This is a genomic window from Paenibacillus sp. Dod16, assembly GCF_049893405.1.
In the GTDB taxonomy this organism is placed as follows: Bacteria; Bacillota; Bacilli; order Paenibacillales; family Paenibacillaceae; genus Paenibacillus_AQ.
The window spans coordinates 57,310-104,452 of record NZ_JBNDYG010000027.1 but is presented as its reverse complement, the minus strand read 5'-3'; the positions used below and the strand labels follow the sequence as shown (position 1 = coordinate 104,452).

At 49.3% G+C, this 47,143-nt stretch carries 49 protein-coding genes, 16 tRNA genes, 1 rRNA gene, 1 riboswitch and 1 other annotated feature (1 of these 68 cut by a window edge); of the genes, 53 read left to right on the top strand and 13 right to left on the bottom strand.

Going from position 1 to position 47,143, the window contains the following annotated elements; all coding sequences use genetic code 11:
• From ACPV3A_RS19460 to ACPV3A_RS19330, 27 genes are all read left to right on the top strand, one after another.
• A 23S ribosomal RNA gene (locus ACPV3A_RS19460) occupies window positions 1-119 on the top strand; the annotation flags it as partial.
• 154 nt (window positions 120-273) lie between these two features.
• A tRNA-Asn gene (locus ACPV3A_RS19455) sits at window positions 274-349 on the top strand.
• A 5-nt stretch (window positions 350-354) separates the two neighbouring features.
• Window positions 355-446 (top strand) — tRNA-Ser (locus ACPV3A_RS19450).
• A 16-nt stretch (window positions 447-462) separates the two neighbouring features.
• Window positions 463-537: transfer RNA gene (locus ACPV3A_RS19445), tRNA-Glu, on the top strand.
• Window positions 538-600: 63 nt separating this feature from the next.
• Window positions 601-676 (top strand) — tRNA-Val (locus tag ACPV3A_RS19440).
• Window positions 677-763: 87 nt separating this feature from the next.
• Window positions 764-840 (top strand) — tRNA-Met (locus ACPV3A_RS19435).
• Window positions 841-869: 29 nt separating this feature from the next.
• Window positions 870-946 (top strand) — tRNA-Asp (locus ACPV3A_RS19430).
• A gap of 68 nt (window positions 947-1,014) precedes the next feature.
• Window positions 1,015-1,090: transfer RNA gene (locus ACPV3A_RS19425), tRNA-Phe, on the top strand.
• 22 nt (window positions 1,091-1,112) lie between these two features.
• Window positions 1,113-1,188 (top strand) — tRNA-Thr (locus ACPV3A_RS19420).
• 4 nt (window positions 1,189-1,192) lie between these two features.
• Window positions 1,193-1,277, top strand: a tRNA-Tyr gene (locus ACPV3A_RS19415).
• Window positions 1,278-1,283: 6 nt separating this feature from the next.
• A tRNA-Trp gene (locus ACPV3A_RS19410) sits at window positions 1,284-1,357 on the top strand.
• Between the two features lie 24 nt (window positions 1,358-1,381).
• Window positions 1,382-1,457 (top strand) — tRNA-His (locus tag ACPV3A_RS19405).
• Window positions 1,458-1,473: 16 nt separating this feature from the next.
• Window positions 1,474-1,548 (top strand) — tRNA-Gln (locus ACPV3A_RS19400).
• Between the two features lie 15 nt (window positions 1,549-1,563).
• Window positions 1,564-1,638: transfer RNA gene (locus tag ACPV3A_RS19395), tRNA-Gly, on the top strand.
• An 11-nt stretch (window positions 1,639-1,649) separates the two neighbouring features.
• Window positions 1,650-1,723 (top strand) — tRNA-Cys (locus ACPV3A_RS19390).
• 12 nt (window positions 1,724-1,735) lie between these two features.
• Window positions 1,736-1,812 (top strand) — tRNA-Arg (locus tag ACPV3A_RS19385).
• Between the two features lie 8 nt (window positions 1,813-1,820).
• Window positions 1,821-1,900: transfer RNA gene (locus tag ACPV3A_RS19380), tRNA-Leu, on the top strand.
• A 428-nt stretch (window positions 1,901-2,328) separates the two neighbouring features.
• Window positions 2,329-2,628, top strand: a complete 300-nt coding sequence (locus tag ACPV3A_RS19375; protein WP_426200626.1) for a hypothetical protein — start codon at window positions 2,329-2,331, stop codon at window positions 2,626-2,628.
• Window positions 2,629-2,695: 67 nt separating this feature from the next.
• A complete protein-coding gene (locus ACPV3A_RS19370; RefSeq protein ID WP_071222349.1) occupies window positions 2,696-3,373 on the top strand; it encodes a PspA/IM30 family protein in 678 nt (225 codons plus the stop codon).
• A gap of 2 nt (window positions 3,374-3,375) precedes the next feature.
• Entirely contained in the window at window positions 3,376-3,855 is a 480-nt protein-coding gene (locus ACPV3A_RS19365; RefSeq protein WP_071222350.1) for a PspC domain-containing protein, read from the top strand.
• A gap of 1 nt (window position 3,856) precedes the next feature.
• Window positions 3,857-4,543 (top strand): PspA/IM30 family protein, encoded by a 687-nt coding sequence (locus ACPV3A_RS19360; protein WP_071222351.1) that lies wholly within the window; start codon window positions 3,857-3,859, stop codon window positions 4,541-4,543.
• Window positions 4,544-4,712: 169 nt separating this feature from the next.
• Window positions 4,713-5,357 carry a cell wall-active antibiotics response protein LiaF gene (liaF, locus tag ACPV3A_RS19355; RefSeq protein ID WP_216530837.1) on the top strand — a complete coding sequence of 215 codons (645 nt, stop codon included), beginning with the start codon at window positions 4,713-4,715 and terminating at the stop codon, window positions 5,355-5,357.
• Window positions 5,358-5,398: 41 nt separating this feature from the next.
• Window positions 5,399-6,472, top strand: a complete 1,074-nt coding sequence (locus ACPV3A_RS19350; RefSeq protein ID WP_071222353.1) for a sensor histidine kinase — start codon at window positions 5,399-5,401, stop codon at window positions 6,470-6,472.
• A complete protein-coding gene (locus ACPV3A_RS19345; RefSeq protein WP_006212655.1) occupies window positions 6,456-7,100 on the top strand; it encodes a response regulator in 645 nt (214 codons plus the stop codon). Before ACPV3A_RS19350 ends, ACPV3A_RS19345 begins: the two co-directional genes overlap by 17 nt.
• A 234-nt stretch (window positions 7,101-7,334) precedes the next feature.
• Window positions 7,335-8,177 (top strand): YwmB family TATA-box binding protein, encoded by an 843-nt coding sequence (locus tag ACPV3A_RS19340; RefSeq protein WP_426200625.1) that lies wholly within the window; start codon window positions 7,335-7,337, stop codon window positions 8,175-8,177.
• Window positions 8,178-8,314: 137 nt separating this feature from the next.
• Window positions 8,315-9,862, top strand: coding sequence for a glucose-6-phosphate dehydrogenase (zwf, locus tag ACPV3A_RS19335; RefSeq protein ID WP_426200624.1), 1,548 nt, complete (start codon window positions 8,315-8,317; stop codon window positions 9,860-9,862).
• A 121-nt stretch (window positions 9,863-9,983) separates the two neighbouring features.
• Entirely contained in the window at window positions 9,984-11,564 is a 1,581-nt protein-coding gene (locus tag ACPV3A_RS19330) for a peptide chain release factor 3 (RefSeq protein WP_071222356.1), read from the top strand.
• Between the two features lie 84 nt (window positions 11,565-11,648).
• Here ACPV3A_RS19330 and sspI read toward each other — a convergent pair whose 3' ends face one another.
• Entirely contained in the window at window positions 11,649-11,885 is a 237-nt protein-coding gene (gene sspI, locus ACPV3A_RS19325) for a small acid-soluble spore protein SspI (RefSeq protein ID WP_071222357.1), read from the bottom strand.
• A 140-nt stretch (window positions 11,886-12,025) separates the two neighbouring features.
• Here sspI and ACPV3A_RS19320 point away from each other — a divergent pair, with 140 nt between their 5' ends.
• From ACPV3A_RS19320 to yunB, 6 genes are all read left to right on the top strand, one after another.
• Window positions 12,026-12,688 (top strand): potassium channel family protein, encoded by a 663-nt coding sequence (locus ACPV3A_RS19320; RefSeq protein ID WP_426200623.1) that lies wholly within the window; start codon window positions 12,026-12,028, stop codon window positions 12,686-12,688.
• Window positions 12,689-12,762: 74 nt separating this feature from the next.
• Window positions 12,763-13,560, top strand: a complete 798-nt coding sequence (locus ACPV3A_RS19315; RefSeq protein WP_426200622.1) for a TrmH family RNA methyltransferase — start codon at window positions 12,763-12,765, stop codon at window positions 13,558-13,560.
• Between the two features lie 229 nt (window positions 13,561-13,789).
• Window positions 13,790-14,215 (top strand): DUF1801 domain-containing protein, encoded by a 426-nt coding sequence (locus ACPV3A_RS19310; RefSeq protein WP_426200621.1) that lies wholly within the window; start codon window positions 13,790-13,792, stop codon window positions 14,213-14,215.
• Between the two features lie 191 nt (window positions 14,216-14,406).
• On the top strand, window positions 14,407-14,832 hold the full coding sequence (locus ACPV3A_RS19305; RefSeq protein WP_426200620.1) for an SRPBCC family protein: 426 nt from the start codon (window positions 14,407-14,409) through the stop codon (window positions 14,830-14,832).
• A gap of 3 nt (window positions 14,833-14,835) precedes the next feature.
• Complete coding sequence (locus ACPV3A_RS19300) at window positions 14,836-15,180, top strand: ArsR/SmtB family transcription factor (protein ID WP_426200619.1); 345 nt, start codon at window positions 14,836-14,838, stop codon at window positions 15,178-15,180.
• 159 nt (window positions 15,181-15,339) lie between these two features.
• Window positions 15,340-16,314, top strand: a complete 975-nt coding sequence (gene yunB, locus ACPV3A_RS19295) for a sporulation protein YunB (RefSeq protein WP_426200618.1) — start codon at window positions 15,340-15,342, stop codon at window positions 16,312-16,314.
• 106 nt (window positions 16,315-16,420) lie between these two features.
• Here the strand turns inward: yunB and ACPV3A_RS19290 are convergent, their stop codons facing one another.
• On the bottom strand, window positions 16,421-17,467 hold the full coding sequence (locus ACPV3A_RS19290; RefSeq protein ID WP_397376769.1) for a M23 family metallopeptidase: 1,047 nt from the start codon (window positions 17,465-17,467) through the stop codon (window positions 16,421-16,423).
• Window positions 17,468-17,725: 258 nt separating this feature from the next.
• Here ACPV3A_RS19290 and lipA point away from each other — a divergent pair, with 258 nt between their 5' ends.
• Window positions 17,726-18,619, top strand: coding sequence for a lipoyl synthase (gene lipA / locus ACPV3A_RS19285; protein WP_071222365.1), 894 nt, complete (start codon window positions 17,726-17,728; stop codon window positions 18,617-18,619).
• A 27-nt stretch (window positions 18,620-18,646) separates the two neighbouring features.
• Window positions 18,647-19,186 carry a YutD-like domain-containing protein gene (locus ACPV3A_RS19280; protein ID WP_426200617.1) on the top strand — a complete coding sequence of 180 codons (540 nt, stop codon included), beginning with the start codon at window positions 18,647-18,649 and terminating at the stop codon, window positions 19,184-19,186.
• Between the two features lie 61 nt (window positions 19,187-19,247).
• Here the strand turns inward: ACPV3A_RS19280 and ACPV3A_RS19275 are convergent, their stop codons facing one another.
• Complete coding sequence (locus tag ACPV3A_RS19275; RefSeq protein ID WP_009591431.1) at window positions 19,248-20,051, bottom strand: NAD kinase; 804 nt, start codon at window positions 20,049-20,051, stop codon at window positions 19,248-19,250.
• Window positions 20,052-20,115: 64 nt separating this feature from the next.
• On the bottom strand, window positions 20,116-21,345 hold the full coding sequence (gene ylbJ / locus ACPV3A_RS19270) for a sporulation integral membrane protein YlbJ (RefSeq protein WP_260068015.1): 1,230 nt from the start codon (window positions 21,343-21,345) through the stop codon (window positions 20,116-20,118).
• 409 nt (window positions 21,346-21,754) lie between these two features.
• Here ylbJ and ACPV3A_RS19265 point away from each other — a divergent pair, with 409 nt between their 5' ends.
• A complete protein-coding gene (locus tag ACPV3A_RS19265; RefSeq protein WP_071222368.1) occupies window positions 21,755-22,132 on the top strand; it encodes a globin in 378 nt (125 codons plus the stop codon).
• Between the two features lie 57 nt (window positions 22,133-22,189).
• Window positions 22,190-22,885, top strand: coding sequence for a DUF2225 domain-containing protein (locus ACPV3A_RS19260; RefSeq protein WP_233355083.1), 696 nt, complete (start codon window positions 22,190-22,192; stop codon window positions 22,883-22,885).
• Between the two features lie 78 nt (window positions 22,886-22,963).
• Here the strand turns inward: ACPV3A_RS19260 and ACPV3A_RS19255 are convergent, their stop codons facing one another.
• Window positions 22,964-23,194 (bottom strand): hypothetical protein, encoded by a 231-nt coding sequence (locus ACPV3A_RS19255; RefSeq protein WP_071222370.1) that lies wholly within the window; start codon window positions 23,192-23,194, stop codon window positions 22,964-22,966.
• Window positions 23,191-23,376 carry a YycC family protein gene (locus ACPV3A_RS19250; protein WP_071222371.1) on the bottom strand — a complete coding sequence of 62 codons (186 nt, stop codon included), beginning with the start codon at window positions 23,374-23,376 and terminating at the stop codon, window positions 23,191-23,193. Before ACPV3A_RS19250 ends, ACPV3A_RS19255 begins: the two co-directional genes overlap by 4 nt.
• A 144-nt stretch (window positions 23,377-23,520) precedes the next feature.
• On the opposite strand from ACPV3A_RS19250, the gene ACPV3A_RS19245 reads away from it, so the two are divergent.
• Entirely contained in the window at window positions 23,521-25,314 is a 1,794-nt protein-coding gene (locus ACPV3A_RS19245; protein ID WP_426200616.1) for a M3 family oligoendopeptidase, read from the top strand.
• Window positions 25,315-25,601: 287 nt separating this feature from the next.
• The gene (locus ACPV3A_RS19240; protein WP_426200615.1) at window positions 25,602-26,006 is read left to right on the top strand and encodes an O-methyltransferase; all 405 of its coding nucleotides are present in this window, start codon (window positions 25,602-25,604) and stop codon (window positions 26,004-26,006) included.
• Between the two features lie 93 nt (window positions 26,007-26,099).
• Here the strand turns inward: ACPV3A_RS19240 and ACPV3A_RS19235 are convergent, their stop codons facing one another.
• Entirely contained in the window at window positions 26,100-26,321 is a 222-nt protein-coding gene (locus ACPV3A_RS19235) for an alpha/beta-type small acid-soluble spore protein (protein WP_007131961.1), read from the bottom strand.
• Between the two features lie 209 nt (window positions 26,322-26,530).
• Entirely contained in the window at window positions 26,531-27,520 is a 990-nt protein-coding gene (locus ACPV3A_RS19230) for an aldose 1-epimerase (protein WP_426200614.1), read from the bottom strand.
• A gap of 176 nt (window positions 27,521-27,696) precedes the next feature.
• Window positions 27,697-27,940 (top strand) — a binding site (T-box leader).
• Window positions 27,941-28,028: 88 nt separating this feature from the next.
• On the opposite strand from ACPV3A_RS19230, the gene trpS reads away from it, so the two are divergent.
• Complete coding sequence (trpS, locus tag ACPV3A_RS19225) at window positions 28,029-29,015, top strand: tryptophan--tRNA ligase (RefSeq protein ID WP_071222375.1); 987 nt, start codon at window positions 28,029-28,031, stop codon at window positions 29,013-29,015.
• 13 nt (window positions 29,016-29,028) lie between these two features.
• Here the strand turns inward: trpS and ACPV3A_RS19220 are convergent, their stop codons facing one another.
• Complete coding sequence (locus ACPV3A_RS19220; RefSeq protein ID WP_009592873.1) at window positions 29,029-29,196, bottom strand: hypothetical protein; 168 nt, start codon at window positions 29,194-29,196, stop codon at window positions 29,029-29,031.
• Window positions 29,197-29,317: 121 nt separating this feature from the next.
• Between ACPV3A_RS19220 and ACPV3A_RS19215 the strand changes: the two genes are divergently transcribed.
• The 3 genes from ACPV3A_RS19215 to ACPV3A_RS19205 all read left to right on the top strand — a co-directional run bounded on the left by ACPV3A_RS19215 (window position 29,318) and on the right by ACPV3A_RS19205 (window position 31,457).
• Window positions 29,318-29,536 (top strand): alpha/beta-type small acid-soluble spore protein, encoded by a 219-nt coding sequence (locus tag ACPV3A_RS19215; protein ID WP_015737431.1) that lies wholly within the window; start codon window positions 29,318-29,320, stop codon window positions 29,534-29,536.
• 285 nt (window positions 29,537-29,821) lie between these two features.
• A complete protein-coding gene (gene cyoE, locus ACPV3A_RS19210) occupies window positions 29,822-30,760 on the top strand; it encodes a heme o synthase (protein ID WP_071222376.1) in 939 nt (312 codons plus the stop codon).
• A gap of 79 nt (window positions 30,761-30,839) precedes the next feature.
• Entirely contained in the window at window positions 30,840-31,457 is a 618-nt protein-coding gene (locus ACPV3A_RS19205) for an SCO family protein (RefSeq protein WP_426200613.1), read from the top strand.
• A 76-nt stretch (window positions 31,458-31,533) separates the two neighbouring features.
• On the opposite strand, the gene ACPV3A_RS19200 is transcribed toward ACPV3A_RS19205, so the two are convergent.
• Window positions 31,534-31,881 (bottom strand): toprim domain-containing protein, encoded by a 348-nt coding sequence (locus ACPV3A_RS19200; RefSeq protein ID WP_071222378.1) that lies wholly within the window; start codon window positions 31,879-31,881, stop codon window positions 31,534-31,536.
• Window positions 31,882-32,314: 433 nt separating this feature from the next.
• On the bottom strand, window positions 32,315-33,487 hold the full coding sequence (locus ACPV3A_RS19195; RefSeq protein WP_426200612.1) for an MFS transporter: 1,173 nt from the start codon (window positions 33,485-33,487) through the stop codon (window positions 32,315-32,317).
• 180 nt (window positions 33,488-33,667) lie between these two features.
• Here ACPV3A_RS19195 and ACPV3A_RS19190 point away from each other — a divergent pair, with 180 nt between their 5' ends.
• From ACPV3A_RS19190 to ACPV3A_RS19180, 3 genes are all read left to right on the top strand, one after another.
• Complete coding sequence (locus ACPV3A_RS19190) at window positions 33,668-34,114, top strand: hypothetical protein (protein WP_194544550.1); 447 nt, start codon at window positions 33,668-33,670, stop codon at window positions 34,112-34,114.
• Between the two features lie 109 nt (window positions 34,115-34,223).
• Window positions 34,224-35,372: a transglutaminase domain-containing protein gene (locus ACPV3A_RS19185; protein ID WP_426200611.1), complete on the top strand. Its 1,149-nt coding sequence runs from the start codon at window positions 34,224-34,226 to the stop codon at window positions 35,370-35,372.
• A 143-nt stretch (window positions 35,373-35,515) separates the two neighbouring features.
• The gene (locus ACPV3A_RS19180; RefSeq protein WP_426200610.1) at window positions 35,516-37,573 is read left to right on the top strand and encodes a peptidoglycan D,D-transpeptidase FtsI family protein; all 2,058 of its coding nucleotides are present in this window, start codon (window positions 35,516-35,518) and stop codon (window positions 37,571-37,573) included.
• A 63-nt stretch (window positions 37,574-37,636) separates the two neighbouring features.
• On the opposite strand, the gene ACPV3A_RS19175 is transcribed toward ACPV3A_RS19180, so the two are convergent.
• The gene (locus tag ACPV3A_RS19175; protein WP_426200609.1) at window positions 37,637-38,098 is read right to left on the bottom strand and encodes an SRPBCC family protein; all 462 of its coding nucleotides are present in this window, start codon (window positions 38,096-38,098) and stop codon (window positions 37,637-37,639) included.
• A gap of 259 nt (window positions 38,099-38,357) precedes the next feature.
• On the opposite strand from ACPV3A_RS19175, the gene ACPV3A_RS19170 reads away from it, so the two are divergent.
• Genes ACPV3A_RS19170 through ACPV3A_RS19160 form a run of 3 tightly spaced genes read left to right on the top strand, consistent with a single transcriptional unit; the run spans window position 38,358 to window position 41,321 of the window.
• On the top strand, window positions 38,358-39,104 hold the full coding sequence (locus tag ACPV3A_RS19170) for a Cof-type HAD-IIB family hydrolase (RefSeq protein WP_071222384.1): 747 nt from the start codon (window positions 38,358-38,360) through the stop codon (window positions 39,102-39,104).
• Window positions 39,105-39,111: 7 nt separating this feature from the next.
• Window positions 39,112-39,591: a DUF456 domain-containing protein gene (locus tag ACPV3A_RS19165; RefSeq protein ID WP_071222385.1), complete on the top strand. Its 480-nt coding sequence runs from the start codon at window positions 39,112-39,114 to the stop codon at window positions 39,589-39,591.
• A gap of 56 nt (window positions 39,592-39,647) precedes the next feature.
• Window positions 39,648-41,321, top strand: coding sequence for a putative polysaccharide biosynthesis protein (locus ACPV3A_RS19160; RefSeq protein ID WP_426200608.1), 1,674 nt, complete (start codon window positions 39,648-39,650; stop codon window positions 41,319-41,321).
• Window positions 41,322-41,598: 277 nt separating this feature from the next.
• Here the strand turns inward: ACPV3A_RS19160 and ACPV3A_RS19155 are convergent, their stop codons facing one another.
• Complete coding sequence (locus tag ACPV3A_RS19155) at window positions 41,599-42,993, bottom strand: DUF2515 family protein (RefSeq protein ID WP_426200607.1); 1,395 nt, start codon at window positions 42,991-42,993, stop codon at window positions 41,599-41,601.
• 138 nt (window positions 42,994-43,131) lie between these two features.
• Here ACPV3A_RS19155 and ACPV3A_RS19150 point away from each other — a divergent pair, with 138 nt between their 5' ends.
• The 4 genes from ACPV3A_RS19150 to ACPV3A_RS19135 all read left to right on the top strand — a co-directional run.
• Window positions 43,132-43,476, top strand: a complete 345-nt coding sequence (locus ACPV3A_RS19150; RefSeq protein ID WP_071222388.1) for a thioredoxin family protein — start codon at window positions 43,132-43,134, stop codon at window positions 43,474-43,476.
• 244 nt (window positions 43,477-43,720) lie between these two features.
• Window positions 43,721-44,695, top strand: a complete 975-nt coding sequence (locus ACPV3A_RS19145; protein ID WP_426200606.1) for a COX15/CtaA family protein — start codon at window positions 43,721-43,723, stop codon at window positions 44,693-44,695.
• A 348-nt stretch (window positions 44,696-45,043) separates the two neighbouring features.
• Window positions 45,044-45,763: a Cthe_2314 family HEPN domain-containing protein gene (locus ACPV3A_RS19140; RefSeq protein ID WP_071222391.1), complete on the top strand. Its 720-nt coding sequence runs from the start codon at window positions 45,044-45,046 to the stop codon at window positions 45,761-45,763.
• A 121-nt stretch (window positions 45,764-45,884) separates the two neighbouring features.
• Window positions 45,885-46,030: riboswitch (SAM riboswitch) on the top strand.
• A 107-nt stretch (window positions 46,031-46,137) separates the two neighbouring features.
• Window positions 46,138-47,143, top strand: the 5' portion of a protein-coding gene (locus tag ACPV3A_RS19135; RefSeq protein WP_426200605.1) for a methionine ABC transporter ATP-binding protein. Its footprint extends 11 nt past the window's final position; 1,006 of the gene's 1,017 nt are visible here — the first part of the coding sequence; its start codon is at window positions 46,138-46,140; its stop codon lies off the right edge, out of view.

Below are 47,143 nucleotides of genomic sequence, written 5' to 3'. Positions count from 1 at the left end.
TCAAGATGAGATTTCCCAATTAGTAAGACCCCTTGAAGACGACGAGGTAGATAGGTTGGAGGTGGAAGTGCAGCAATGCATGGAGCTGACCAATACTAATCGGTCGAGGGCTTATCCAAATGACCCCAAAAAGTGAAGTGAAGCTTTGGAGCAACGCCGAATACTTTCCGGGGACCCCGATACCACATCGGGTGAATGCTACGGATTCTAATCAACGCAAAGATCGTTTCGTATCTAGTTTTCAGGTGATCAATCACTTGAATTGAATATTGTTCCCTGATAGCTCAGTTGGTAGAGCACTCGACTGTTAATCGAGTTGTCACAGGTTCGAGTCCTGTTCGGGGAGCCAYTTATGGAGAGGTGTCCGAGTTGGCCGAAGGAGCACGATTGGAAATCGTGTAGGCGCCAAAAGCGTCTCGAGGGTTCGAATCCCTCTCTCTCCGCCACTATTATTTTAAGCAAGGCCCGTTGGTCAAGGGGTTAAGACACCTCCCTTTCACGGAGGTAACAGGGGTTCGAATCCCCTACGGGTCACCATTTTTCTTAAAAAACACTTGCTTCTTATATCAGAATTTGGTATGATAAAAGTCGCTTTGTTACGGAGGCTTAGCTCAGCTGGGAGAGCATCTGCCTTACAAGCAGAGGGTCGGGGGTTCGATCCCCTCAGCCTCCACCATGATTTATCCCCAAAAAGTGAAGCACATGCTTCGTAGGTAATTCCGATTACTTTTCGGGGACCCCATACAAGCAACCCTTTTAATGACGCGGGGTGGAGCAGTTCGGTAGCTCGTCGGGCTCATAACCCGAAGGTCGTAGGTTCAAATCCTGCCCCCGCAACCAATTATATCGCGATAGYGATAATGCCTCKTGGAACTGTGGTGTAGAGGCCTAACATGCCTGCCTGTCACGCAGGAGATCGCGGGTTCGAATCCCGTCAGTTCCGCCATTATTTACAACTTTGGGATGAGATGAGTATCCGATATGGGTTCCGTCAAAGTTCGCGAAGAGCTTTAAGGCTCGGTAGCTCAGTCGGTAGAGCAGAGGACTGAAAATCCTCGTGTCGGCGGTTCGATTCCGTCCCGAGCCACCATGTACGTTTTATAACTTTATATGCCGGTGTAGCTCAATTGGTAGAGCAACTGACTTGTAATCAGTAGGTTGGGGGTTCAAGTCCTCTCGCCGGCACCATTCTGGAGGATTAGTGAAGTGGCTAAACACGGCAGACTGTAAATCTGCTCTCTTCGAGTTCGGTGGTTCGAATCCATCATCCTCCACCAGTTTTTAGGGGCATAGTTTAAAGGTAGAACAGCGGTCTCCAAAACCGTTAGTGTGGGTTCAATTCCTGCTGCCCCTGCCAATCGTATCACAGTGTTTTAATATGGCGGTCGTGGCGAAGTGGTTAACGCACCGGATTGTGGCTCCGGCACTCGGGGGTTCAATTCCCCTCGATCGCCCCATATTACAAAATCATATTGGGGATTAGCCAAGCGGTAAGGCAACGGACTTTGACTCCGTCATGCATAGGTTCGAATCCTATATCCCCAGCCATTGATTTTTATGTTTGCGGACGTGGCTCAGCGGTAGAGCATCGCCTTGCCAAGGCGAGGGTCGCGGGTTCGATTCCCGTCGTCCGCTCCATTTTTATTTCTGGCGCCATAGCCAAGTGGTAAGGCACAGCTCTGCAAAAGCTTTATCCCCAGTTCGAATCTGGGTGGCGCCTCCATTACAAACTTATGTGCCCTTAGCTCAGCTGGATAGAGCGTTTGACTACGAATCAAAAGGTCAGGAGTTCGAATCTCTTAGGGCACGCCATAATGTAAGCCGGTGTGGCGGAATTGGCAGACGCGCGCGACTCAAAATCGTGAGGGAAACCGTGGGGGTTCGAGTCCCTTCACCGGCATCATCCAAAAGGAATGTAGACGATAAACGTCTGCATTCCTTTTTTCGTTGCATCTACATCGATTGCTTCTTCGTGATTTTAATATTAGACTCCATTCTGCATGCTACCTCTCCAGTTACCTTTACAGGGGGCTTTTCTACACCTTCAGAGCTTCCTCGAGCTACACTCCTTAAATCTAAACTATCATTAGAAACCACGTTCTTTATAGGTAAAACAAAGATTATCCAGATGAACTCATCTACACAGGCTAACCCATAGAATAATCGATCCAGTGCAGGGTTGGACGTAGGTCTGTAGAAGGCCCCGCCTTAGGTCTAGGTCCAAAAACCGTCCCCAGGCCGTTTTAGCGAAACTCGAAATTACCTAGAATAGAGTCATAAGGTTGAACAAAAGAAACAACGATCAAACAACAGAAAGGCGGTGTATAAATGAGAAATTCAAAAGGAAATGGAATGAGTATCCTGTTGATTGGTGTAGGGATCTTGGTTCTCCTTGGAGTATTCGGTCCTCTGCTTGGATGGTTGTTCAGTCTTCTAATTCCAATCCTGATGGTCGCTTTGGGATACTACGGGATCCGGAGAGGTAACACCTTGATGGGATGGGTTATTCTCGGTATCGGTGTGATCTGGTTGATGGGTAAACTGTCTTGGCTGATCGGTCCGATCTTTGGAATTATCTTGATCATCTACGGGGTGTCCCGATTGAAGAATGGTAGACCCCGTTATTGATAAAAACCACTACATTACTAACATGCATGAACAACAGATCATGATAGATGAGGAGGGCTAAGCCAATATGAGTGTTTTCCGGCGGATAAGAGACATAACCGTAGCAACATTGAATGAAAAGCTCGAGCAGAGCCAGGATCCGGTTCGATTGATCGACCAGTTCCTACATTCAACCAGACAGGACATTGCTGAGGCTGAGAAGCTGCAGCAGCAATGCCAAGTACATTCCAGACAGCTGAAGCAGCAGGTGGATCAAGCCGAATCCATGCGATATAAACGCGAAGAGCAGGCACTACTTGCACTGAAGGCCGGCGAAGAACATCTTGCCAAGCTGGCATTGCAGGAGAAACTGATCTATGAGGAAAAGATCGAGCAGTATCAAGGCCTGTTGTCCTCAAGCCTGGAGTCGCTAAAAGAAATCGAGGAGCAGCTCGGCGAGCTGCGGATGGAATATCAGACGGTATACAGCAAACGTCAATATTATGTTGCCCGAGTGGAAACCCTTCGTCTTCAGCAGAAAATGAATGAACGTACGGGCTCCTACGGCGGCGGTCATGACGTACCGAAGATGTTCAATCGCCTCGAAGACCGTATCAGCGACTGGGAACTGGAAGCCAGAAGTCTTCGCGATTTACGCCGCATGGGGCAGGAATACATGGAACAGGCTGGTGAATCGGTCTCCACTGTATTAGAAAAAGAACTTGCCCGCCTGAAGCAAAAGCTGAATAACAGCGGAAAGGAGTAACCATGACTAGATTGTACCGTTCCACCCGAGACAAAATGTTCACAGGGTTGATCGGCGGTATATCCGATCATTTCGGAGTCGAATCCACCCTACTTAGAATCATATTTGTAGTCAGTATCTTTTTTACAGGCGGTACAACGCTGTTGATCTATCTGATTGCATCCCTTGTAGTACCTAAGGAGCCGTATTATCACGATCCGTATGGTCCACAGGGCAGACATGGCGGCGGATACCGTTACAACGATCATCCGGGCCCTGGACCAGGCTACAACAGCTATAATGATTCTTATGGACGTCAAGGCTATCCTAATGAGCATAGTAGCTTTGGTCCCAAATATGACCGTCCCAATGGCACAAGAAACAACGCGTCAACGGATTCCGATCTGGATGCGATGATGAAGGATATTGAGAGAAAAGCAATGCAAAAAGAAATCGAAGAATTGAAGAAAAAACTTTCGAACTATGAGAAGGGAGATAAATAACATGGGAGTATTTAAAAGAATTAAGGATATGACGAAAGCATCGGTGAATGAACTGCTGGATAAAGTAGAGGATCCGATCGTAATGTTGAACCAGTACCTGCGCGACATGGAGGCAGAAATTCATGAAGCAGAGGTAACGGTTGCGAAGCAAATGGCTAATGAGCGTCGTATGAAGCAGCGCGTCGATGAGGCTGTGAAGATGGCGGCACAACGTGAAGCTCAAGCTGAATTGGCTCTGAAGAATGGTCAAGAAGAAGTGGCTCGCAAGCTGCTGGAAGAAAAAATCTATTTCGATCAAAAAGAAACCGAGTACGTGGAATTGCACCTGCAATCCGAGACGCAAGCAAAAGAGCTTGTAGCTCAGCTGCATGAAATGAAAGACGAGTTCTACAAAATGCGCAACAAGCGCAATGAGCTTGTAGCCCGCGCTCAAATGGCTAAAGCGAAGAAGCAAATGTCTCAAGTGAGCAGCCTGCACACGATCGAAAGCGGCAGTGCTTCGATGGGCTTCCATCGCATGGAGGAGAAAATCATGCAAATGGAAGCAGAAGCTGATGTGCTTCGTGCCCCATACCGTCCTAACAACGCAGTATACACAAGCCCCGTGGACGCTGAGAAGCAATTGAAGGTGGATGAGCAGCTGCAAGCTTTGAAAAACAAAATGGGGAATTCTTCGAAGTCCGAGTAATTCCTTAGCAAGTCAGCAAAATAAGATTAAACCGTATTCGAACACCATGTTCATATGATATGCTATACGAATGAGATTGTCGTATAGTACAGGCAAAGCCATACAGTGGGGAACGTCTCACTGATATGGCTTTTCCGAGCTTATATCTTGGTCATCAAGGAGGTGCGACATGGACAGAAACCGCTGGATAGCAGTTGGTTTAATCAGCTTGGGTTTTATTATGCTTTTCGGCCGATGGTTTGGTTTCTTCACCATTGTCGCCCTGTTACTCATGTTTGCAGGTGTCCTTCAGATCAGACATGGACATGTGAAGAAGGGATACATTCTGCTCGGAGTAGGTGCCGTACTGCTGCTGCTGGAGCATCTCATGTTGATTATCGGCATCAGCTTGATATCGCTAGGTATTTTTTATGGCAAGTCCAAACGAGCTCATACCACGACGAAGTACATTCAGAAGCAGAACTTTATGTCCAACTTTGATTGGGACCGGGCTCCGTGGGTGATGCGAAGTCTGAGTGTGTGGCATGTGCTGGGAGAGGCGGATGTAGATCTGTCCCTGGCCCTTCCGGAGGAACGCCAAACGGTCCTGATGTTCCATGGAATGCTGGGGGATATTGATCTGATGATCCCGGACTATTATGGGGTGGAGATCGAAGCATCCATCCTGTTTGGCTCAATTCATATGGACGACCGGAAGGAAACCGGCATATTAAACCGCGTGCGGTATAAATCACCCAACTATGAGACCAGTGAATATAAAGTGAAATTTATTGTTTCTTATTTAGGCGGAGATTTGAATATAAGAATGACATAATAAACGTAAGTTTTGTGTAAACCATTCAGGAGGGTTGCCCCGTGGAAACGGAAAAGAAAGCAAATATGATTACCCGAAGTATGCGTGAGGGGACCCTTCTGGGATTGGTTGTCATGCTCGTTGTCCTATATTTATTATATACATATGGTTATCTTCAACCGTTTGAGACGTGGAAGAACCGGATCGAAGCCGGCATTACCATCGTATTGCTGCCGATTGGGCTGGGTGCGATCTATGGCTTCTTCCAGGGATACCGGGTAAAACGACGGGTCGATCTTGTGAGGGAAACGCTGGTGAACTGGGAAAAAGGCAGCCTTACGGACGTCATGCCAGACATCGGCGAAGACGAAGTGGGCCGGCTTGGAGAACAGCTGGTGAAGATCAGCAAACGCTGGGAGGATCAGGTGTCTTCCTTGCAGCGGTTATCTACGAACAATGCCCAGCTTGCCGAGCAGGCCAGGGTTACGGCGATTGTGGAAGAGAGGCAGCGTCTGGCGCGCGAGCTCCATGATGCGGTTTCTCAGCAGCTGTTTGCCATCTCGATGACGGCAACCGCTGTGGGCAGGACGCTGGATAAGGATTTTGACAAAGCGCAGCGCCAGGTGGCTCTGATCGAGGAAATGTCGGCTGTGGCCCAGTCCGAGATGAGGGCGCTTCTTCTTCATCTGCGGCCGGTTTATCTCGAAGGAAAGGCACTGGAGCAGGGGCTGCGAGAACTGATTAAGGAATTGCGAATCAAAGTACCTATGGAAATTACGTTTGAAATGGACGATGACATACATTTGCTCAAAGGGATCGAAAATCATCTGTTCCGGATTATCCAGGAAGCCATGTCGAACACCCTCAGACATTCGAAAGCGGAGAAAATGGATATCCGTATTCACCGCAGGCAGAACACCGTTCGGGTGATGCTGCGGGACGATGGGATCGGATTTGAATTGGATGACAAGAAACAGACTTCCTACGGTCTATCGACGATGCAGGAACGGGTGACGGAGATCGGGGGCTCGGTACAATTCATAACAGCACCGGGTAAAGGGACTCGAATTGAGATCGTTGTGCCACTCATAAACGAAGAACGCAAACGGGGGGATGTAGATGGAAACGCCGATTAAGGTGCTGCTGGTGGATGATCATGAGATGGTCCGGATCGGTTTAGCGGCTGTGCTTGGTACAGAGGACGGCATCGAGGTGGTTGGTGAAGCGGGCAGCGGCGAGGAAGGGATACGCTTAGCGCAGGAATATCATCCTGATGTGGTGCTGATGGACTTGGTGATGGACGGAATGGATGGAATCGAGACGACGCGCCAATTGATGAATCAGTTTCCAAATCTTAAGGTCATTGTACTGACCAGCTATCTGGACGATGAGAAGATGTATCCGGTTATTGAAGCAGGTGCGTTCAGTTATTTATTGAAGACATCCCGTGCTTCTGAAGTAGCTGATGCTATACGTGCAGCCGCACGCGGGCAGTCGGTGCTGGAGTCGCAGGTTGCCTCCAAGATGATGAATCGATTCCGGCATCCGCAAAATGAAGCTCCGGCGCATAACGACCTTACGGACCGGGAAATGGAAGTGCTGCGACTGGTGGCGCAGGGCAAGTCGAATCAGGATATTGCTGATGATTTAATTATAGGCATCAAAACCGTGAAGTTTCACGTAACGAATATTTTAGGCAAGCTGGGGGTAGAGGATCGAACCCAGGCTGCCATCTACGCTTATAAAAATGGGCTGGCTGAGTAAAGAATGCCGGCTCTTTTTGATGCGATAGTCGTGACATAAACATATCCATATAACAATGAAAGGCAGGCTTAAAGACTCCCGGATCGGGAGCTTTTTTTATTTATTGACAGGGAAGAAGGAATCTCTACATACAGCCCGATGGAGGAGCTATTTAAAAAGCGAGGTATAAATCCGCGGTAACGAGGCCATCCTTTTACTAGATTGATAGATTCGAACGGGGAGGCGTGACTGACCATGCGGAAGATGCGTTTACAGATCATTGTGATGATGTTGTTGCTGTGCGGGGCAGCAGCTATGATGGCGGGTTTTGCGGGGACAACGGACAGCAATCGAAACGGATCAGCTCCGCATGCAGGAGAAGCGTCAGCTTCGGGCGGAACGGTAGAAACAGGTGTCAATGGAATAACTAGAGCTGGGGAATCAGCAGAAAGCGATCTAATACTTCTGGCGGCTCTTGGGCAAGAACATATGGAGCCTTCGGCAATACTCACGGTAAAAATTCAAGGTGAAATGATAAATTCCATATCGAAGGATCAAGCTAAGACAACGGCTGAGCAGCTGGCTCGTACAATGGGGCTCTCCGGGATTACAACGTCCCAGCTTCAGGGAAATGAAGTATTCCAAGCAGAAGGCGTGCTCTCCGGTGTATCGGTGCATCTGGACTGGGCTTTCACGAAGGAGGGTCATAGCTATGTCAGAGCCATGCTTGTAGGAGAAGCAGCTGGACAGTCCCGGGAAGTGATGACCCTGCAGCAGCAGATTCAAGAGATGATGAAGCAAGCAGGCATATCGAACTCCTGGAATGCGTCCATTCAAGGATATGCATCGGAGACGGCTAGCGTTGATGGAACGATGGCTCAGGTAGAAGAGGCTGTAGCCCAAAAACTCCCGCTTCGCCCCGTTGAGGATTATGCAGATGACACAACTAAAAGCCGTTCATATGAGGTTCCTTCACTGGGTGCTTTTGTGATGAGTGGCGACACGCCGATTCATATGCAGATCGCGGTGCATGAAGATTCGATGAAGAAAAGTAGTAGAATAACGATCGGATTTCCCGTCATTACAATAGAATATTGAAAATGATTTCTGAAACTCGGATGAAAAAATGCGGAATGAGATAGCATACTTGAAATGAATATGCTAAAATGTCATCACATCGAGTTAAGTGCCGATGCATAAAAATACACTATAATTCATAGAAAGAATGAGGAGCCATGGCTGAAAATCAAAATCTAGATACAATGAAGACACCGGGAGCTGTATTTTTCATCTTTGGAGCGACTGGTGATTTGGCAAGACGTAAGTTGTTTCCGGCGATCTACAGTCTTTATCGTGAAGGAAAACTGGATGAGGATTTTGCGGTAATCGGCGTGGCGCGGCGTCCGCGCACCCAAGAAGAGTTTCGGGAGGACGTGTATCGTTCAATTCAGGAATTCTGCCGATATAGTTCGGAACAGGATAGTGAATGGAATGCATTTGCACAACATTTTGAATATAAATCTTTAGATATTAACAATATTGACGGTTTCCGTGAGCTTCGCGAACAAACGGAGCAATTGGAAACAAAATTTAATATACCGGGCAACCGCTTGTTCTATCTGGCGCTTGCACCGGAATTGTTCGGCAGCGTATCGTTTAACCTGATGAAGGGCGGTATGCTCGAAGGTGAAGGCTGGAACCGTCTTGTGATCGAGAAGCCGTTCGGCTACGATCTGGAGTCGGCTGCCAATCTGAACGAAGAGATCCGTAAAGTGTTCAAGGAAGAAGAGATCTACCGAATTGACCATTATCTGGGTAAAGAAATGGTACAGAACATCGAAGTTATACGTTTTGCGAATGCTTTCTTCGAGCCGTTGTGGAACAACAAGCATATCGCCAACATCCAAATCACGCTTGGTGAAACGGTTGGTGTCGAGGAGCGCGGCGGGTACTATGATCATGCCGGCGCTCTAAGGGATATGGGGCAGAACCATATGCTGCAGCTGCTTACCATGATTGCGATGGAGCCGCCTAGCCGACTGCTCGCAGAGGATATCCGCGACGAGAAGGTGAAGGTGCTTCGCTCCTTGCGTCCGTATGCCACGCATGAAGAAGTGAAGAACAACGTGGTTCGCGGTCAGTATACGAGCGGTTCCGCGGGCGGCAAAGATCTGCCGGCATACCGCGAAGAGGACAAAGTGAATCCGGAATCCAATACGGAAACCTATTTTGCCGCCAGAGTCTTCGTGGATAACTTCCGCTGGGCTGGTGTACCGTTCTATATCCGTACGGGCAAACGCCTCCCGGTTAAGACAACCGAGGTGGTTGTCGAGTTCAAACGGATGCCAACCAATGTATACCTGGGCCAAAAGCATTCCCTGGAGCCTAACCTGCTCGTTATTCGCGTCAATCCGATGGAAGGCATTTATGTGAAGATTAACGCGAAGAAGCCGGGATCTGAATCCGAGATCGCTCCTGTAGCGATGGACTTCTGCCAAAGCTGCATCGTGGGCATTAACTCTCCTGAGGCGTATGAGCGTCTGCTGCATGACGCTGCTCGTGGAGACTCCACCTACTTTACGCGCTGGGATGAAGTGGCTTCGGCATGGTCCTTCGTGGATCGTATCGCCAGCGCATGGAGAGAGAACCAGGGCGAGCTGGAATCGTATCCTGCTGGATCATGGGGACCTGACAAAGCGGATGAGCTGTTGAAGGAAGACGGATTCCACTGGTGGCCGGTAAACGGTCAGCTTGAGGATAATGTGGTGTGGTTCAAAAACTAAGATCATTTTCTAAAATTTACGTGTTAAAAATCATCCTCATGCGCATGGCGCATGGGGATGATTTGCGTATAAATTGTGGTACAATGATATACATGACTTTAGTTACGAAGGGATAAGTGAAATGGCAAAGCAAATAGATGAACTGCAGCAGGAAGTGGATAAGCGCCGCACGTTTGCGATTATTTCCCACCCTGACGCCGGTAAAACAACACTGACCGAGAAGCTGCTCTTGTTTGGGGGCGCCATTCGTCTGGCTGGATCGGTTAAAGCTCGTAAAGCGAGCAAGCATGCAACGAGTGACTGGATGGAGATCGAGAAGCAGCGGGGAATCTCGGTTACCTCGTCTGTTATGCAATTTGATTATTTAGGGCATCGGATTAATATATTGGATACGCCGGGTCACCAAGACTTCAGTGAGGATACCTATCGTACGCTGACCGCCGCTGACAGCGCCGTCATGTTGATTGACGTAGCCAAAGGGGTCGAGGCCCAAACCATCAAGCTGTTTCAGGTTTGTGCGAAGCGGGGCATTCCGATCTTTACCTTTATCAACAAACTCGACCGCGAAGGGCGCAGCCCGTTTGATCTGATGGAGGAGCTTGAGCAGGTTCTCGGCATCCGCTCCGTACCGATGAATTGGCCGATCGGCTCCGGGCGTGACCTGTGCGGCGTGTACGACCGGGTTAAAAATCAGGTTGAATTGTTCCAGGGCGACGACCATTCCACGATTAAGGTACAGAAGGTTGAAGGCTATGAGGATCCGATCATTCGCGAGATGGCAGGCGATTACCTGCATGATCAGTTATGTCAAGACCTCGAGCTGCTGGATGTTGCCGGAGACCAATTTGATCTGGAAAAAGTTATGCAGGGTCAGCTAACGCCTGTATTCTTCGGCAGTGCGATCAACAATTTCGGTGTCCAGACCTTTCTGGAGAACTTTCTTCAGCTTGCGCCGAAGCCGGAGCCGCGCCGCAGTACGGAGGGTGTGGTGGAACCTACCGATGAGAAGTTCTCCGGATACGTATTTAAGATTCAAGCCAATATGAATCCGGCTCACCGGGATCGTATCGCTTTCCTGCGAATCGTATCGGGCAAGTTCGAACGCGGTATGAGCGTGAAGCATGTTCGGGTAGGCAAGGAAATCAAGCTGGCGCAGCCGCAGCAGTTTTTGGCGCAGGATCGAGATATTGTGCAGGAGGCATACCCTGGCGATATTATCGGTCTGTTTGACCCGGGCATTTTCCGGATTGGGGACTCACTCAGTCAAGGTCGTGAAGTTGTATTCGACGAGCTTCCAACGTTCTCACCGGAAATTTTTGCGAAAGTAACGGTGAAGAATGCGTTGAAGCATAAGCAATATCAGAAGGGGATTGATCAGCTGACGGAAGAGGGCACCATTCAGGTATTCCGCACCGTGAGTTTTGACGAGACCATTCTCGGGGTTGTCGGACAGCTTCAGTTTGAAGTCTTCGAGTACCGGATGAAGGGAGAATACGGCGTTGATGTCCAGCTTCAACGCATGCCGTATCAGTTCGCCCGCTGGATCGTGGATGATAATATTGATCCGTCCAAGTTCCGGATAAACTCAACGCTGGTCAAAGACAAGAAGGATAACTATGTTGTCTTGTTCGAAAATGAGTATGCGATGAGAACCGCCATCGACAAGAATCCAACCGCCCAGTTTCTTGAGACCGCTCCGTAAGCGATGTTATAAATATGCAGCAAAAAGGAACAATCCCCCAGCTTTCACAGCTTAGGGGATTGTTCCTTTTTGTTGACCATGGGATTAACCTTGAAGGTTGCCGGGCGTAACGGTTTTCAGATGATCATGGAGGGAAGAGACAAGGCTGTTCTGCTGGGTAGCATCCATGTCTTTCCACATCATTTCAAACATTACACCGAGTCCCGGCAGGGCAGCTTCAGGCCCGTCAACGGAACCCTCGATCATGGAGCGCAGCTCTTCTTCGTCCTGATTGTGGACTTTATGAATGACGGCCTGCCTTAGATCTAACAATATGGACATGGACATGTTCCTCCTTGTTATGAAAGGGTCATTGTGTAATGTGCCCGTTCCGGGGCAGTTACATTCAAGTATTCGAGACAGTATGATATACTATTATCATTATGATTATGGATGACCTAGGCTCGTGGGGGGATATATAAATGGCTAAGAAGCAGTACGCAGTAATCGGTATGGGGCGTTTTGGCACGAGTGTTGCTAAGGAATTGAGCAGCATGGGATTTGATGTATTAGCCATAGACGCGAGCGAACAGCGCATTCAGGAAATCGCGAGTATGGTTACGCATGCCGTATCGGCGGATTCGACCGATGAAGAAGCGCTTCGGGCGCTGGGCATACGGAATTTTGATGTGGTTGTCGTGGCGATCGGGGAGGATATTCAATCCAGCATTTTGACTACGCTGATCTTGAAGGATCTTGGCGTACCGGCCATTATCGTGAAAGCGAAGAATGAGCTGCACGGAAAAGTGCTGAACAAAATCGGTGCGGACAAGGTGATTTTCCCTGAACGGGATATGGGGTTGCGGGTTGCCCATCATCTGGTGTCACCGAATATTTTGGATTATATCGATTTGTCGGACGACTACAGCATTATGGAGATGCTTGCTACAGGAGATCTGGTCGGTCACAATCTGATAGAGCTGGATATTCGGGCACGATTCGGCTGCAATGTCATGGCGATTCGAAGAGATGCGGATATGAACATTTCTCCAAGTCCGGATGACCGGATTGAGGAAGGCGATATTCTCATTATTGTCGGGCACAAGAATAACTTAACGAAGATGGAGCTTGCTTATCCGAAGTAAGCTGTCCGCAAGCGGGTATGCTGGGTTGAGTGGGACTCGGTTTTATATATAAGTAAAGAACGGATGGATTAACCATGGAGATACTATCGCCGCAGAATGCCAGAGTGAAGGGCTGGGCACAGCTTCAGGAGAAAAAACATCGAGACAAGCAGAACAAGTATGTGGTGGAAGGCATTCATCTCGTACAGGAAGCCCTGTTATCCGGAGTGGACATCGAGTGTGTTGCGTATGACGTGGAGAAGGGCATTCCCCAGGAACTTCGTCATATATCGGATACAGGACAAGGTGCTGAATGGATTGGCGTATCTCATGCCGTCATCTCGAAGGTCAGTGATACGCCGTCACCGCAGCAGGTGTTTGCCGTGGTCCGCAAAGAAGCACGTCAATGGCAGGACCTGATCCTGCGTGAGAACGGTTTGGTCATCGTTCTGGACGGTCTTCAGGACCCTGGGAATGTAGGAACCATTATACGAAGTGCCGATGCCGTAGGGGCTGCTGGCGTGGTTCTGGGACGCGGCTGCGCGGATTTGTACAACCCGAAGACGCTGCGCTCTACCATGGGATCCCTGTTTCACCTACCGGTGCTGGAGGGCGATCTGCTGAGCATTTTGCCGGAAGCCAGGGAACGGGGGGCCCGATTGGTGACAACCCTGCTGGAAGGGAAACATTCCTGCTTCGAGTATGATTTCAAAGGGACAAGCTGGATCGTGATTGGGAGCGAAGGGCGCGGTGTCTCACCTGAGGTTGCGGAACTCGTGGACGATGCGATCCGTATTCCCATGCCGGGGAAAGCCGAATCGTTGAACGCGGCTATGGCAGCGTCCGTGCTGATGTACGAGGCTTTACGGCAAAGAGAGTATGCAAGTCAATAAAGACCGGAGCGGCTCGACAAAGCTGGAAGTGATTAGAAATCAATGGCTAATCATATCCGGCTTTTTTTTATTTAAGAGATAAGTAAGCATTAGAGGCTTACCTCCTTATATCGCAAGAAAGCTTCCGCTAAACACGTTCTGTTTTCTAACAAGTACGTCGATGACGTTTTTCTTATTTTTGATAAGGCTGGTCATAATAACAGGAGTGTTCGAAAGGAGTTAAACCCCAATGTACGAGCAAAAAACAAAAGAAACGGATCACAGCGTGGTGGAGTTTATAGAGCAAGTGGATTCGCCGAAAAAACGGGAGGATGCTTATCGTTTGCTGGAGATTTTTGAGGAGACGAGCGGTTTTCCGGCTAAGATGTGGGGACCCAGTATCATCGGTTTCGGCTCCTACCATTACCGCTACGCTACCGGGCACGAAGGCGATGCACCGTTGGTAGGTTTCTCGCCGCGCAAGGCGAAGATCAGCCTGTATTTTGCGCCGGGCGATAAGAAGCGGGAGGAGCTGTTGCCGAGTTTCGGTAAACATACGGCCGGGAAAGGCTGCGTGTATATTAATAAAGTGGCGGACATTAATGTGGAAGTCCTAAGGCAGCTGATTCGCGAATCGATTGCCTTCTTGAACAAGACCTACCCGGCTCAGTCCTAGCGAGCTCTAGGCCATGAGAAGCTGGCAAGCTGCCTGGTTTACGAGGCTTTAAGGGAGGCTGGACAATAGGGTGCGCTGATTGGGTAACAGGTGAATATTGTTATTTGACGTAAAACCATTTGGTGTCCTATAATGCAATAAGGGAAACCAAATGGTTTCATAATATTAAACATGAGTGAGGTTTATGTGATATGGACAACGCATCAAACGGCAAGCTGCCGGATATTCGTCATACGCTTGTGCTGAAAGCGCCCATCGAGAAGGTGTGGAAAGCCGTGGCAACGGCTGAAGGGATTTCAGCCTGGTTTATGCCTAACAATTTTGAGCCGGTGGAAGGCTTTGAGTTTCAATTGAATGCAGGCCCTTTCGGCAATTCACCATGCAAGGTCACGCTTATTGACGAGCCTAATCGTTTGTCTTTTAACTGGGGCAGGGATTGGAGTGTTACGTTCGAACTGGTACAGCAGGGAGATCATACGGAATTTACGCTCATTCACGGCGGATGGACAGCGGATCAAGTGACCGAGTTCGGGGAAGCACACGATATCGTGCGGGGCCGTATGGACAACGGCTGGGCAGGCATTGTTCAGAAGCTTGCGGGATACGTTGAGGCCTAATCCATGTCGCAAGCTGCTCCGAAGCATGATGTTTATCAAGCTATCGCAGATCCGACACGCCGTAAGCTGCTTGGCTTGTTAAGTGATAAGGAAATGCCGGTTAAAGAAATTACAGGGCACTTCTCCATGACGCGGACTGCCGTCTCCAAGCATCTCCGAATTCTGGGGGAAGCGGGCCTTGTGCAGGACCGCAAGGTTGGACGCGAAACGCGCTATCGGCTGGATGCCGAACCGCTTAAGGAATTAAAGGATTGGCTGGCTTATTTCGACCGCTTCTGGGAGAATAAACTGTCAATGCTGAAATATTATGTGGAGGATCAAGAAGACAGTCCAAAGGACGACAAGTAGATCCTCGATGCCGTCTTTCTTGAAATTGAATATCCATAAGGAAGAAGAGTGAGGATCCATCCTGGCTCTTCTTTTTTGCCGTTTGTCCGCATACCCTCTATACAGGAGAGCTTGCCATGGTAAACATGCTCCTCGGGGCGTAAATAGGGGGGACCAAGCATGAGACGAAAGAGATGGGGAAGCAGGAGGTTGGCCTTTCCGTCGCTGTCGTGGCCTAAGCCAAGGAGAGCTTATAAACCACCGCGCAGAGGCTTTCGGCCCGTACCGCAGAGCCGAGGGCGTCCTCAGGCTGCCAAAAGACGAAGCACGAAAAAGTGGTGGCTGATCGGCGCTCTGCTCCTTGTGTTTGGGATCGTTGAGTTTTTTATGTATATTGAGCAGAATCTGCGGCCGCCGATCATGCATTTAGCCCAAATCAGGGTTAAACAGATTGCCACTGAAGCCATCAATAAAGCGATCACCTCTCAGGTGACGCAGGGCAAGGATTTTGATAATCTGGTCAACTGGAAAACGGACAGCTCGGGCAAAGTGACGGGATTCATGCTGAACTATGCCGAGCATTTAAAAATCACGTCCCATACAACGGAGGTTGTTCAGAGCACACTGGACGATATCCATAAGCGTAAGGAGCAAATTCCCTTGGGACAGGTGCTGAAAAGCCCGATTATCGCTTCATTCGGTCCGCAAATTCCTTTAAAGATCGAACCGCAGGGAGCGGTGAAGGTTCAACTGGACACCAGGCAGCAGGGTGCGGGCATTAATATGATTTTGGTGGAGGTATTCGTCCACATTGTAACAGAGGTAGCGGTTGTCGTTCCTTTTGACATGGAGCCGCAGATTGTGGAAACCGATATTCCCATTTCTTATCTGCTCGTGGTCGGGGACGTGCCGATGTATTATTATGACGGGCAAGGAAAGGCCGTCGGCGAGAATAAGGCAAGCGCGCCGAGCATAGCGATACCGCCGCCCGTTACCAATGAGAATAGCCATAATACGGAGCAGGAAATCCCGCCTGTAACTCCGCCGGTAACAACGCCGACGAATCCTCCAGATGGAACAACGACACCTCTGGAACCTTCACCTGGCGGAGCAGACTTATCCGGGCAGACGGGGGAAAACAACACTGGAGACTAAGAGCGCTGATTCATTAATTTGGCGCCAGCATATGGAACCCTGCTCCATGATTTACTTCGCAGTTATGGATGTCCTTAACGGAGAAAACGCGCCCCCTGGGTTGAACTCAGGAGCGCGTTTTTTTCTTCGAGCGTTTTTCTTCCATTTCCCAGTGCTTCAGCAGCGGGTAAGGATCGAATGCCCATTCGGTCAATCCGGTATCCCGGTAGATGCCGTAATGGAGGTGTGGAGGGAACTTGCCTTGGGTTCCCGGCTTGCCATAACCGGAGCTCCCAACCCAGCCAAGGGTTTGACCCGGCTTAACGACATCCCCGAGCGAGATTCCTTTGTCAAAGCCTTGCAGATGGGCGTAATAGTGGTAATGATTGTTTAAATCACGGATGCCGATGCGCCACCCGCCATATTTATTCCAGCCCTTGATTTCGACAACGCCGTAACAGGTGCTTCGAACGGGGACTCCGTATGAGGCAAACAAATCCGTTCCCTCGTGAACCCTTCTGCCTCCCCAGTTGCGTCCCATGCCAAATGTGCTTCGGTAGGAATAGTTGCTTTTGACCGGGAGAGGAAATGCATGGTCAAACAAGTCCAGCTTTCCAAAGGTCTCGTACATTTTGGCGTATTGCATGACGCGCTGAACAGCCCGCGTATTCTGGTAGTATGACCAGAGTCCGATGCTGAAGTCATCGGCAGCATGACCGTAGGGGGCGAGCCTTGCCGCAACGGTATATAGCAGGTCGATATCATTATTCGGATCCGCCTTGCCATCTCCATCCCCATCCAGCCCGATGCCGGAAAACACGCTGATCGACGTCGGATTTACATCTTCCTGATTGGGATTTAACGCCCCGGCCCATCTTGTGGAGGGGATGAAGATTCCGAGCGTCCGGTCCGGATGTTTGCGATCCTTGGGATGGACTCTAGTTAGTGTCCGTTCATACTGGTCAATGGCAGCCAGGCGATACCAAGGAATTTGGGTAACGGTGGAAATCTCATCATATAACGACTTCCGGTCTGCAAAAATGGCGTTAACATCCGATGTTTTCACCGTATCGTCAGCGGTGCTTACCGCAACAGAGGCGGATGCGGACACAGGCCCGCACATGCAGCAGGCAGCTGTCAAGGCAGCCACAGCTGCAGCAGTGCAGCGAATCATAATACCGCTTGCGCTCAATGGTTGGAAAATCCTCAATGTGTCCTTCTCCTTCCTTTTGGATTGTCATAATTAAGGACGGACAGTCATGCCTACACTGTAGGGTGAATCGAAACAAGGATTTTTATCCATGCCGCAACTAGATTAATCTCATATCGATGCGAAACAAGTAATATGATGGTTTTCATGATATAATATGGGACAGCAAACGATGGGGTATGTCTTGAGTTACATCAATAAATTCGAAAGAAGGTTTTTTCTTTGTCTAAAACCAAACAGCCAAAACCTGACTGGATTCGAATCAAGCTGACTACTGGCGATAATTATAAAGAAATCAAAAGCATGATGCGATCCAAGACACTGCACACGGTGTGTGAAGAGGCTCGCTGTCCGAATATTTATGAATGCTGGGCTAACCGTACGGCAACCTTCATGATCCTGGGTGATATTTGTACCCGCGCCTGCCGATTCTGCGCTGTCAACACGGGTCTTCCAACGGAACTGGATCTTCAGGAGCCCGAACGCGTAGCGGAAGCGGCGGAACAGATGAACCTGCGTCACTGCGTAGTAACAAGCGTAGCACGGGATGATCTGAAAGATGGCGGGGCCTACATATTCGCTGAAACGGTTAAAGCCATTCGCAGACGTCTGCCGCTATGCTCGGTGGAAGTGCTGATTCCGGATTTCATGGGCAGCGAAGAAGCGCTTAAGATCGTAATGGATGTGAAGCCGGACATTCTGAACCATAACATTGAGACGGTCGAGCGAATGTCGGATCGGGTACGTGCCAAGGCCAAGTACACCCGTTCCTTGCAATTGCTGAAGAATGCCAAGGCGATGCAGCCTGATATTCCGACCAAATCGAGCATAATGCTAGGTGTCGGCGAACAATGGCATGAGATTCTGGAAGCGATGGACGACCTGCGTTCGGTGGGTTGCGATATCATGACGATCGGCCAATATTTGCAGCCTTCGCCAAAGCATCTGAATGTGGAAAAATACTATACGCCGGAGGAGTTTGCGATCTTGAAGGAAGAGGGAATGAAGCGCGGATTCAGCCACGTGGAGTCCGGTCCTCTGGTGCGCAGCTCCTATCATGCACACGAGCAAGTGAAATCTGCAGAACGCAACAAGGAAGAGACCGTGCAGTCTTAACCTTTGGAAAGGCAGGGGAAGCTTTCAATGATCGTTATCGGAAACAAAAGTTATGAAGTGTTAAAGGACCATCGAAACGGCTGGAATCTGGAAGCTTTCCGGGAGCGGTACAGCGAGGTGCTGGACCGTTATGACTACATCGTGGGAGACTGGGGTTACAATCAGCTTCGGCTTAAAGGTTTCTATCGGGATAATCATCCTAAAGCTGCCAAGGATTCCACCTTCTCCAGCATGTCCGATTACATTAACGAATACTGCAATTTTGGTTGTGCTCACTTCGTGCTTCAGAAAACGAAGGAGCAGAAGGATAGCAAAGACCATGCCAATTCCAAAGAGCCTGTGGAGATTCGTGAATCATCCCCCAAGGAAACCAAGGGTGAGGGGGAAGCGAAGGGAAGCAAGGAAATCCAGCAGGAGGGTCCCAAACCGGGCAAGGAACACAAGGACCAACGCGAGCGGCGCGAAGCGAAGGAATCCAGACGCGAGCCACGCGATCCTAAGGAATCCAAAGAAAAGGAAGCAAAGCCTTCCAAGGAGCCTCATGTGCCGGCAGAGCAGCCGCAATAAAAAGAACGGTCACCAGTAATGCTGGTGACCGTTCTTTTTTAGGTAGTCGTTCTTCTTAATATTAGCCAAGAAATGCATCACGGACACGATTCCAGAACGGGAACGGCCGATAGCGTGCAAAACTGACCTGCTGTTCCGCCACTTGACAGCGCACGGATACGAGGTCGTCAATCGAGATATTCACATGATCGATTGTAAGCAGTAAACGCTGTTCTTTACGCGAGAATATATCACAATGATGATGTTTAGGCAGGAGCAGCGGTGAGCCCAGCGTACGGAAAATCCGATTGTTAATCGAGGCGATTTCCGCGATCTGCAGAGCATCGATGGAAGGATGCACCATCGCTCCGCCGACACTTTTGTTATAAGCCGTGCTGCCGGATGGCGTGGACACGCAAATCCCGTCTCCCCTGAACATCTCAAAGGTTACGTCGTTGATGTCAATCTGCGCGACAACAGTACCGTCAACGCCTTTAAGCGTGAATTCGTTTAAAGCAATGTAAGAGGACGTTCCTGATTTCTTATGAATTTCCAGTTGAACCAGGGGATACTTGACGAGGCGCGGCTTCACGTTGCCATGTTCGCCTTCCCCGCTCATATGATCAATTAGCTCTGTCAGTTCATCGGCCTTCCAATCAGCATAGAATCCCAAGTGGCCCGTGTGGACACCGACAAAAGCGAGGTCAGGAATACGGTCTATAAAAGTATGGAAAGCATGCAGCATCGTACCGTCTCCGCCGATCGAGACCACAATCTCCGGAGATTCTGCATCCAGCACAAACCCCCGCTGTTCCGCCAGCTTGTGAAATTGCTGGGTCAGCTCGACAGACAATGGGTCACCGCGGTCCAGAACATAATATCTCAAGTTGATAAGCTCCTTTGTAAGGTTATATAAAGATGATAATCAATCTTGGAGAAGAACACAATGTTCACCTTGGGAATTTGCGGATTTTCTGCTGCAGTCCTCGAATGATCTGAATAAACAACGCAACCGCAATCAGGAAACCGAGCAGGATGCAGAAAGCCGCCATAATATGGGTATACCCGTTTAGGGCGGAATCCGAAACAGCCGGAAGGGCCATGGTCGGTATCGAAGATCCCATGACACTTCTCCACAGCAGCAATACAGCGACCGCGGCAATCACACCATGAATCAGTCTTGCAATGACAAAAGGGAAATACCTGAGGTTGGTAGAGTTCAGGATGCTAATGATCTGGGCATGGACGGACAAACCGCCCCATGACAATATAAAGGCAGCCGCGGCCGCTTTGTATGGCAATGGAATTGCAGCCCCCGCTTCCCCGGCATATCGGGCACCAAGTGTGACCTCAAACAATCCGCCTACGATGGCAGTGGATAAGGATTCAGGCATCCCAACCAGAGATAACAGCAAACTGATGACTTCAGTTAGCGCAGGCATAACGCCGGCGCGGGTCCAGAGTTCAAGAAACACAGAGAAGAAAACCACAAGCCCGCCCACGACGATAATGAGCTGAAGCGATGATTGTATCGCTTGTCTTAACAGGGTGCCGAGGTCCCGGCCATCCTGCTCACGCGCCGCATGCATGGCATGCAAGGCGGACTTGAGTCTGCTTGTATTAGCCTGGGATAGGCGGAGTGAATCGGTTGCGTTTTTGGATTCATGCCTGCCATGAAATCTCATAATCAAGCCCACAAGGAAACCTCCGCCATAATGGGACAAGGCAAGGATCAAACCGATCTTGGGGTCATGAAAGAAGCCGATGGAGACGGCACCAATTAGAAATATAGGGTCAGAAGAGGTGGTGAAAGCGACAAGCCGCTCACCTTCCTCCCGATTTACCATTTTTTGTTCCCATAGCTTGGCGGTTAATTTGGCACCGACCGGGTATCCTGAAACATATCCCATTGCTGCAACGAATCCTCCGGCCCCCGGAATACGAAATAACGGTCTCATCATAGGGTCCAGGAGCGTGCCAATCAGGTGGACTACGCCGAACCCCAGCAGCACCTCGGAAATAACAAAGAACGGGAACAGGGAAGGGAACAGCACGTCCCACCATATCGACAGGCCACGGAGTGCGGATTGAAGCGCCGCTTCGGGAAATAAAGCCATTAGGACAATTACGCTGAGCAGTGCCGTCACGAGCAAGAGCCAGCCCATTTTTTTCATGGTCATAATAAGAAATACGCCCCCTGGCATCGATGTGAATGATGGAAATATAGGTCCGTTGTTAAAAATCTATGCAAGATATAGGACAAACAGTATAAAAAACATGAGAAAGCGGTTACAATTGTGCTTTATTTTCGGGGATCTTGTGCTATAATAAAAAACATCAAAGCACATCTTTCGTTATTATGTTTGGATGGAGTGATGATCATGAGCATAGTCGCAGGTATCCTAGTATGCGCCTTCGTTTATGTTATACGTGCTTCTCTCGTCCAGAGTGAAGAGGACTGGCGCAGTTATTAATAAGTTCTAAAAGGTGCTAACCATTGCTTAGCGCCTTTTTTTGTCGTTTTTTTGGTATAATGGATAGGTACATCCAATCGAAACGTAACATAAAACAGATGGGAGATTAGCGGATATGAATCCGAACTTAAGCATCTATGATAACCTCGGGGGTGCCGAGGGTGTACGTTCGCTCGTCGAAGCTTTTTATCCGAGAGTGCAGCAAAATGAGCTGCTTTCGCCATTGTTTCCGGAAGATATTATGCCGGTGATGGAGAAGCAATATATGTTCTTGAGCCAGTTTTTTGGAGGGCCAGCCTTGTTCTCGGAAGCATTCGGACATCCGATGATGCGGGCCAGGCACATGAAATTCCCGATTACGGATCGCCATGCCGAAGAATGGCTTGGCTGCATGGCAGGAGCCCTAATCGAAATTGGCGTGGAGGATGAATTACGTGATTTTGTGCTGCAGCGTCTGTCCGGCCCCGCCCACCATTTCGTGAATACTCCTTAGTTCCAAAGACCTATTTCGAAACAGGAATTAGACACGAATGAAGGGATGGCGAATGGCGTGAAATTGGAACCCTTGTATTCCATCAAGGTGGTTTGCGCGCACTGTGAGCATGAATATGAAACATCCAGGGTAAGACCCAGCTTTAAAAAGGCATACCGTACAGATACGGATTTTTGCGCTTATTATAAATCGGAGAATCCCGATTTTTACGTGGTGCGGATCTGTCCTGAATGCGGTTTTGCCTCCACGGAAAACTCGACCCTGAAATTGAACGAGCGGCAGAAGGCGCTCTTTCACGAGCAAGTCGGATGCCGCTGGGAGAAGAGGGATATGGGCGGTTCGCGCAATCTGGAGGATGCTCTGGAGTCGTACAAGCTGGCTCTCCTCTGCGCCCAAGTCATCGGGGAGCGGGATCGCATTGTGGCCAGCCTGCTGCATCATATCGCTTGGCTGTACCGGTATCAGGGCAACGAGGATCAAGAGAAGCGGTTCTTGAGTTATAGCCTGGAATCCTATGTTCGAGTGTTCGAGCTAGAAGGGGTAGGGGCGAATGATGCTAGGCTGCTGTATCTGATCGGAGAGATCCACCGCAGGCTGGGACAGTTTCAGGAGGCGGTTCAATGGTTCTCCAGAGTGGTTCAGGATGACAAGATTATGGACGCCGCGATGATACGCGCATCCAGAGAGCAATGGAAGCTGATATCCGAGCAGATACGGGAGCAGAAGAACGAGGCACTCAAGGCAGAGTCATAATGCAAATAGCCCGCTGAAGGGTGGGTCAGCAGGCTGTTGGACTAACACGAATAGCTAAACTCATGCTGTGCGGCGAAATTAGCGTAATCGCTGATCCGTGAGCAAGTAGTCGATGTCGCTGTCCAGCACGGTTACTTTGTTGTGGCAGCAGGGGAAGATCAGCAGCTTCTTTTTCCCTTCCCTTACGCTTATCAGCTCTTTGGGTTTCATCGGCAGCAATACATTGTCGGTTCCGCAGAATGGGCAGCTGTGTACATATACGTCGTTTCCAACGACATCATAGGGCCAAGTATTGGAAAAAGGAATCATGAGTTCTCCGATGATGGTGACTCATCGTCTTTTTTCGTTGCTTTCGCTTCTTCATTCTTGGCAAGCTCGGCAATTTTCTGCATTAATATATGCTGAGGCATATGCATCAGCTGTTCCAGCGGAACGCCCAGCTGCTTGGACAGTGTAACCGCCGTCTCCGGTGATATTTGCAAAGGTCTCATGGCTTCTAGCTCCTCCAGCAGTAAATTGGTTGTAACAGTGACAACATAAATTGAGTTATATATAGTTATACACTTTTCCCTAAGTCCACACAAATGGTATTCCGCTTGAATTCATATTTTATTTCGAAAGGTGATGAATGTTCAATGGCACTTCAACAAACTTGGGATTTGGAATCGATATTTCCCGGAGGCTCTTCCTCACCGCAGCTCGTGAGCTTTCTTGAGACACTTGAGCAGGATGTACATAATCTTCAGCAAGCCGTTAAAGCATTGACCGTTCCGGAAACCATGGAAGGTGCAGCAAGCCTTGAACGCTTCCTTGAGCAGTTTCAGAGTGCCTATGCCCGCATCCGTGAAGTCTCTGCATTCGTGGGCTGCCTGACCGCGCAGAATGTGAATGATAAGAAGGCGGTTCAATTATCCGGACGTGTAACGTCGTTGTCCGCGACCCTGCAATCGGTTAAGAACCAATTCGATAACGTTCTCCGTGGTATGAATGACGAACTCTGGACGGCTTGGACCGATACGGATAAGGTGTCCGAGCTTGATTTCGTATTGAACGAAAGCCGTAATCTTGCCAAAGACAAGATGAGTCCCGAGTTAGAGAGTCTGGCTCTATCGCTTGGCGTAGACGGTTATCATGGATGGGGAGAGTTCTACGATACCATCGTTAAGAAAATCCAAATCCCCTATGAGGAAGACGGTAAGACGGTCATGTTGTCCGCAGGACAGGCATTCAATAAAATGCATGATCCTCGCCGGGAAGTACGTCAATCCATGTTTGAAAAGTGGGAGCAGGCGTGGGGAGACTCCGCTGATTACTGTGCGGATACCCTTAACCATTTATCCGGCTACCGCCTGAAGCTGTACGAGAACCGCGGCTGGGAGGATGTCTTGAAGGAGCCGCTCGCGATTGGCCGCATGAGCCGTGAGACCCTGGATACCATGTGGGCTGTCATACAGGACACGAAGTCGGTGCTTGTGGAATACCTGAACCGCAAAGCGAAGCTGCTTGGTCTGGAAGGTTTGTCTTGGACTGATGTAGATGCCCCGCTGCGTACTTCCGCAACCAAAATCTCCTATGACGATGCAGCTGTTAATATTGTGGAGCAATTCCGCAAGTTCAGCCCGAGATTGGCGGATTTCTCGCAAATGGCGTTCGACAAGAGCTGGATTGAGGTGGAGGATCGTCCCGGCAAGCGCCCTGGCGGTTTCTGTACCTCCTTCCCGGCAAGCGGCCAGACCCGAATCTTCATGACGTTTGGCGGAACGGCCTCGAACGTTTCGACCCTGGCTCATGAGCTCGGCCATGCCTACCATCAGCATCTGATGGGCGGAATTCCGGTGCTTAACCAAAAATATGCGATGAATGTTGCCGAGACGGCATCTACTTTTGCCGAAATGATTGTTTTTGATGCGATGGTGAAGGGAGCCGGCAGCGAAGAAGAAAAGCTGGCTCTGCTGGAAGAGAAAATTCAGAACAGCGTAGCCTTCTTTATGAATATTCATGCACGCTTCTTGTTCGAAACCCGCTTCTATGACAAGCGGAAGAGCGGTCTGCTCAGCAGCGAGGAAATATCGGAATTGATGGTGGAAGCGCAGAAGGAAGCCTATTGTGATGCTCTGACATCATACCACCCGCATTTCTGGGCATCCAAGCTTCATTTCTATATTACCGGGACGCCGTTCTATAATTTCCCGTACACCTTCGGTTATATGTTCAGTACGGGCCTCTATGTTCGGGCATTGGAAGAAGGTCCGAGCTTTGCGGACAAATATGATGCCCTTCTTCGCGACACCGGCGTGATGTCCGTGGAGGATCTGGCGAAGAAACACCTGAATGTGGATCTGACCCAGCGCGATTTCTGGCAAAGTGCAGCAGATTCCTGCGTATCCGACATTAGACAATTCCTGCAAATGACGGAGCATATGGCGTGATTTGTTGATTATCATCGGAATAACAGATAAGAATTTCCTTGGAGGACGTTTTCCTCTCAATACATGCAATTTCCAACCTATGGAGGAGCCCGATTCGGGCTTCTTTTTTTGTCGTAAAAGAATGAAAGTTGACGCAAAAAAGGGGCTGAAACCTAAATTATTTGTGCAATTTTAGTAATAAATACCCAAATGTGTTGAATATTGTTGATACAATGAATCCTTTACCCTATAATGAGTCATAAGCCCTAATAATAGGGAGGATTTACTAATAAAGGAGGGGAGAAGAGATGGTAAAACTAGATCAATTATCACTGGCTAGACAATTGGACATCGTTTTTAAAGAGCTTGAAGAAGAGTTGGGAGGTCTAAGTTCAGGGACAGTATTTGTACAAATACGAAATAATGTAATTGGTAAATTTGGCATACGGCATAATCCATTGGCTGGGCGTAACGGAGTCATAGCTCCACTTGAGGAGGGGCTAAGTGAAGCTCAACAATGCTCTTTTCGTACGATGGCGCTTGAAAGTCTGAAACATAAACGCCACTGGACACACGGCGAAATCAGTTATGAATTTATGGTACGACAAGGCATTGTTGTTGTAGATGCTGTCCTTGAATCCAACTATAACATGGCAAACTTGATGATTCGGTACCCTCGTAATACATATGCCGAAGCTGCTTCGGAATCCTGAAATCATTTATCATATAGAACATATAACGAAAGAGGCGATCTTTGGGGAGAAGATCGCCTCTTTCTAATTACGGCTGGAGGGAAGAGATGCGAATTACAGGTTCGAACGACCCGATAATTGCTGCTCAGCCAATTGAACCAGACGTTTGGTGATGTAACCTCCCAAAGAACCTGTTTCACGGGAAGTATAGTTACCCATGTAACCGTCTTGTGGAAGCGTCACACCCAGTTCTTGAGCAGCTTCTACTTTCAATTGTTGAAGAGCTGCAGTTGCTTGAGGTACGACAAGATTGTTAGAAGAACGACCTTGAGCCATGTCATGTCACCTCCTTTGATGTTGTATGTGGATATTATGACTGAATCCTAGGAATCTCATTCGTGCTGGAGGCAGATCATTTGCTGGTAAAATTATCCGAATGAAATTGTCGTTATCTAGACAAACAAGAGCAGCCCTTTGAAACAAAGGGCTGCTCTTGTTGAAACATTAAGTATATGAAGATCTTATGGTTCACCGGGGATTTGCTATTACCCTTGCTCCGTCTCCGTTGTTGTTTTTTGGATGCTGATCTGGGTATTCAGGTTCACGGTCTGCCCCGGTTCCAGATGAATCAGTCCGGTTTCTTCATTCGGCAGATTCAAATTGGGCGCGTTCGGAAGCCAGGTATACGGCTCGATGCAAAGGAAGTCCTCTGCGACGCCTTTCGTATAGAGCACCCAGTGCTTGAAAAAGGCGCGGTCAGCCGAATAATGAATTTGATAACCATCATCCCGTTGAAGCATGGCTTCAGCCGGTTTGCCCTCTGGAATCTTTAATATCGTATCCAGGTCGGCTTCCTTCAGGTTTAGTCCGGAATTCAGTTGTTCCAGATGGCCAAGCGGTGAAAAATCTCCGGTTGGGATCAGTTCATTATTCAAGGTATAAATGCCCTCTACAGGCAGATCCAGCGTCCAGCGATGCGGCTCGCCATCAAGCAGGAACCACGTATGGTAACCCATCCCGAACGGGACAGGGCTGGAACCCAGATTCGTTACACGAAGACTCTGCGATAAGCGGGCCCCCTGAAGACGGAAGGTCATTTCCAGCTTCAGCGGTACTGGGAATTGGGCGATCCATTTCGGATCATCCGATGATATGAACTCTGTCGAAATGGCGCACCCATCATCATCTTCCTCTATGTCGCTGACACACCAAGCCTGTGATCGGTGGAGACCGTGGATATGATTGTCGTTCGCGGTATTTTGATCAAATTGATACGATGTTCCGCCGTACTCAAACTGGCCTTTGGAAATCCGGCCTGGCGGAATGAGCATCGGGATGCCGAAGTGATAGGGCTTCTGAAGATAGAATGCAAGCTCACTTTCATCTGGCTTTCGAAGGATTTCGCGTGAATTTTCAAGGTCTTTAATTCCAATGACATTGTTACCTAGACGAGGAAGGAGAGTCACTTCAAGACGGCCGCTGTTTAAAATATAGGTGTCGTAACCATTCCACTGGCCTTTGGTCACTTGATTCATATCGATGCTCCTTTACTAACAGAAATCATGGTCTGGACGATTAACCACATCATAACAGATTTTTACGGAAAGGGTAAAAGAAATGCTTCAAAACATCGGACGACTTGATTCCAAAATGGAATTGACAAGGGAGAGCAAGAGTTTTATCATTGCATGTAATAGTGATCCAAAATGATTGAAACACGATGACAAGGACAAGTAAGCAGGTGCGGCCCATCCTTCAGAAAGCCGGTGGTTGATGTGAACCGGTGGATCCGCTTTGCTGAATGGACCTTTGAGTGCCAGGCTGAACAGGGATTATACTGATATTCCTTAATATGCCGGCCGGGTATTCTCCGTTACAAGAATGGAAGGCTGCAGCTTAAGTATTAGAGTTTACTGCAGCGAATTAGGGTGGCACCACGGTCTCACGTCCCTTGCGGATGTGAGGCCTTTTTGCGTTGATATGGATTCCTTGAGCGGGGCAGAATTGGATTAAAAAATATTGTAAATAAATGGAGGGCTAGTCATGAAAACTGTATTATCGGGAATTCAGCCGAGTGGCAATTTGACACTGGGCAACTACATCGGAGCCATTAAAAATTTTGTTAAGCTCCAAGATGAGCATGATTGTTACTTTATGGTCGTCGATCTGCATGCCATTACGGTACCGCAGGAGCCAAGCTCGCTCAGAGATCGCTCCGAATCGGTTGCGGCACTGTACGTTGCAGCCGGAATCGACCCGAATCGTGCTAATATTTTTCTTCAATCCCATGTTCCTCAGCATGCCGAGCTGGGATGGATCATGACAACGATGGTCAATATGGGCGAATTGGAACGAATGACACAATTTAAGGACAAATCGGAGGGTAAAGATTCCGTAGGAGCCGGTTTGTTTGTCTATCCAGCACTCATGGCTGCAGACATATTGCTGTATAATGCCAATCTGGTACCGGTAGGGGATGACCAGAAGCAGCATTTGGAAATCACGCGCGATTTAGCTGCACGGTTCAACCATCGGTTTGGTTCCTACTTCAATATGCCGGAACCGTTCATTCCAGAGGTAGGCGCACGAATTATGTCGCTGGACGATGCTTCTAAAAAGATGAGCAAAAGTAATCCAGTAGAGGGCAGTTATATTGCGATGCTGGATACGCCGGATCAAATCCGCAAGAAAATCAGCCGGGCTACAACGGACTCCGGGGCCGAAGTGGTCTATGATCCGTCCGCTAAACCAGAGGTTAGCAATCTGATGAGCATTTATTCCGAGTGCGCTGGAGTATCCTTGCAGGAAGTACAGGCGCGTTTTGAAGGAAAGATGTACGGGGCATTCAAGAAGGAGCTTGGCGAAGTTGTAGTAGCCGCTCTGGAACCACTTCAAAACAGATACTACGAAATTCGCCAAACCGGTGAGATCCATGACATTCTGGCCAAGGGAGCAGAGCAGGCACAGAAGACTGCGGCTCAAATACTGGATGGCGTCAAGGACAAGATGGGCTTTCTGGCTCGTAAATAAGCAGGGTGCTTCCTTAAGAAGGCTTGCGTTTGGATTTGATAATGAATCCCCAGCCTATATTGAGAATGGAGAGTAGAGCCAGACCGACGGCCAGAAATCCGTTGTAGCTGATGGATATGGCCGAAGCGGTCAGCAGGACGATCGAAGAGACCGCAAACCATAGGGATAAACCTTTACTCATTAGAAAAAAACCTCCAAAGATAAAAATTCAAAAAATACGTATAACGTTGCAAGAAGGAGCCATAATAAGTTTGCAAGCTTGCACTGGAATAACAGACATTCAGTGAAGGGAGATATTTAATATGGCACGCCGCAGCAACAATTTGGTTGTACCTCAAGCTACTGCAGCATTACAACGTTTGAAACTCGAGGCTGCTCAAGAACTAGGCGTAACGATTCCTCAGGACGGTTACTATGGTAACTATACTTCCCGTGAAACAGGATCCCTGGGTGGATACATTACAAARCGTTTGGTACAGCAAGCTGAACAGGCTCTTTCGGGGTCTGGCCGCACGCTGTAATCTCTTTCTCATAACGTGAGTATGGAAGCCCGGAGCGCTATCATTGCGCTCCGGGCTTTGTATTCATATTAAGGGATCGACACTCACCTTTGCTACATAGACAAATTGTGCCTTAAACAACGGCATAACGTCAAGAATAGATCGCTTCCAAATGTCACTGAATTGTCATATAGATGGATCGAATTCCGAATGATTGCTAAACACTTTTTACTAATGATATGATAAACTTTATAGCGGAGGCAGTACTTCCTCCATAACGACAGATACAAGGAGGAACGTTTACACGTGGATAATCACTTGAGATACCAGGCTCCTTCAGAATCCGCAGCACTTGCCTCGGCAGCGCCTGCACCTCCCGATAAGGCGGGGACTTGGAAAGATTTTATCACGGTGACGAAGCCCGGAATCATCCGGTCAAATTTGATAGCGGCTTTTGCCGGATTTTGGCTAGCATCGCGCTGGGATATCCAATTTGGATTGATGATTATGACACTTCTCGGAACCGTGCTTGTTATGGCTTCGTCCTGTGTTTTCAATAACTATTTCGACAGAGAGCTCGACATGAAGATGGAGCGCACACGGAATCGCTCACTTCCAACCGGACGGCTGACACCTAAGGTTGTTCTTTGGTATGCCATCATACTTGGGGTCGTTGGACTAGCTATGTTATTCCTGTTCTCAGGGGTATTGGCAGGGATATTCGGAGCGATCGGAATGTTCGTATACGTTGTGGTATACACATTATGGTTAAAGCGTTCATCAACATGGAGCACATCGGTAGGCGCTATTTCCGGAGCGATGCCTCCGGTGATCGGCTATGTGGCCGTGACAGGAAGCGTAGATATGGCTGCGGTGCTGCTGTTCGCACTTCTGTTTCTGTGGCAGCCGCCACATTTCTGGGCGCTGGGCATTCGCCGCGTTGAAGAGTATCGCGCAGCGGGCTTCCCGTTATTGCCGGTTGTTAAAGGAATTAAACGCACGAAGTATCAGATGATTCCTTACCTGGTGCTGCTTATTCCGATCCCTATTCTGATGTACACGTATGGGTACGCCGGTATTTTCTTTCTGGTTATCGGACTCTTCCTGGCTGTTTGGTGGCTTTACGCCGCACTCCAAGGTTTCCGTGCCAAGGACGATGAAGCTTGGTCCAAAAAAGTATTTATTATCTCCATCAACTACTTGACCTTGAGCCTGATCGTTCTCATACTCAATACCACCTTTTAATAGGTGGAAGGGCTTAAACGCTACACTAAACCTGATAAGAACAGGGATTGCCTGAGACGAAGGGAGAACGGGGAAGGTCATGAATGCATTCAAACGTTACAAATGGACTTGGGTACTACTCGCTGTCTGTGTAATAGCAGCTATTTACCTGGTATTCAATTCGCTGGGATTCGGAAAAGAAAAGTTTCCTATCGTTCGTGAGGTTGCCGCGTATTCCATGGAGAATGTGGATGGAAAGACGATCACATCGGAGGATACCAAAGGCAAGGTGAAGCTCATGTACTTCTATTTCACCAGCTGCCCGGATGTGTGCCCGATTACGACACTGGTACTTTCGCAAATACAGGAAGACTTGAAGAAAGAGGGCCTCTTCGGTAAAGAGGTTAACTTCGTGTCCATCTCCTTTGACCCGGAGACCGATACAAAAGAGAAGATTAAGGAATTCGGGGACCGTTTCTATGCTGATTATAGCGGCTGGTACTTCCTTCGTGGAGATCAGGAGGAAACAAGGAAGCTGATGCAGGACTCTTTCAAAATCCCGCTGCTCGGCAATAACTCGACGAATTTCACGCATGGCAATTCCATTGCATTGGTTGACCGGGATAACAATATTCGGAAGACTTATAATGCAGCAGACCCGGCCGAAGTGAAGACCGAGGATATTGTGAAGGACATTAAGTCTTTAATAAAGGAATAACCTATAGGTAAAACCAAAAGGCGCGCTCTATCGTTAAGGATGGAGACGCCTTTTTATTATTTTAAAACAAGGTTCATCAGAATTCAGCAGGAGGCGGGTAAATGATGAACTCTTCCAGCCCGGCCTTCTCTAGCTGGGCAATTAGGTACTCGTCAGGCGTTCCTTCAACTCCGGCGTATCCCCGGCGCGTATAAATCTGTTCGGCATCAGGAAAGATGTCGCGCAGGGCACCGCGAATTTTCTTGCCTGAGCTGTCGTTATCCATAAAAAGATAGACCTCTTGATCCTTCACCTGTTTATGAAGGCTTTCAAGCTTGGCGGTGTTTAACGTTCCGAACGTGCACAAGATGGTTATATCTGAAGTCAGCAATCGGCGTAATCGACTCCTGTCGTTCTTACCCTCTACTATGATGAATATCGGCATCTTTTTTCACCTCTGTCATGATACGGAGATCCTTGGCAGCATTCCCCGGGAAATGATAATCCGCCGTCGAATGATGGTTGTGTCGAATGGTGTATGTATAGTGTAACTTGTTTTTTATCGATCATGCAAAGCAGGCAAAATAAACGGCCATCCACTGGATGGCCGCAACAAGGATAACCCATGTATTCTAGTAGAAACAGCTCAAGATAATGACGAGCAGAATATACAATACAAGAACCATCCCTACAGAATTTCCATGGCCTCCTGTATGACAATGTTTATGATGATGAACATGACTCATGATTACTTCACCCCTTGGTTAGATGTACGTGGTCATTTGCCACACTGTATCTTATGTGGATTTACCCATATGGACTGTGTGTTGGCCCATCCGCATCTTTTTGGGCGCTGACTCAAGCCTGGTACAGCTTCCTTAGACGGTTGAGATTGGGGCTTCCGGTGAGATGGCCGTTAAAGGGGCTTCACGATTGCGTTTGGGGAGCAGCAGCAGAACGGTCATCAGCATTAGAAACGCGATGAAATAAGGTGACACCACCGTTCGGAGCTGTCCAGCCGTAATAGGGCCGACAAAGGAACCAAGCGACATGGCGATGGATTGAAATGAGAACACTTTCCCGAGTCTGCCTCCGCCGCTTAGCTCGATGAACAATGAGGATAATGCCGGAAACAGCAATCCTTTAGCTAGCCCGAGTGCAAACAGGATGATCATAATCGGTACATGGTCAGCTGCGGCCAGAGCGTAGAAGCAAATCGCCAGCCCCAATACGCCGATGGCTACTCTGATATGGGGCGCATAACGATTAAGAAACAGCATGCTTAATGTGACCAGAGCTCCAAGACTAATGACGGAGAATAGAAGTCCGGTGGACATAATGCTTGCCAGCCCGCTTTCTCGCAGCGGTATTTCAAAAAACAGGATTCCTTGAGAGCATGCGATAGCAAACGGAATCAAATATAAGCGCAAGCTAAAAGGAAGCCGCGCCGGTGTCCCGTTGTTGATCGGAACAGCAGCCTGACCTTTATCCTTTGCAGTGGCTGACAGAGGTTTCGGGAGACTGAGAAACGCCATCAAGCCGGTGAAAATCAAAAGCCAGCCCAGACTCTGGAATGTACCGGAAAATCCTGCTTTGGCTACAATGAAAGCGCCGGCGGCCGGGGACAAGACAGAGGCAAGAGTGTGTATTACGCCATGACCGGACATATATTTGCCTTGCGTAACAGGATCCCGGGAGAGTGACGCAAGCAGTGCCAGACAGGCCGGTGACAAAAAGGCCAGAACGAATCCGCTGATCGAGCGGAGCACGAGCAGCTGCCAGGGCAATTGGACATGAGCCTGGAGCAGCAGGATAACACCAGCGGCGGTTAAGCTGAAAATAATGTAGCGTCTGCTGCCGTGCCGATCGATCAGATTGCCTGCAAGCAGATTGCCAGGCAGATGGGTCAGAGCATAAATGCCCATCATCCAGCCGATAAACGTAGGGGCTGCGCCAAGAGAGATGGCAAAAGGCGTCAGTACAGGATACTGAGCATGCAAATCAAAAAACGCCAGAAACAAAAACATATAGAGCCATAAAGCGGTTTTCAATATGGCACCCTCCTATCCGGCAAGTTGATATTGTTACTACTACTTGTACGTTCGAAAGGGCAAGCTTATACCTTTTTGTGAAAAGACCCGGTTGGCTGACAGCTTTGCGGGGTATCATGTATAATTAATAAGACGGCCATGAACCGCCGTTTTTGAAACGATGAACGGGAGTGAATTGTATTGGATACTCAGGTCTGGATTGAATTTCTCAAACAAAACTGGCTGGTCATTGCCATCGCCTTAATTATCTTGTTTATTGTGCTGAATGTGGTGAGAACCGTCATTAAGTGGGCGCTGGCCGTACTTATCATCGTGGGATTGTTAGTGTACAGCGGAATTTCCTTAGATAAAATCGGCGAGGTTGTAACCACGGTGAAGGAAGAAACGGTAGACACGATAAAAAAAGAAGCGCTGAACATGATGATGAAAGAAGCGAAGGAAGCGAAATATACCTCGAATGAGGACGGTACCTACTCCATTAAAGCTCCCAATCTGGAGCTGAAAGGAAGCGCCGGTTCCGAAGAGGTTGAAGTGACTTTCCGCGGAGTTTCGGTAGGGAAGTGGGATATCAACGATACAATACAGAGCTTTATCGACGATGCCAAGAGCAATACGGCCTCTAAATAAAAAAGATAGAACGCAATCGGAAGCGAATGTACGAGGGCGGCAGCGTTGTTAGTGCTGCAGCTTGATTACATCGGTTGACAAGACATCATGGGGAGAGGAGGGGATACCGTTGATGTCGGCATGGAAGGATAGTGTGCTGGGTGGGAACGGAATCACCATCTTGCTGCTGCTGATTGTGGCTTTTTCACTAATACAGGGATGGAGTCGCGGAGCCTCCCGGTCAGCCGGGAAGCTTGTTTTTTTTCTGGGGGATGCGGTGCTGCGCCTGGTCGGGCTTGCGATCTCCGTTCCTTTTACATTATGGTTATCACCTAAAGCAGGCGATTGGCTGGGTACGGTCTCCACTTTACCGAATCGAGAGCTGCGCTTCTGGGAACAGATTTATTATACAGCCCTAAAATCGCTGGCGGATTTCCCGCTGCTGCGGTTTGCGGTGCTGTTTATGTTAAGTTACGCTCTTATCGTATTTATGCTGCGTCTGCTCGTGTCCCTGATTATGGGAGGCAGGCTGGGACTCTTCGAAACGAGAAAAGATACATCGGCATCGCTGCTGAGCCGGCTAACAGGTGCGGGAATTGGCATCATCATGGGCGCAGCGCGGAGTATTATTGTTATTGCGATCTTATTTATCTATGTCAGTCTCAATCCTGATCACGGCTTTAGCCGGTACGTTGAGGCTTCACCCGTTTATCAACAGGGGGCGAAGGCAGTCATAGAGCCTTTGTCGGGTTCTCTCGTCCGCGAGAAGCTGCCGGTCTTTACCCAATCCGTTCAGGAAGAATTGAACGGGATCATTCAGCGGAAGTATGAGGTCATCGACCACAAGATTCCCGAGGGCATTGAGCAGACGGCAGCCCATGTCGTGAAGGATTCGTCAACCGATGAAGAGAAAGCGCGAAAGCTCTATGATTGGGTTGGCAGCCGGATAACATATGATCACGACAAAGTGACCTTGTATGAAGAGCAGCGGATATGGAAAGAGCAGACACCGCAGGATACGTACGATACAAGGTTAGGCGTGTGCATTGATTATGCCCGGCTGTATGCCATGATGGCCCGGTCTCAGGATCTGAAAGTCCGGGTCGTCACCGGCAGGGGATATAATGGTCAAGGCGGTTATGGTCCGCATGCCTGGAATGAGGTCTACTTGAATGAAGAGAAGCGGTGGATACCGCTGGACCCGACCTGGGCACAGAGCGGAAACTGGTTTAACCCGCCGCGCTTCAATGAGACGCATATTAAGGAGCAGGTATTTTGATCGGTGTGTTGATATGGAGAAGGGCGGACTTTGGAGCAAGGGAAGTCCGCCCTTTCCCATCAGGAGGGCCCTTCCAGATGAAGTGGGGGGGCGTTTATGTTAATATGGGTTTATGTGATTGTGGATAAAGGGGAGAAGCATACGTGAAAGGGTTTAGGCCGGATAAGCGCAAACAAGAAGAACGAGATGCCGGCAGTCAGTTTAACTTGCGGGTTAATCTATTTTTTTTCAGCACTTTTATCATATTCTGTGTCGTTATTATACGCCTTGCTATACTGCAGTTCGTTGAGGGGCCTGAGCTAAAAGAGCTCGAAACCGGCGGGCAGGTTAAAAATTTCCCGCTTCAGCCGATCCGGGGCAGCATCATCGATGCTTCCGGAACACCGCTTGCCTACTCGACACCTTCCCAAGCACTATATTTAACGCTGTTAAAGGATTACAGTTCATCCGAACGGGGGAAGAAGAACCGTCCGGAGATCCAAAAGCTGGCCGAGGAAATGGTCAAGGTCTTCGAACAGTATGGTGATCCAAAAGCCGAAAAGCTAACGGTGGATGATGTGATCAAAGCGATGGACCTGGAGTTCAACAAGCAGCCGGGTTATGAGCCGAGACGCATAAAGGCAAATCTCTCGACTAAAGAAGTGGCCTACTTTATGGAGCATAAAAATGAATATCCTGGAGTCGAGGTTGTCGAAGAGAGTCAGCGTCAATACAACCCGGACAAAATCGCCGTTCAAACGATTGGTTATTTGAAAGAATTCCGCGGAAATAAGACACTGGATAAATATAAACAGATCGATGAGCAGAATAAGAAACAAAAAGATCCGGGACTCATCTACACGGAGCAAGAGAAGGTCGGTGTAGACGGACTCGAAATGATGTTCCAGGATGAGCTGCGCGGCAAGAACGGATATATCGGCATTCCGATTAATCCGCAGAACATGGCGGACGGGGTGCCAACCATGATCGCCCCGGAGAAGGGCTACAATATTCATACGACGATCCACAAGGATATCCAGAAGGTGACGCAGCAGGCGATCATTGATCAGCTGAAATGGCTTCACGCCAATACGGTTTCCGGTAAAACGCATCCGAATGCGCAAACGGGGTATGCCGTAGCGATGGAAGTGGACACCGGAAACATTGTTGCCATGGCCAGTATGCCGGATTATGACCCGAATGTGTGGGAGAATGGGACCGATGATGCTAATTGGGAAACCGTCATGAAGTATTACGGCAACGGGACGATCTCTCCATACAGTTCCGGTCGATCCGGCAACAATCTGGAATCGGTTGTGCTGCTCGGTTCCACTATGAAGCCCTTGACGGTATTGATTGGACTTAATGAGAAACTATTCGGACCGAACGATTATTATTATGATGGCGGGGCAGCATTTTTCGGTAAGGATAATACGAGAGTCCGGAACTCAGGCGGTAAAGCCTATGGATCTCTGAACGCCCGAAAAGCGATCGAGCATTCCTCCAACGCCTTTATGGTTGACTGGATTGGGGAACGACTGTATAACAAATATGGTTCCGAATCCGTTGAAGTATGGCATAGATATATGAAGGAATTCGGGCTTGGGGTTTCTACCGAATCCGGTTTGCCAAAGGAGCATAAAGGAATCATCGAGTATACCAATATCGAGCAGGCGGGAAGTTATCTGGCTGCCATGGCATACGCTTCATTCGGCCAGTCCGGTAAATATACGACGCTCCAATTGGCACAGTATGCCAGCACGCTTGCCAATCGGGGAGAACGCATTCGGCCGCAGCTTGCGAGCAAGATTGTGGATCAGGACGGCAATGTGATCAAGGAATTCAAACGCGAGGTATTAAATAAAGCGGAATTCCCAGAGCAGTACTGGAATGAAGTCATTGCAGGGATGAATACGCAAGGACTTCGAGCATTTGAAGATTTTAAATATGATTTTGCACGGAAGACAGGAACATCCGAGCAGGATATTTATAAAAACGGTACTCGGATCCGGGTGGAGAACGGGGTGTTCATCGCCTTTGCTCCACGGCAAAATCCGAAGCTGGCCGTCGCCGTGGTCATTCCGGAAGCAGGCTTCGGTTCCCAGAGTGCCGCGCCGGTTGCCCGTAAAATTTTTGACGCGTATGACGAGATTTACGGACTCGACGGTACGCCTCATCCTAAAAATACCGAGGGTGAGGATGGGGATGGCAGTAACGAATAAGAGGATATCTGCAAAAACGGCAGCCAAGTGCCCTCAACGGGTTGGCTGCCTTTTCTTTATCCGTTACACATGGGCGTCCGGAGCCTTGTCCGCCACCAGATTCAGGACGACGTTAAACTCCAGCAGCGCTTTCAGGCCGCAAAGTACCATGGTGTATCCTCCCATGGAATCAATAGCCCCGTGTACCATTTCATCCGCACTACCTGTAAATCCGGAGTGGGTAATGGCAACGAAGGTCTCATGATCGCCCCGTGGCGTGAATGTCCACTCGGTTTTGGTCTGGTCCGAAGACTCGATCGCGATGCGGCGATTGACTTCGATACGTTGAACGTACACGTCATCATGTACCCCGTACATCTCCCAATCCCAGCGGATATGGCGGCCTTCCTCCAGCTTGCCGCTGCTTTTGGTAAACCAGAACTTGGTTGTGATCTCAGGGTGGATGAAAGCCTCGAATACTTCTGAAACGGGTCTTCGAATCAACATCTCTGCCGTCACGACAGGGGTCTCATTGAGTTTGGTCATATGAATTTTATGACTCCTTTCGGGGTTGTCTTCAGTAATATCGTAGCATATAGGAATTCATATTCTTTCTTTTACATTGCTCATTTATTTCAAGGGTCGTGTGCTTTGTTCGAGAGCTTGGGAAATACTACTTGAGGCTAGCGTTACCTCAGTTTTGGCATGTCTGGGGGCGGCTATTCATAGGGGAATGTTTTGACGCCATGCCTTTTGTGGTAAAATGTCGTTATGTTTGCTTGTGATTCGTAAGGGGGTTAATACCATGAAACATAAATATCGATTGTTGGCACTGGATATGGACGGTACGCTGCTGCGGGACGATCATGAAGTGTCTGAGGAAACGGTGAAGTGGATCAAGGAAGCGGTACGGCACGGCATCCATGTCTGTCTCTCGACAGGCCGGCCGTTTCAGGATGCTTATCCGTATGCCAAACAGCTTGAACTGACGACACCGATGGTAACGGTGAACGGAGGCGAGGTATGGCGTGCGCCATATGAATTGCACCGCCGCGCATTGCTCGACAGCAAGCTCGTGGAGCAAATGCACGCACTGGCCATTGAAACCGGATCATGGTTCTGGGCGTATTCAGTAGAAAGATTGTATAACTCTGAGAACTGGACCGACGATATCGCGAATCAGGAATGGCTGAAATTCGGTTACACCACGAATGATCATGAGGTGCGTCACAACATTCTGATGCGCCTGCAGGATATGGGCGGACTGGAGATCACGAACTCCTCGCCGGATAACCTGGAAATCAATCCGCAGGGCGTTAACAAAGCGACCGGAATTGGACAGGTGTGCGAGCTGCTCGGCATTAGCATGTCCGAAGTCGTAGCCGTAGGCGACAGCTTGAACGACCTGGCTGTGATTCAGCAGGCCGGCCTCGGCGTGGCGATGGGCAATGCCCAGCAGACGGTTAAGGATGAAGCGGACCTTGTGGTTTCCAGCAACAATGAGGACGGCATCGTTGAGGTCATCAGGGATCATATTTTGATCGAAAGGTGAGATGTTGATGGACATATTGGGCTGGATTATCGTTATCGCTCTGTTTATCATTGGGATGGCAGGGGCGATTTACCCTATTCTGCCGGGGGTTGTCGCCATTTACCTGGCGCTGTTCGTTTACGGCTGGTTCTTTACATTCGAGCATTACAATTCATGGTTCTGGATTATTCAGACCATCATTCTGGTGGTGCTCTTCATTGCCGATTATGCGGTTAACGCCTGGGGGGTTAAGAAGCTCGGCGGTTCCAAAGCCTCGATATGGGGCAGCACCATCGGACTGATTATCGGGCCGTTCGTTATTCCCGCTTTTGGATTGATTATCGGACCGTTCCTCGGAGCATTTTTGGGTGAAATGCTGGCAGGTTCGGGACCGAGCAAATCCATGAAGGTTGGATTCGGATCGGTCATTGGATTGTTCAGCAGCATTGTGGTGAAGGTTATTTTACAACTCGCGATGATTGTTATTTTCTTCATTTGGATTTTCTAATAGACGCTTAGGAATCGCTGTAAGAGGCGCTTTGGAGGAGAAAGAAGGGTACGGTTTTGTCAAAGAAAGAGTCATTTATTAAAGGCACGATCATCTTGGCCGCTGCTGCGCTGGTCGCCCGCGTGCTGGGTCTTGTTCAGCGGGTGCCGCTGGAGCATATGCTGAACGATATAGGGGATGCCTCATTTACGATCGCCAATAACGTATATTTAATGCTGTTAACGGTAGCAACGGCCGGCATTCCCAGCACGCTCAGCAAAATGGTATCCGAGCGTCATGCTTTGAACAAGCCAGCGGAGGCTCGTCGTGTCTATCATGCTGCACTTATTTTTGCCGGAGCAGCAGGCGTTGTCATGACGCTGCTGCTTTATTTCGGAGCCCCTTATTATGCTACCCATATTGCTAAGCAGCCGGAGGCCGCCGCGGCCATTCAGGCATTGGCCCCAGCGCTGCTGTTGTTTCCGGCCATCGCCATGATGCGGGGATACTTCCAAGGACGTAATAATATGACGGCTGGCGGCATATCGCAGATTATCGAGCAGATTGCACGGGTTCTGACAGCGATCGGCCTAGCTTACGTGCTGCTGCGGATGGGATACGACGATACCTGGATTGCTGCCGGCGCCTCCTTCGGGGGCGTACTCGGCAGTATCGGAGCATTTGCGGTGATGCTGTACTTTACGGTAAAGCTTCGCCGAAATGATCGTGAGCTCAAGATGCCGGCAGCGGACCGCTCCATTCCGCTTGGCGGGATATACCGGGATATATTCACGTTGTCTATACCGATTGTGCTGTCTTCCCTGGCGGTTCCGGCTGTTAACTTCATTGACAGCTCCATTGTTAAGCCACTGTTGATCGGGCAGGTTGGCCTAGGGCAAGCAACCGCAGCTCTCGCGGTGTTAGGAAACCGGGCGCAAAGCGTGGCGGGGATTCCGCCGATTCTAGCCATTGCCCTGAGCACCTCGCTCATTCCGATCATCTCTGCAGCGTTTGCGAAGAAAGATCAGGAGCATCTGGAACAGCAAGTATCGCTGGCTATGCGGGTTGCCATATTGACCGGTATGCCGATGGTGATTGCGCTATGCGTGGCATCCTATTCCATTAATGGTTTGCTGTTTAGTTCCTTGGGCGGCAGCGGGATTATTGGATTTCTGACGTTCGGTACGATTTTCCAAATCACGATGATGACCACAAATTCCATACTTCTCGGAATCGGGAAGGCCAAGCTCTCGATGATTCACGTGATGGTTGGGGTTGTGGTCAAGCTTGCAGCCAGCTTCCTGCTTGCTCCGTTCTTTGGGATCTACGGGATCATAGGGAGCACGGCGCTCTGTTTCCTTGTCATTACGATACTGAATATAAGATCGATTAAAGGGATTGTATCCTTCTCCATCCTGGGCAAACGCTGGACGGGCTTCGTGCTGACGGTGATTGCTGCCGGGGGAATCGGATATGGCCTGAATCTGGCCGGTATTAAAATGGTCGATGTCATGCCGGCACGGCTGGCATTCCTGCTGACTTGCCTGGTTGTAGGCGTGGCCGTAGTCATTATATATCTTGTCCTGCTGGTGGTGTTTGGCGTATTGCGGCAATCGGAGCTGAGCAGTTACCCGCGCCTTTTGCAGAAGGTGTTCCGTCCGCTTATGAGACAGAGGTTGTTCAAAAAGTCCGCTTTTGATAAGAAAACCTCTATCGAGGCCACTTCAAGGATGAGCGACCGCGATGCATAGGTAGGTTTTCTTGCGATATAGAATTTCATCAGTTCCACTGATAACTCATAAATTCTATATCTAACACGAAGGGAATCAGGAAGCAGCTCGGCATCGAATCTTGAATTCAGCCGGGCCTTCCGGTGCTCACGTACCCAAACGTACGCTCCGCTCCTCAGTCCCTAGCTTCATCCAACCTTCTCGGTGCTTAAAATCGACCTTTTTGAACACGCACTTATCGTGTATATAGAACGGAACAGAGACCTTCCTTGCAGTATCGGGACGGTCTCTTTTCATTTTAATGCGGATGGAACTGATCAGACACATCATGCACGATGGAGGTTTTCTCCAGAGCGGCCCGATGGGCGTGAGTAATATCCGGCAGCAGCGGCCGTAACGGTTTGCGGATATGCCTAAACATCGCCCGGCCCTGAAACCAGTCGTATCGGGGAATCGGCTCGGGGGGGTCATCCTCCCAGATCTCCTCAAGATAAGGGCTGTACAGACGTTGGCCTTCGGGCAGCCATTCTGATGCGATGAGGTCAGATCCCGCGTGGCCATGATTCATGGCTTGCTCAAGGGTCGGCGTAAACAAGGCCGGCCAGTATTCAGCGCGCGATCCTTGGTGCTTGGTGGATCGTGCGAAGGCCAGCACAGCGCGGTAAATTTCCTCATATCCAAACAATAAAGCATACAGCGAACGGCCTGCCTTGATCCGAATGGACAGGTCGTCAAACTTGGGGATGGTAAGTCCGGCCAGCGGCCTGGTTGGGGATAGGGGCTTTGGCCCAGCGCTTTCCCCCGACACTGTTCGTCGGACTTGACCCAGCGGAAACACGATTTGATTCAACCGGGTCAGCTCATGCATCCGAAAGAAGGGATTCTCCAGAATATGTTGTTGGTAAAAAGGATGTCTCGCCACACGCCCCTCAATATAGTTCTGCTCATTAATAATGAGTGCCACCGTAAGCAGCGAACTGCTCTGATCCTGCCAGAACTGTTCCCAGAACGGTGTCATGAACGATGAAACATGAAAGTGGGGGAGTAAATGAAATAGGGGCTTGCCTTTATTTCGACTGTGTATATAGAGAAGCAGCTGGGGATAGGCGTCCTGGAAGATCAGCGCATTGCAGCGCTCCAGGAAACGGTACAGATTGCTCTTGAATGTCGGATCCATGAGATCCGACATCAATCCGCCTTTCAGATCGCTCATATTCCATCCGGCATTACGCGATACCATATGGGCCAGGAAGGCCCAATGCAGCTCAGGATGCGATATATAACAGTCCAAATAGGCTTGCGTACGCGTTACGTTACTCCGGTTGGCTGCGGCTGCGGCCTCCTGAATATGATGAATCAACTGCTGCTCTTCTTGAGATAGCTGAACATCTGCACCTGGTTCATGAATCCGAATCTCGCTATACCCTTGCATGGAAGGCAACGGAAACGGGGAAACGCTCTGCTGCAAATAGGGATGGGAGGAGAGGATTTCCTTGAGCTTTACGCGAATCCTCCTTACCGATGCATAGTCCCATTGCAATTCGTGTCTGCTTGTCCGGAGCTTTAAGGAGAATCGCCATGACGCGATCATCCCCGACCATGATTCTGTCAGGGCCTGCGGAATGGCTGCCGCCCATGACCATACATCATCTTTGCCCTGGCTTTTTTTATTTTTGACTCCGTTCGAGTGCATTCGGGGGTCACCTGCACTTTCTGATGGTTAATCCCTGCCTGTGAACATCATAATGTCAGTATGCTCTAAAATTTGACTTCCACTCAACATTTTGATTCACTAAGGGGGAAGGAACTCGACGTAAAGGGGAGATAATCAATGGAAAAAATCACTTCGGAAGCAGAATTTCAGGTTGCAATCCAGTCTCCGCGACTGACCGTTGCCGTATTTAAAGCAGACTGGTGCGGCGATTGCAAGTTTATCGATCCATTCATGCCGGAGGTTGAGACGAAGTTCTCAAACCAATTGACTCTGGTAGAGGTTGACGTCGATGCTGTCGGTGACGTGAGTCAGCAGCAAAATATTTTGGGTATCCCCAGCTTTGTTGCATACTCCGATGGACGCGAGCTGGTTCGCTATGTTAACAAACTCCGCAAATCGCGCGAGGAAATTGAAGATTTCCTGCAGCGTGCCGTGGACGTATACAGTACGATTCATAAGTAAGGGTGACCATAGCACCGCCGCCTTGATCTATAACTGGCGGCGGTGTTGTTTTATATATCGAATAGAGGTATGGCGATGAAGTCAAGTACCTGGATCATGAAGGTTTTTCTCATTTTTGAACATTTTGTCACAATCGCTCAAGTGACCGTGGCGGTAGAATCAGGTATAATGAAATGTGGACTGTGTACGATGCGATCCTGTAAAGGTTTAAATAGTGAATGATTAGGAGCAGCAGGTGAGATAAGTGAATGATAAACAACTAAAATGGCTGAGTTACATAACATGCTTAGTTATGTTCTGCGCGACGTTCGGTGGCATGGTTGTGACAAAGACGGACTCGGGACTCGGTTGCGGTCAGGAGTGGCCGCTGTGCAACGGTAAATTTGTTCCCGCTTACACGGTATCCTCCATGATTGAGTATTCACACCGGGCCGTTAGCGGAATGGCGGGTTTGGCGGCGCTCGCTTCGCTGATTGCGTTCTGGAAGTACAAGCGGGATCGCCGGGATTTGATGGCTTATGTTATCGGGACCTCGGTATTCGTTATTGTACAGGCGATCATGGGTGCTCTTGCGGTGGTTAAGCCTCAATCGGCTGCGATTATGGCGCTGCATTTTGGCTTCTCGCTGATTGCCTTTGCTAGCTCTGTCATGCTGGCTCTGGGTATGCGGCGGGTAGAACAGGCGAAGGGGCCCGTAGACTTGGAGCGTCTGCCTCGGGTAAGCAAGGGCTTCCGTAATTTAGTATGGGGCACAGCCTTGTACAGTTACATCGTGGTTTATATCGGTGCGTTCGTCAGCCATACCGATTCCCGGGAAGGGTGCTCCGGCTGGCCGCTGTGTAACGGGGAAGTGATACCGGAGCTGAGCGGAGGGGTAGGCATCGCCTTTATGCACCGCGTGGCGGCGCTTCTGCTGCTGATCGTTGTGGCGGTGATGGGGCATTTTGCATATTGGCGGAACCGCGACAACCGGGAGATCCAGATGCTGGGCATCTCGGCAACCGTGCTCTGTCTGCTGCAGGTGTTCAGCGGCGCCCTCATTATGGCAACGATGCATAACGAGGAGGTTTACGTATTCTCCGCACTGGGGCATACCTTGCTGATCTCCGCCTTATTCGGCGTACTGTGTTATTTAAGTGTCAGGGTTTGGCAGCTCAGCAGACCGGTTAAAGCCGAAATGCGGCCCGATCATAGCATACCTCGCGAAAAGATTGTATAAAGAAAAGCAAAAACCATGAAATAAAAAGATCGAATTCAGACAACATCGTTTATGCAAAGTCCCCGAGCCTGCCTCGAGGGCTTTGTTGTATAGTAAGGGGGGAGCCGATGATAACCAAGCCATCCGCTCGACCTGTCCGATATCAAGGAGATGGGGGTTGTCTGGTCGTTTCGGGGGCATCCTATAAGAACAATCCCTGGTCATGGATGGAATGAAACCGGGATACCCGGATGAGTTATTCCTGCGTGAGGATATCATGAAGACGGTTGAAATGCGGTGGAATCCCTATTTTGGCAAATAGCGATCCAAGAACCAAGGTTAATCTGATGACGCGAGGGGGGTACCGCCATGCTTCGAATGTTACTTGGGGAACAGCCCCGGCAGAATAACGGCCTGCTTGAGGAAGCCATCGAATCGATGGTCCAAACAACCCGGCTGCTGCAGAAGGAAATGGAGAAAAATCAGGATCCGACGCATGATTTTCGCAAGCTTGAGATTTGGACCCGGGGGTTGATCGTTTCCCTGGATGAGCTGGAACAGAGCTGGAATGCGGCCAGGCATTTCAGTCAATCGATCCAATCGGGTTACATCGATGACATGTCGATTCAGGAGCAAGGGGAATATCAACGGTATGTGTATTTTTACAAAAACGGCTTCATCCGCGTATTCTCGATCCTTGACAAGCTGGGGACGGTGTTGAACGATTTGTATGATCTTCATACCTCCAAGGTGAAGGCGCATTTCTCTTATTTTACGGTCCTGCGGCAGTTTAAATTCCTAAAGGCCCACGGAGAGCTGGCCAAAGAGCTGGAGGAGATCAAGGATCGTTACAAAACACCGCTGAACACCCTCCGGAAACGGCGCAATGCTGAAATCCATTACATGAATTCCGAGATGCAGGATGATTTGTGGCAGCGTCATCAAGGGCTGTCGGACAAGATCGAGCTGGAGGATATCGGCCAGCACCTGGACGATCTCAAACAGGGCGTTGATATGGTATGCCGGAGTTTGGCGGCCTCTTATAAATATACGAACAAGCTTTGGGCGAAAAATGGAGTCAGGACTTAGGCACAAAATCGCCATGAAATTCCTTTTGACAAAAACCTGAAAAGAATCTATACTAACTATTGCATTCATTAAATGTTATCAAATCAGATCAAATTAATCGGGAAAATTTCATATCGATGTTTTCTTATCGAGAGAGGCGGAGGGACAGGCCCGATGAAGCCCGGCAACCGACTCCAGCGTGTAATTGCAYAACGCGATGACGCATGGAGTGACATGGTGCTAATTCCTTCAAAGCTACAGGATATCCTTGGCTTTGACAGATGAGAAAAGGCGTTGACTTTTACGTAAAGAGGGCCCTTTTTGATTCTACAAAAAGAGGCTCTTTTCTTTTGGGTAAATAGATATGAAGCTACGGAAAAAGGAGGATTATCGGATTGATTGAGCTCAAGCAATTGACGAAGCAGTACGGAAAAGCCGGAACTTTAACAACTGCGTTGTCCGAATTGGATTTGTCGATTGAAAAAGGAGAAATTTTCGGAGTGATCGGACACTCCGGTGCAGGTAAAAGTACATTGATCCGTTGTATCAATTTGTTGGAGCGGCCCACCTCGGGCGAAGTGTGGGTGAACGGTAAGAACTTGACGTCGCTTGGCAAGAAGCAGCTTCAGGCGGAACGCCGCAAAATCGGCATGATTTTTCAGCACTTTAACCTGTTGTCATCGGCGACGGTGTACGATAACATTGCGTTTCCGCTGCGTCTGATCAAGACGCCGAACGCCGAACTGGAACGTAAAGTATCCGAGTTGTTGGCCTTGGTCGGCCTCGAGGCGCATCGGGACAAGTACCCGTCTCAGCTATCTGGGGGCCAGAAGCAGCGGGTGGGCATAGCCAGAGCGCTCGCGAGTGATCCGGAAGTGCTGCTGTGCGACGAAGCGACTTCGGCTCTTGACCCGCAGACTACGGATTCGATCCTGCGCCTGCTGCTGGACATTAACAAAAAGTTTCATCTGACGATCGTGCTGATTACCCATGAAATGCATGTGATTCAGAGCATATGCGACCGGGTCGCCGTTATTCATCAAGGCGGCATCGTGGAGCAAGGCCCGGTAACGGAAGTGTTCCTGAAGCCGAAGCATGAGGTAACCCAGGAATTTATCCGTCAGGAGATGGACAGTGGCGAAGCTTTCCGTCTGGCCATTCAGGGCCAGACGAACGGACCTTCAAGGGCGGTGCAGATTACGTTCCTTGGATCGAAAACGTACGAATCAATTCTGTCCCATACCGTCCATGAGACGGGCGTGAATTTTGCAATTCTGCAGGGTACCATTTCCACGATCAAAGAAACGCCGTACGGCCAACTCATTGTCCGTTTTGAAGGGGAAGAGGGCGCCATCGAAGATACGATCCGGAAGCTCCTTGAACAAGGATTAGACGTGGAGG

Excerpts from the sequence above, each read along its gene's own strand:
- ACPV3A_RS19375 (WP_426200626.1), top strand. The coding sequence starts at position 2,329 with ATGAGAAATTCAAAAGGAAATGGAATGAGTATCCTGTTGATTGGTGTA.
- ACPV3A_RS19370 (WP_071222349.1), top strand. The coding sequence starts at position 2,696 with ATGAGTGTTTTCCGGCGGATAAGAGACATAACCGTAGCAACATTGAAT.
- ACPV3A_RS19365 (WP_071222350.1), top strand. The coding sequence starts at position 3,376 with ATGACTAGATTGTACCGTTCCACCCGAGACAAAATGTTCACAGGGTTG.
- ACPV3A_RS19360 (WP_071222351.1), top strand. The coding sequence starts at position 3,857 with ATGGGAGTATTTAAAAGAATTAAGGATATGACGAAAGCATCGGTGAAT.
- liaF (WP_216530837.1), top strand. The coding sequence starts at position 4,713 with ATGGACAGAAACCGCTGGATAGCAGTTGGTTTAATCAGCTTGGGTTTT.
- ACPV3A_RS19345 (WP_006212655.1), top strand. The coding sequence starts at position 6,456 with ATGGAAACGCCGATTAAGGTGCTGCTGGTGGATGATCATGAGATGGTC.
- ACPV3A_RS19340 (WP_426200625.1), top strand. The coding sequence starts at position 7,335 with ATGCGGAAGATGCGTTTACAGATCATTGTGATGATGTTGTTGCTGTGC.
- zwf (WP_426200624.1), top strand. The coding sequence starts at position 8,315 with ATGGCTGAAAATCAAAATCTAGATACAATGAAGACACCGGGAGCTGTA.
- ACPV3A_RS19330 (WP_071222356.1), top strand. The coding sequence starts at position 9,984 with ATGGCAAAGCAAATAGATGAACTGCAGCAGGAAGTGGATAAGCGCCGC.
- sspI (WP_071222357.1), bottom strand. The coding sequence starts at position 11,885 with ATGTCCATATTGTTAGATCTAAGGCAGGCCGTCATTCATAAAGTCCAC.
- ACPV3A_RS19320 (WP_426200623.1), top strand. The coding sequence starts at position 12,026 with ATGGCTAAGAAGCAGTACGCAGTAATCGGTATGGGGCGTTTTGGCACG.
- ACPV3A_RS19315 (WP_426200622.1), top strand. The coding sequence starts at position 12,763 with ATGGAGATACTATCGCCGCAGAATGCCAGAGTGAAGGGCTGGGCACAG.
- ACPV3A_RS19310 (WP_426200621.1), top strand. The coding sequence starts at position 13,790 with ATGTACGAGCAAAAAACAAAAGAAACGGATCACAGCGTGGTGGAGTTT.
- ACPV3A_RS19305 (WP_426200620.1), top strand. The coding sequence starts at position 14,407 with ATGGACAACGCATCAAACGGCAAGCTGCCGGATATTCGTCATACGCTT.
- ACPV3A_RS19300 (WP_426200619.1), top strand. The coding sequence starts at position 14,836 with ATGTCGCAAGCTGCTCCGAAGCATGATGTTTATCAAGCTATCGCAGAT.
- yunB (WP_426200618.1), top strand. The coding sequence starts at position 15,340 with ATGAGACGAAAGAGATGGGGAAGCAGGAGGTTGGCCTTTCCGTCGCTG.
- ACPV3A_RS19290 (WP_397376769.1), bottom strand. The coding sequence starts at position 17,467 with ATGATTCGCTGCACTGCTGCAGCTGTGGCTGCCTTGACAGCTGCCTGC.
- ACPV3A_RS19280 (WP_426200617.1), top strand. The coding sequence starts at position 18,647 with ATGATCGTTATCGGAAACAAAAGTTATGAAGTGTTAAAGGACCATCGA.
- ylbJ (WP_260068015.1), bottom strand. The coding sequence starts at position 21,345 with ATGACCATGAAAAAAATGGGCTGGCTCTTGCTCGTGACGGCACTGCTC.
- ACPV3A_RS19265 (WP_071222368.1), top strand. The coding sequence starts at position 21,755 with ATGAATCCGAACTTAAGCATCTATGATAACCTCGGGGGTGCCGAGGGT.
- ACPV3A_RS19255 (WP_071222370.1), bottom strand. The coding sequence starts at position 23,194 with ATGATTCCTTTTTCCAATACTTGGCCCTATGATGTCGTTGGAAACGAC.
- ACPV3A_RS19250 (WP_071222371.1), bottom strand. The coding sequence starts at position 23,376 with ATGAGACCTTTGCAAATATCACCGGAGACGGCGGTTACACTGTCCAAG.
- ACPV3A_RS19245 (WP_426200616.1), top strand. The coding sequence starts at position 23,521 with ATGGCACTTCAACAAACTTGGGATTTGGAATCGATATTTCCCGGAGGC.
- ACPV3A_RS19240 (WP_426200615.1), top strand. The coding sequence starts at position 25,602 with ATGGTAAAACTAGATCAATTATCACTGGCTAGACAATTGGACATCGTT.
- ACPV3A_RS19235 (WP_007131961.1), bottom strand. The coding sequence starts at position 26,321 with ATGGCTCAAGGTCGTTCTTCTAACAATCTTGTCGTACCTCAAGCAACT.
- ACPV3A_RS19230 (WP_426200614.1), bottom strand. The coding sequence starts at position 27,520 with ATGAATCAAGTGACCAAAGGCCAGTGGAATGGTTACGACACCTATATT.
- trpS (WP_071222375.1), top strand. The coding sequence starts at position 28,029 with ATGAAAACTGTATTATCGGGAATTCAGCCGAGTGGCAATTTGACACTG.
- ACPV3A_RS19220 (WP_009592873.1), bottom strand. The coding sequence starts at position 29,196 with ATGAGTAAAGGTTTATCCCTATGGTTTGCGGTCTCTTCGATCGTCCTG.
- ACPV3A_RS19205 (WP_426200613.1), top strand. The coding sequence starts at position 30,840 with ATGAATGCATTCAAACGTTACAAATGGACTTGGGTACTACTCGCTGTC.
- ACPV3A_RS19200 (WP_071222378.1), bottom strand. The coding sequence starts at position 31,881 with ATGCCGATATTCATCATAGTAGAGGGTAAGAACGACAGGAGTCGATTA.
- ACPV3A_RS19175 (WP_426200609.1), bottom strand. The coding sequence starts at position 38,098 with ATGACCAAACTCAATGAGACCCCTGTCGTGACGGCAGAGATGTTGATT.
- ACPV3A_RS19170 (WP_071222384.1), top strand. The coding sequence starts at position 38,358 with ATGAAACATAAATATCGATTGTTGGCACTGGATATGGACGGTACGCTG.
- ACPV3A_RS19165 (WP_071222385.1), top strand. The coding sequence starts at position 39,112 with ATGGACATATTGGGCTGGATTATCGTTATCGCTCTGTTTATCATTGGG.
- ACPV3A_RS19155 (WP_426200607.1), bottom strand. The coding sequence starts at position 42,993 with ATGCACTCGAACGGAGTCAAAAATAAAAAAAGCCAGGGCAAAGATGAT.
- ACPV3A_RS19150 (WP_071222388.1), top strand. The coding sequence starts at position 43,132 with ATGGAAAAAATCACTTCGGAAGCAGAATTTCAGGTTGCAATCCAGTCT.
- ACPV3A_RS19140 (WP_071222391.1), top strand. The coding sequence starts at position 45,044 with ATGCTTCGAATGTTACTTGGGGAACAGCCCCGGCAGAATAACGGCCTG.